General features: G+C 61.5%; 55 protein-coding genes, 1 rRNA gene and 1 pseudogene. 30 read left to right on the forward strand and 27 right to left on the reverse strand.

Annotated features, from left to right (window positions below):
• Both O2S87_RS06570 and O2S87_RS06575 read right to left on the reverse strand, forming a co-directional pair.
• Positions 1-117, reverse strand: a 16S ribosomal RNA gene (locus tag O2S87_RS06570); the annotation flags it as partial.
• A gap of 719 nt (positions 118-836) precedes the next feature.
• On the reverse strand, positions 837-1,145 hold the full coding sequence (locus tag O2S87_RS06575; RefSeq protein WP_475408064.1) for a non-histone chromosomal MC1 family protein: 309 nt from the start codon (positions 1,143-1,145) through the stop codon (positions 837-839).
• 236 nt (positions 1,146-1,381) lie between these two features.
• Between O2S87_RS06575 and O2S87_RS06580 the strand changes: the two genes are divergently transcribed.
• Positions 1,382-1,579 carry a hypothetical protein gene (locus O2S87_RS06580; protein ID WP_475408003.1) on the forward strand — a complete coding sequence of 66 codons (198 nt, stop codon included), beginning with the start codon at positions 1,382-1,384 and terminating at the stop codon, positions 1,577-1,579.
• Positions 1,580-1,651: 72 nt separating this feature from the next.
• Positions 1,652-2,707, forward strand: coding sequence for a quinone-dependent dihydroorotate dehydrogenase (locus O2S87_RS06585; RefSeq protein ID WP_475408004.1), 1,056 nt, complete (start codon positions 1,652-1,654; stop codon positions 2,705-2,707).
• 57 nt (positions 2,708-2,764) lie between these two features.
• Here the strand turns inward: O2S87_RS06585 and O2S87_RS06590 are convergent, their stop codons facing one another.
• Positions 2,765-5,437, reverse strand: a complete 2,673-nt coding sequence (locus tag O2S87_RS06590; RefSeq protein WP_475408005.1) for a valine--tRNA ligase — start codon at positions 5,435-5,437, stop codon at positions 2,765-2,767.
• Positions 5,438-5,587: 150 nt separating this feature from the next.
• Here O2S87_RS06590 and O2S87_RS06595 point away from each other — a divergent pair, with 150 nt between their 5' ends.
• Entirely contained in the window at positions 5,588-7,312 is a 1,725-nt protein-coding gene (locus O2S87_RS06595; protein WP_475408006.1) for a histidine kinase N-terminal 7TM domain-containing protein, read from the forward strand.
• A gap of 76 nt (positions 7,313-7,388) precedes the next feature.
• On the opposite strand, the gene O2S87_RS06600 is transcribed toward O2S87_RS06595, so the two are convergent.
• The 4 genes from O2S87_RS06600 to pheS form a co-directional block, all read right to left on the reverse strand.
• A complete protein-coding gene (locus tag O2S87_RS06600; RefSeq protein ID WP_475408007.1) occupies positions 7,389-8,408 on the reverse strand; it encodes an AIR synthase family protein in 1,020 nt (339 codons plus the stop codon).
• A gap of 91 nt (positions 8,409-8,499) precedes the next feature.
• Complete coding sequence (locus O2S87_RS06605) at positions 8,500-9,519, reverse strand: DHH family phosphoesterase (protein ID WP_475408008.1); 1,020 nt, start codon at positions 9,517-9,519, stop codon at positions 8,500-8,502.
• Between the two features lie 65 nt (positions 9,520-9,584).
• Positions 9,585-11,333: a phenylalanine--tRNA ligase subunit beta gene (gene pheT / locus O2S87_RS06610; protein WP_475408009.1), complete on the reverse strand. Its 1,749-nt coding sequence runs from the start codon at positions 11,331-11,333 to the stop codon at positions 9,585-9,587.
• Positions 11,333-12,838, reverse strand: a complete 1,506-nt coding sequence (gene pheS, locus O2S87_RS06615; protein WP_475408010.1) for a phenylalanine--tRNA ligase subunit alpha — start codon at positions 12,836-12,838, stop codon at positions 11,333-11,335. Before pheS ends, pheT begins: the two co-directional genes overlap by 1 nt.
• A 369-nt stretch (positions 12,839-13,207) precedes the next feature.
• Between pheS and O2S87_RS06620 the strand changes: the two genes are divergently transcribed.
• Entirely contained in the window at positions 13,208-13,429 is a 222-nt protein-coding gene (locus O2S87_RS06620; protein WP_475408011.1) for a DeoR family transcriptional regulator, read from the forward strand.
• Positions 13,430-13,725: 296 nt separating this feature from the next.
• Here O2S87_RS06620 and O2S87_RS06625 read toward each other — a convergent pair.
• From O2S87_RS06625 to endA, 3 genes and pseudogenes are all read right to left on the reverse strand, one after another.
• Positions 13,726-13,908 (reverse strand): annotated as a pseudogene (locus tag O2S87_RS06625) (acetyltransferase); the annotation flags it as partial.
• 6 nt (positions 13,909-13,914) lie between these two features.
• A complete protein-coding gene (locus O2S87_RS06630; protein ID WP_475408012.1) occupies positions 13,915-15,513 on the reverse strand; it encodes a tryptophan--tRNA ligase in 1,599 nt (532 codons plus the stop codon).
• Positions 15,510-16,586, reverse strand: coding sequence for a tRNA-intron lyase (gene endA / locus O2S87_RS06635; RefSeq protein WP_475408013.1), 1,077 nt, complete (start codon positions 16,584-16,586; stop codon positions 15,510-15,512). The genes O2S87_RS06630 and endA overlap by 4 nt, the downstream gene beginning before the upstream one ends.
• Positions 16,587-16,692: 106 nt before the next feature.
• On the opposite strand from endA, the gene O2S87_RS06640 reads away from it, so the two are divergent.
• The 3 genes from O2S87_RS06640 (at position 16,693) to O2S87_RS06650 (ending at position 18,505) form a co-directional block, all read left to right on the forward strand.
• On the forward strand, positions 16,693-16,917 hold the full coding sequence (locus O2S87_RS06640; RefSeq protein ID WP_475408014.1) for a CDGSH iron-sulfur domain-containing protein: 225 nt from the start codon (positions 16,693-16,695) through the stop codon (positions 16,915-16,917).
• 161 nt (positions 16,918-17,078) lie between these two features.
• Positions 17,079-17,402 carry a winged helix-turn-helix transcriptional regulator gene (locus O2S87_RS06645; RefSeq protein WP_475408015.1) on the forward strand — a complete coding sequence of 108 codons (324 nt, stop codon included), beginning with the start codon at positions 17,079-17,081 and terminating at the stop codon, positions 17,400-17,402.
• Positions 17,403-17,467: 65 nt separating this feature from the next.
• Positions 17,468-18,505 (forward strand): zinc-dependent alcohol dehydrogenase family protein, encoded by a 1,038-nt coding sequence (locus O2S87_RS06650; protein WP_475408016.1) that lies wholly within the window; start codon positions 17,468-17,470, stop codon positions 18,503-18,505.
• Here the strand turns inward: O2S87_RS06650 and O2S87_RS06655 are convergent.
• Entirely contained in the window at positions 18,502-19,269 is a 768-nt protein-coding gene (locus tag O2S87_RS06655; RefSeq protein ID WP_475408017.1) for a topoisomerase DNA-binding C4 zinc finger domain-containing protein, read from the reverse strand. The two genes, O2S87_RS06650 and O2S87_RS06655, sit on opposite strands and share 4 nt — an antisense overlap.
• A 76-nt stretch (positions 19,270-19,345) precedes the next feature.
• On the opposite strand from O2S87_RS06655, the gene O2S87_RS06660 reads away from it, so the two are divergent.
• Complete coding sequence (locus O2S87_RS06660) at positions 19,346-20,029, forward strand: HAD family hydrolase (RefSeq protein ID WP_475408018.1); 684 nt, start codon at positions 19,346-19,348, stop codon at positions 20,027-20,029.
• A gap of 48 nt (positions 20,030-20,077) precedes the next feature.
• Here O2S87_RS06660 and O2S87_RS06665 read toward each other — a convergent pair whose 3' ends face one another.
• Positions 20,078-22,417 carry a DEAD/DEAH box helicase gene (locus O2S87_RS06665; RefSeq protein ID WP_475408019.1) on the reverse strand — a complete coding sequence of 780 codons (2,340 nt, stop codon included), beginning with the start codon at positions 22,415-22,417 and terminating at the stop codon, positions 20,078-20,080.
• Positions 22,418-22,537: 120 nt separating this feature from the next.
• On the opposite strand from O2S87_RS06665, the gene lipA reads away from it, so the two are divergent.
• Positions 22,538-23,470, forward strand: a complete 933-nt coding sequence (gene lipA, locus O2S87_RS06670) for a lipoyl synthase (protein ID WP_475408020.1) — start codon at positions 22,538-22,540, stop codon at positions 23,468-23,470.
• A 13-nt stretch (positions 23,471-23,483) separates the two neighbouring features.
• Here the strand turns inward: lipA and O2S87_RS06675 are convergent, their stop codons facing one another.
• From O2S87_RS06675 to O2S87_RS06690, 4 genes are all read right to left on the reverse strand, one after another.
• Positions 23,484-24,446, reverse strand: coding sequence for an alpha/beta fold hydrolase (locus tag O2S87_RS06675; RefSeq protein ID WP_475408021.1), 963 nt, complete (start codon positions 24,444-24,446; stop codon positions 23,484-23,486).
• A 126-nt stretch (positions 24,447-24,572) separates the two neighbouring features.
• The gene (locus O2S87_RS06680) at positions 24,573-24,713 is read right to left on the reverse strand and encodes a hypothetical protein (RefSeq protein ID WP_475408022.1); all 141 of its coding nucleotides are present in this window, start codon (positions 24,711-24,713) and stop codon (positions 24,573-24,575) included.
• Positions 24,714-24,738: 25 nt separating this feature from the next.
• Positions 24,739-25,227 (reverse strand): type II toxin-antitoxin system death-on-curing family toxin, encoded by a 489-nt coding sequence (locus tag O2S87_RS06685; protein ID WP_475408023.1) that lies wholly within the window; start codon positions 25,225-25,227, stop codon positions 24,739-24,741.
• Between the two features lie 109 nt (positions 25,228-25,336).
• Positions 25,337-26,590, reverse strand: a complete 1,254-nt coding sequence (locus tag O2S87_RS06690; RefSeq protein ID WP_475408024.1) for an MFS transporter — start codon at positions 26,588-26,590, stop codon at positions 25,337-25,339.
• Between the two features lie 200 nt (positions 26,591-26,790).
• On the opposite strand from O2S87_RS06690, the gene O2S87_RS06695 reads away from it, so the two are divergent.
• The 10 genes from O2S87_RS06695 (at position 26,791) to glmM (ending at position 38,471) form a co-directional block, all read left to right on the forward strand.
• A complete protein-coding gene (locus O2S87_RS06695; RefSeq protein ID WP_475408025.1) occupies positions 26,791-27,906 on the forward strand; it encodes a PstS family phosphate ABC transporter substrate-binding protein in 1,116 nt (371 codons plus the stop codon).
• Positions 27,907-27,957: 51 nt separating this feature from the next.
• Positions 27,958-29,070 carry a phosphate ABC transporter permease subunit PstC gene (gene pstC / locus O2S87_RS06700; RefSeq protein WP_475408026.1) on the forward strand — a complete coding sequence of 371 codons (1,113 nt, stop codon included), beginning with the start codon at positions 27,958-27,960 and terminating at the stop codon, positions 29,068-29,070.
• Positions 29,067-30,623, forward strand: coding sequence for a phosphate ABC transporter permease PstA (gene pstA, locus O2S87_RS06705; protein WP_475408027.1), 1,557 nt, complete (start codon positions 29,067-29,069; stop codon positions 30,621-30,623). The genes pstC and pstA overlap by 4 nt, the downstream gene beginning before the upstream one ends.
• The gene (gene pstB / locus O2S87_RS06710) at positions 30,620-31,546 is read left to right on the forward strand and encodes a phosphate ABC transporter ATP-binding protein PstB (RefSeq protein ID WP_475408028.1); all 927 of its coding nucleotides are present in this window, start codon (positions 30,620-30,622) and stop codon (positions 31,544-31,546) included. Before pstA ends, pstB begins: the two co-directional genes overlap by 4 nt.
• 7 nt (positions 31,547-31,553) lie before the next feature.
• Positions 31,554-32,576 carry a PhoU domain-containing protein gene (locus O2S87_RS06715; protein WP_475408029.1) on the forward strand — a complete coding sequence of 341 codons (1,023 nt, stop codon included), beginning with the start codon at positions 31,554-31,556 and terminating at the stop codon, positions 32,574-32,576.
• A gap of 46 nt (positions 32,577-32,622) precedes the next feature.
• Positions 32,623-32,862: a hypothetical protein gene (locus O2S87_RS06720; RefSeq protein ID WP_475408030.1), complete on the forward strand. Its 240-nt coding sequence runs from the start codon at positions 32,623-32,625 to the stop codon at positions 32,860-32,862.
• Between the two features lie 241 nt (positions 32,863-33,103).
• The gene (locus O2S87_RS06725; RefSeq protein WP_475408031.1) at positions 33,104-34,444 is read left to right on the forward strand and encodes a dihydrolipoamide acetyltransferase family protein; all 1,341 of its coding nucleotides are present in this window, start codon (positions 33,104-33,106) and stop codon (positions 34,442-34,444) included.
• A gap of 37 nt (positions 34,445-34,481) precedes the next feature.
• Entirely contained in the window at positions 34,482-35,897 is a 1,416-nt protein-coding gene (gene lpdA, locus O2S87_RS06730) for a dihydrolipoyl dehydrogenase (RefSeq protein ID WP_475408032.1), read from the forward strand.
• A 466-nt stretch (positions 35,898-36,363) separates the two neighbouring features.
• Positions 36,364-37,017: a hypothetical protein gene (locus tag O2S87_RS06735; RefSeq protein WP_475408033.1), complete on the forward strand. Its 654-nt coding sequence runs from the start codon at positions 36,364-36,366 to the stop codon at positions 37,015-37,017.
• Between the two features lie 89 nt (positions 37,018-37,106).
• On the forward strand, positions 37,107-38,471 hold the full coding sequence (glmM, locus tag O2S87_RS06740; protein WP_475408034.1) for a phosphoglucosamine mutase: 1,365 nt from the start codon (positions 37,107-37,109) through the stop codon (positions 38,469-38,471).
• Between the two features lie 14 nt (positions 38,472-38,485).
• On the opposite strand, the gene O2S87_RS06745 is transcribed toward glmM, so the two are convergent.
• The 4 genes from O2S87_RS06745 to fer form a co-directional block, all read right to left on the reverse strand.
• On the reverse strand, positions 38,486-39,676 hold the full coding sequence (locus O2S87_RS06745; protein ID WP_475408035.1) for a DUF7118 family protein: 1,191 nt from the start codon (positions 39,674-39,676) through the stop codon (positions 38,486-38,488).
• Between the two features lies 1 nt (position 39,677).
• A complete protein-coding gene (gene hisI / locus O2S87_RS06750) occupies positions 39,678-40,058 on the reverse strand; it encodes a phosphoribosyl-AMP cyclohydrolase (RefSeq protein ID WP_475408036.1) in 381 nt (126 codons plus the stop codon).
• Positions 40,059-40,113: 55 nt separating this feature from the next.
• Positions 40,114-41,142 carry an A24 family peptidase gene (locus tag O2S87_RS06755; RefSeq protein ID WP_475408037.1) on the reverse strand — a complete coding sequence of 343 codons (1,029 nt, stop codon included), beginning with the start codon at positions 41,140-41,142 and terminating at the stop codon, positions 40,114-40,116.
• A gap of 128 nt (positions 41,143-41,270) precedes the next feature.
• The gene (gene fer, locus O2S87_RS06760) at positions 41,271-41,660 is read right to left on the reverse strand and encodes a ferredoxin Fer (RefSeq protein ID WP_475408038.1); all 390 of its coding nucleotides are present in this window, start codon (positions 41,658-41,660) and stop codon (positions 41,271-41,273) included.
• A gap of 177 nt (positions 41,661-41,837) precedes the next feature.
• Here fer and O2S87_RS06765 point away from each other — a divergent pair, with 177 nt between their 5' ends.
• Positions 41,838-42,707, forward strand: a complete 870-nt coding sequence (locus O2S87_RS06765) for a CheF family chemotaxis protein (RefSeq protein ID WP_475408039.1) — start codon at positions 41,838-41,840, stop codon at positions 42,705-42,707.
• 8 nt (positions 42,708-42,715) lie between these two features.
• On the opposite strand, the gene radA is transcribed toward O2S87_RS06765, so the two are convergent.
• Complete coding sequence (gene radA / locus O2S87_RS06770) at positions 42,716-43,750, reverse strand: DNA repair and recombination protein RadA (protein WP_475408040.1); 1,035 nt, start codon at positions 43,748-43,750, stop codon at positions 42,716-42,718.
• A 127-nt stretch (positions 43,751-43,877) separates the two neighbouring features.
• Here radA and uvsE point away from each other — a divergent pair, with 127 nt between their 5' ends.
• The 6 genes from uvsE (at position 43,878) to O2S87_RS06800 (ending at position 48,592) form a co-directional block, all read left to right on the forward strand.
• The gene (gene uvsE / locus O2S87_RS06775) at positions 43,878-44,849 is read left to right on the forward strand and encodes a UV DNA damage repair endonuclease UvsE (RefSeq protein ID WP_475408041.1); all 972 of its coding nucleotides are present in this window, start codon (positions 43,878-43,880) and stop codon (positions 44,847-44,849) included.
• A gap of 42 nt (positions 44,850-44,891) precedes the next feature.
• The gene (locus O2S87_RS06780) at positions 44,892-45,311 is read left to right on the forward strand and encodes a universal stress protein (RefSeq protein ID WP_475408042.1); all 420 of its coding nucleotides are present in this window, start codon (positions 44,892-44,894) and stop codon (positions 45,309-45,311) included.
• Between the two features lie 60 nt (positions 45,312-45,371).
• Positions 45,372-46,115, forward strand: a complete 744-nt coding sequence (locus O2S87_RS06785; RefSeq protein ID WP_475408043.1) for a tetratricopeptide repeat protein — start codon at positions 45,372-45,374, stop codon at positions 46,113-46,115.
• Positions 46,115-46,414, forward strand: a complete 300-nt coding sequence (locus O2S87_RS06790) for a DUF424 domain-containing protein (protein ID WP_475408044.1) — start codon at positions 46,115-46,117, stop codon at positions 46,412-46,414. Before O2S87_RS06785 ends, O2S87_RS06790 begins: the two co-directional genes overlap by 1 nt.
• 121 nt (positions 46,415-46,535) lie before the next feature.
• Positions 46,536-47,207, forward strand: a complete 672-nt coding sequence (locus O2S87_RS06795; protein WP_475408045.1) for a hypothetical protein — start codon at positions 46,536-46,538, stop codon at positions 47,205-47,207.
• 107 nt (positions 47,208-47,314) lie between these two features.
• Positions 47,315-48,592, forward strand: coding sequence for an aminotransferase class V-fold PLP-dependent enzyme (locus tag O2S87_RS06800; RefSeq protein ID WP_475408046.1), 1,278 nt, complete (start codon positions 47,315-47,317; stop codon positions 48,590-48,592).
• A gap of 27 nt (positions 48,593-48,619) precedes the next feature.
• Here O2S87_RS06800 and O2S87_RS06805 read toward each other — a convergent pair whose 3' ends face one another.
• Positions 48,620-49,033 (reverse strand): sensor histidine kinase, encoded by a 414-nt coding sequence (locus O2S87_RS06805; RefSeq protein WP_475408047.1) that lies wholly within the window; start codon positions 49,031-49,033, stop codon positions 48,620-48,622.
• Entirely contained in the window at positions 49,030-50,223 is a 1,194-nt protein-coding gene (locus O2S87_RS06810) for a PDC sensor domain-containing protein (RefSeq protein WP_475408048.1), read from the reverse strand. Before O2S87_RS06810 ends, O2S87_RS06805 begins: the two co-directional genes overlap by 4 nt.
• 138 nt (positions 50,224-50,361) lie before the next feature.
• Between O2S87_RS06810 and O2S87_RS06815 the strand changes: the two genes are divergently transcribed.
• The 3 genes from O2S87_RS06815 to O2S87_RS06825 are packed head-to-tail and all read left to right on the forward strand — an operon-like array spanning position 50,362 to position 52,539.
• A complete protein-coding gene (locus O2S87_RS06815) occupies positions 50,362-51,471 on the forward strand; it encodes a S26 family signal peptidase (RefSeq protein WP_475408049.1) in 1,110 nt (369 codons plus the stop codon).
• A 39-nt stretch (positions 51,472-51,510) separates the two neighbouring features.
• On the forward strand, positions 51,511-51,825 hold the full coding sequence (locus O2S87_RS06820) for a DUF5305 family protein (protein ID WP_475408050.1): 315 nt from the start codon (positions 51,511-51,513) through the stop codon (positions 51,823-51,825).
• Between the two features lie 36 nt (positions 51,826-51,861).
• Positions 51,862-52,539 carry a DUF2391 domain-containing protein gene (locus tag O2S87_RS06825; RefSeq protein WP_475408051.1) on the forward strand — a complete coding sequence of 226 codons (678 nt, stop codon included), beginning with the start codon at positions 51,862-51,864 and terminating at the stop codon, positions 52,537-52,539.
• A gap of 200 nt (positions 52,540-52,739) precedes the next feature.
• Here the strand turns inward: O2S87_RS06825 and O2S87_RS06830 are convergent, their stop codons facing one another.
• Together O2S87_RS06830 and O2S87_RS06835 are read right to left on the reverse strand one after the other, a co-directional pair.
• Positions 52,740-53,222 carry a dihydrofolate reductase gene (locus O2S87_RS06830; RefSeq protein ID WP_475408052.1) on the reverse strand — a complete coding sequence of 161 codons (483 nt, stop codon included), beginning with the start codon at positions 53,220-53,222 and terminating at the stop codon, positions 52,740-52,742.
• 66 nt (positions 53,223-53,288) lie between these two features.
• On the reverse strand, positions 53,289-53,573 hold the full coding sequence (locus O2S87_RS06835; RefSeq protein WP_475408053.1) for a helix-turn-helix domain-containing protein: 285 nt from the start codon (positions 53,571-53,573) through the stop codon (positions 53,289-53,291).
• Positions 53,574-53,718: 145 nt separating this feature from the next.
• On the opposite strand from O2S87_RS06835, the gene O2S87_RS06840 reads away from it, so the two are divergent.
• Entirely contained in the window at positions 53,719-54,744 is a 1,026-nt protein-coding gene (locus tag O2S87_RS06840) for a hypothetical protein (RefSeq protein WP_475408054.1), read from the forward strand.
• Between the two features lie 175 nt (positions 54,745-54,919).
• On the opposite strand, the gene O2S87_RS06845 is transcribed toward O2S87_RS06840, so the two are convergent.
• Both O2S87_RS06845 and O2S87_RS06850 read right to left on the reverse strand, forming a co-directional pair.
• Positions 54,920-55,501, reverse strand: coding sequence for a 2Fe-2S iron-sulfur cluster-binding protein (locus tag O2S87_RS06845; RefSeq protein WP_475408055.1), 582 nt, complete (start codon positions 55,499-55,501; stop codon positions 54,920-54,922).
• Between the two features lie 84 nt (positions 55,502-55,585).
• Positions 55,586-56,485 (reverse strand): decarboxylating 6-phosphogluconate dehydrogenase, encoded by a 900-nt coding sequence (locus O2S87_RS06850; RefSeq protein ID WP_475408056.1) that lies wholly within the window; start codon positions 56,483-56,485, stop codon positions 55,586-55,588.
• Positions 56,486-56,504: the final 19 nt, after the last annotated feature.

The raw sequence follows: 56,504 nt of genomic DNA on the forward strand, positions 1-56,504 counted from the left end.
CTGAAGGGTAGCTTGGCCACGTGTTACTGAGCTATCTGCTACGAATCTAAGTTCGTACAACTAGCATGGCTAAATCGAATCCCAATAGCAATGTCCTCCGGCAGGATCAACCGGAATGTGTCCAACCCAGAAGGGTTGGGGGCTGGCGGGAACGATCTCCATCAGGAGATCGGTCACCAAATATATGTGTCTCATTGCATGGTCCGAGTTCGGCGTCCTCCGAGCAATCGGGTGACACCGAACTACCAAGGCTAACGTCGGACCCCATCTGTACGGCGTACCGCAGGGGTGAGGTCCCCATTTCTTCGGATTGAGACGTAGTTGAGTGACGGGTATAAACCCGTCGAACTCGACTGCACCTCAGTCCACGAGTGCCGACCGAGTTGAACGGCCTTGCAATCTCGTGTGTTGTCTGTTGCATTCCATCCGAATGCCCTGGTATACTTAAGGGCGTTGGTTCGAGATGGCCGCCGTCGGGCGATTCCGACCACGGGTGTCGAACGGGGCCGCCCCGCCCGACCTTCGCATTCATACGGATGGGAGGTTTGTATTTAACCCCGTCGAACCAACGGCGCCACGTCATGCGGTTTCATGCCGTGTGGTTCGAATCACACACCGTATGTTTTCGACATAAAGAGAGCCACGTCGACTCGGAGCTCCAGAGTAGACACTTCCGGGCCAAATATCACGCGGCAGGAGATCGAACGGTCATCCCTTGCTTTCACAGGCGGTCCCGTCGGGTGAATAGCCGCGCATCAGAAACTCACAGCGAGAGAGACTAAACAGTATCGGAGCCACGGTTCGCCGCCAAAATAGTCAGCTCGGTCGACCGGAGCTCACTCCTCGAGGTGTTCGATGCCCTGTTTGGAGACGTTGGCCTCCGTGATCTCGTCGGGCATCCAGTCGGGCTTGTTGTCGGGGGCGGTCTCGTGCCATGCCCAGCCCTCATAGATGTGCACCTTGTCGGTGCCCTTCTCACGGAGTTCGAGGTCGACACGTTCGGCTTCGTCCTCGGACGGCGCAGGATCGAGTCGACGCGCTGCCTTCAGTGCAGCCTGTCGTGGTGTGTTTCCGGAAAACACACTCGCTTCTGATCCATCTGTCGTGCGGAGCGCGAAATTTCGCTTACCATCTTCTCGTACCATGGTTTTACTCACCATGGCAACCGAGTACATGGTCTAATATAAATATATCGGGTAAATGAGTACTTTTCAGCCCAAATTTTAAATATTATCATCATTCGTCTCCCGGTTATTCGATCCAAATCGGTAGCACGCGGTGGGATGCGACAAGGTAAGCTGTATCGCGCGCTCGCGATGTTCGAGAATTGGTAAACAACACTTATGTATTCGGTGGGGTGAGTTGGAGACAGACACCCGCGATGGTTCGCAAAAAAAAGCTCAGCCCGAGTGGTGCAAAAGACGAAGACGGCGAGTACCACAACGTCCATGTCAACTTACACGAGGACGAACTCACTGTTGCCGGTATGGATATCGGCGATGAAGTGTTCGTCCGCGTGCGTGACGGGAAGATAATCATCCAGAAAGCAGACCCCGATACCGTCGAACACGATTTCTAACACCGAGAACAGAGCCATCACCGGGACAGCGGTTCGGGAGGTTGATTGCTGTGGACTCGGTTTGCCAACGTAATGCGTCCATATACGCTCACTAAATCCGTCTTGTTTCTGCTTCCACCCGAAACCGCCCACCGTACGGTACACACAGCACTCCGAGCGGCCCAAGAGACGCCCATTGTCGACCTGGTTCGTCGACGGTATACCGTCAGTCATCCCCGATTAGAAACCACTGTGTTCGGCCTTGAGTTCCCGAACCCGGTCGGCGTCGCTGCGGGGTTCGACAAAAACGCCGAAATCCCTCGCATGCTCGAAGCGCTGGGCTTTGGACACGTCGAGATCGGTGGCGTTACCGCAGAACGCCAACCAGGAAATCCCAGGCCTCGAATGTTTCGCCTGCCGGAAGACCAGGCACTGATCAATCGGATGGGGTTCAACAACGACGGGGCCGACCGAATTGGTCGACGGCTCGATAGCGAACCACAGCCAGACGTGCCGCTGGGCATCAACATCGGGAAATCGAAGTCGACGCCCTTGGAAGAAGCCGCAGAGGACTACCTCTACACGTACGAGCACGTGGCCGGTGCGGGCGACTACTTCGCAGTCAACGTGTCGAGCCCCAACACGCCGGGGTTGCGATCGCTCCAGAACCGCGATGCCTTGGAGGAGATCCTCGGAACGCTGAAAAACGCCGGTGCGCAGCCCCTTTTGGTCAAGCTGTCGCCGGATCTCCCCGAACCCGCCATAGAGGATGCCCTGGCAGTCGTCGACGAACTCGGACTCGACGGCGTGATCGCAACCAACACGACGACGAGTCGCCCCGACTCGCTCCAGAACCCGAACAGAGCCGAAACAGGGGGGCTGTCGGGCAAACCGATCGAAGGCGAGGCGACCGAGTTGATCCGGTTTATCGCCGAGCGAACCGACACCCCCATTGTCGGCGTCGGTGGCATTAGCGATGCCGAGGGAGCCTACGAAAAGATACGCGCGGGCGCGAGTATTGTCCAACTCTACACCGGTCTCGTCTTCGAGGGACCAGCGGTCGCACGCGACATTAATCGAGGTCTATTGAAACTCTTAGACCGCGATGGATTCGACTCCATCGAGGAAGCGGTCGGCGTCGACCTGTAATCCTGGCCTACCGAAAAGTAGTAAGCGGCGGTTTAGATAGGAAAACGGACCGATCAGTTAGGCCTCAGCGATAATAACCATGGTGTCGCCAGCTTCGAGCATCTCACCGTCGCCGACGTACTGGCGTTCGCGGTGGACCTCGAAAAGGTCGGCACCGAGTTCCTCGCCCGCGACGTGGAGCTCATTGTCGACTAGTTCGTACTCACCAGACTCGATTCCGGTTTCGAGATCCGGCACCTGTGCGCCGTACTCGGGGCCGACCTTCGCGTAGTCGAGTTTGATTTCCGTAATGACGGATTCGATTTCGGGCTCGGCATCCAGGACGGTGAGCTCATCGACGTGCATGACACCGCGGATATCGTCCTCGAATCCGTCGATCGGTCCGTAGACGTCGACCGCACTCAGTTCGGCGTTGAGCGGGAGTTGGCGGTCACTTTTGTATTTGCGGAGCGCGCTGACGACCGACATGGCGGCGTTGCCACCCTCGCGGTCGGCCTCGATGCCGAGCGGTTCGGGCCACGCGGTGTGGTGGACACTCGTCTCGCTGTCGTACATATCCCGATACAGCTCCTCGGTGACGTGGGCCAGCTGTGGGGCGAACAGTTTGAGGAACCGTTTGTGCGCAGTGCGGAGCGTGTAGGCCGCCGAGGCGTCCTCGCCCTCGTCGAGTCGCTGTTTGGCGATTTCGAGGTAGTCGTCACAGAACGTGCCCCAGAAGAAGCTCCGCAGGCCGTCGCGGGCCTTCGAGAACTCCCGAGCACCGAGATAGTCGGCGGTCTGTTCGATGGTCGCATCGAGTTCGGCCAGCAGCCAGCGGTCGATCCCCGCCAGCTCGTCGGGCTGGTCGACGATGTCGGGCGCAAGTGATTCGACAAGCTTCGAGGCGTTCCAGAGCTTGCGGATCAGTTTCTCGCCCGCACGAAGCCCCTTTTCCTGGTACGGCAGATCGTCACCGATCGCGCTTCCGGCGGCCCAAAAGCGGGCGGCGTCGACCGGATACTTGTCGAGCACGGTATCTGGGTCGACGACGTTGCCCTTCGATTTGGACATCTTTTCGCGGTTTTCGTCGAGGACCATCCCGTTAATCATCGTCGCGTCGAACGGCACCTCGCCGGTGTGTTCGTAGCACTTGATGATGGTGTGGAACAGCCAGAAAGAGATGATGTCGTGGCCCTGTGGCCGCAGATCCATTGGGTAGATTTCGGGGCGCTCCATCGTGAATTCGCCAGCCTCGTCGTCCCAGTCCCAGCCTGCATTGATAAGAGGAGTCAGAGAGGAGGTCGCCCACGTATCGAGAACGTCCTCTTCGGGGACGAATTCGGAGGAGCCACACTCCGGACAGCTGTCGACCGGTGGTTCGTCCGAGAGTGGATCCACGGGGAGATCAGCCTTTGCGGCGAGGACTTCGTGGTCGCAGTCGGCACAGTACCAGACGGGGAACGGAATCCCCGACGAGCGTTGCCGGGAGATACACCAGTCCCACTCCAGGCCGTCGATCCAGTGTTTGTACCGCGTAAACATCTTGTCGGGGAACCACTCCATCTGCCTCCCGGCGTCGAGATAGGTCTCGCGTTTGTCCAGGACGCTAACGTACCACTGCTCGGTGACGCGGTACTCGACGGGCACGTCGTCGCGTTCGTGGACCTGAACGACGTGTTGGATGGCACGGCGATCCCGTAGCTGGCCCACTGTATCGATGTCGTCGACGATGGCTTCGCGGGCCTCGTGGGTGGTCATTCCCGCGTAGTCGCCCGCCAGATCGGTCATCGTCCCTGATTCGTCAATGGCGACCCGGAGATCGAGATCGTGGGCCTGGTACCACTCGATGTCGGTCTGATCACCAAAGGTACAGCACATCACGACGCCGGTTCCTTTCTCCATGTCGACGCGGTCGTCCTCGTAGATCGGGACCTCGTGGCCGAACACCGGCACTTTGGCTGTGCCGCCGACCAGATGGGCGTTGCGGTCGTCCTCTGGGTGGACGAACATCGAGACACACGCCGGGATGAGTTCCGGTCGCGTGGTCGAGATCACGATGTCGTCGCCCGGGTCGGTCGCGGTCTCGTACTCGTAATCGTCGTCGACGAGTGCGTCACCAGCGGGCTCGCGGCCGCTCTCGACGAGTTCGAAGGCGATGTCGTTGAAGTAGGAGTCCTCTTCGAGATCCTCGGTTTCGACCTGCGAGATCGCCGTTTCGCACTCGGGACACCAGATTGCGGGAGCTTTCTGGCGGTACTCACGTCCCTTCTCGTAGAGATCGATAAAGGAGAGTTGGGAGACGCGCTGGGAGTCCGCCGAGATCGTCTGGTAGGTGTTGTTCCAGTCGATGGAGATCCCCATCGCCTGCATTTTTTCGGTGAAACTTTCCTCGTACTGCGCACAGACTTCGCGGCACTTCTGTTGGAACTCGTAGCGTTCGAACTCCTGATGGCGAATTCCGAGTTCGGATTCGGTCAGGCGCTCCGAAGCGATCCCGTTGTCGTCGTAGCCGAACGGATAGAAGACATCGTTGCCCTGCATCCGCTCGAAGCGCGCGACGATGTCCTGAAGGATCGTCCCATAGACGTGGCCCCAGTGGAGGTTTCCGGACACTGTTGGCGGCGGCGTGTCGATAGCGAACGTGGTGTTCGGATCGGTCGACTCGGCGGGATACGCGTAGGTCTCGTCGTCGACCCACTGGGCTTGCCACTTGGGCTCGACAGCGTCGGGATCGTACTCTCCATCAGGCATTAGTCGGCGAAACACACCGCGGGGACTAATATTAGTCGACTCGGTAGTTCGGCCGATGGCCAGACATACCGACGAGAGCCGACAACGGGTAGTATCAGGCCAGAAATCCGGGCCGGACACTTTATTTAAGTGTGTGATATGGATCAGATAGTGATTGAATCGTTTCCATGGTTGGCCATCGGATCGTTTGGCGCTGGTCTCCTGTCGGTGTTTTTCCTCGGCTATCTGTGGCCCTACCGAAATGAGACGGGCGCGACATATTTCATGGGCGTTATCGGCTGTGTCACTCTCTGGACGGTCTCCTACGGGGCAGCCCTGTTGGTTTTCGATCCCACACTCAGATTTCTGTTCGAGATTCCGATCTGGGTCGGGATCAATTTCAGTGGCGTGTTCTTTCTGGCGTTTGCGCTCGAATACACCGGCCGCAGACAGGCTGTAGGGTCGCGTCCCATGGTGATCATTGTCACTGTGCAGCTGGTGCTGACAGGCATTATTGCGACGAATCCGCTCCACAGATTCGTCTGGAGCGAGTACACCGTCGTCTCAGTCGGCAACGTCGCCGGTGTCCAGTTGACCAACGAACCGCTAGTGTATGCGATTTTGCTGAGTACGATGATCTTGACAACCGTCGGCATCGCCGTACTGGTCGACGCGTTTGCGAGCTACGGGCCCCTCTACCGCCGACAGACGATTGCAATCGCGCTGTCGCCGATTCCAATCGCAGTCGGACTGGTGCTGTGGGGCCTGCAGGTCGGCCCGACACCCCAACTCAACTTCGCGCCGCTGCTGTTTCCGATCCACCTCGGCTTCGATATGTACGCCTTTTTCCGGCGCAATATGTTCGAGCTCACGCCTGCAGCCCGGCGGGCTGGGGATCGGACCGCAATCGACGATCTCGGAATCGGCGTGCTCATCGTCGACGATGATTCGCGGATTATCAACCTCAACGAATCGGCCGCCGAGACGGTCGGGGTTGACAGAACCGAGGCACTCGGCCAGTCTATCGGTGACGTGTGGCCCGAGATCGATCTCACACGCAACGACCAACGGATCCACCAGCCGACCGACCGCCAGCCCCGTGAGTACGCGGTATCGGTCTCAACAATCCACGACTCCGGGAACAACCCAGTGGGCCACTCGGTGACCCTCCAGGACATCACGACCGAACGCCAGCGCGAACAGCGGCTGGCGGTGCTCAACCGCATTCTCCGGCACAACCTCCGCAACGATCTCAACGTCGCCAGCGGCTATCTCGAAATCGTCCGCGAACAAAGCGACGACGAAGAGACCAAACAGATGTTGGCGGTCGCCGAACGCAACGTCGACGGCGTCCTAGACCTCGGCGAGAAAGCCCGGACAGTCGAACGCACGCTGGAAGCCGATACGCTCGGCACCGAACCTGTCCACATCAGACCACTGATCGACGATCTGGCCGACAGTCTGACCAACCAACACGGCGGGACGGTCGACAACCAGGTGATCGAAGACTTGCGGATCGAGACGAATCCCCAACTGCTCGCAAGCGTGTTCGGAAACCTCATTGAGAACGGATTGGAACACAGCGATGCCAACAAACCCGCGGTCACAGTCGACGCCGTGGTCGACCACCAGACTGCCCGGTTCGACATCCGGGACAACGGGCCGGGAATCCCACAGCACGAACTCGACGTGATCGACGAGGGCGAGGAGACAGACCTCGAACACGGCAGTGGGATCGGACTCTGGCTCATCGAATGGGGGAGTACAGCTCTCGGCGGCAGCGTCGAATTCGAAACCGGCGATAGCGGAACGACGGCGACGTTCAGGCTGCCGAACGTCGTTGGATTGGTTGAGGACGAGGACGCATCGAACGAAGCGCAGGCAGCATCGAGTTGAGTACTGGCTGTGTGGTTCGCCAAAACGCACCGAGTAGGAACCGCGTAGGCACCGACTATGGCTTGGTAGTCGACGACTACTCACCAGACTCGGCTTCGAGCAGGGCCTCATACACCGGCCACGAGGAATCTCCCTCGGGTGGCTGGGTCGACTCGCCATCACGGATGACCCCAGACCCGGATTCGACACGACCGATTACCGCTGCAGCGGTGCCACGGTCACCGAGCGCGTCCAGGACCCCGTCAGTTGACTCGGGGTCGACGGCGATCAACAACGAGCCCGAACTGGTCGCGGTCCAGGAGTCCATGCCGAGCGTCTCGCAGAGTGTGAGGACATCGGGATTGGTCGGCACACGGTCACCGTCGACGCGGAACTGAACGCCTGCGCCAGTAGCCATTTCATGAAGCGCGCCGAGCAGGCCGCCTTCGGTTACGTCGTGCATCGCAGTCACGTCACCAGCGTCGGCTACGGCGAGGGCGTCACGGATGCCATCAAGGTCGTCAAGGCGGGCGGCAACACGGTCGACGACACTCTGCTCGCAGTCGATTTTGTCGGGAAACAGTGAGGCGAACAGTGCGCAGGCTTCGACTGCCGGGCCAGTCGTGAGAACGACATCGTCGCCTGGCCGCGCGCCGTCGGGTCGGATGATATCGTCGTGTTCACCGACCGCCATCGCCGTCGCGCCGCCAACCCACGGGAACGAACAGCCAGCGTAGCGGGCGGTGTGGCCGGTGACGATGTCGACGCCCAGATCGGCGCACTCGTCGTGGATCGAACCCCAAAGGGTGGCGAACTCGTCGTCGGTGATGGCTGGTGGCAGCGTAAAACCGATGGCGAGATGCGAGGGCGAGAGTCCAGAGACCGCGACATCCGCAAGGACGATCCGGACCGCAAAGCGGCCAGCGCGCTCGAAACCGAGGTCGGGGAGAATTGAGACGGGATCGGTGGCGACCGCGAGCGCGGTGCCGTCGACGTCAATGACGCCGAAGTCGACGCCGTGTTTCGGGCCGATTGTGACATCGGATCGGTCGGCACCGAGCCGTGGGGCGATCTGTGAACCGAAGAACTCGCGCGATATTTTTCCCGTCGATGGCATTTAGGTAGAAAATGGAGGCGACTGGTTTGGATGTGTCGACAACGAAAGAGCGTTGGGCGAGTCACGAGATGGCAATTCACGGTCGGTGGTTTCAGTCACCCGCGCCATCGGTGAGATCGAACGCGGCGAACAGACGCGCAGTGATGACGCGGTCGACGATTGCAAGCAACTGTTCGTCGTCGGTAGTGTAGTCTGCAAAGAGACCGAGCGGGATCTCGCCGCCCGCGACATCGTGATGGCCGCCCGCGCTCCCCACGTCATCAAACGTCTGTCTGAGTACATTGCCTATATGAACGCGTGGGTCGGGCGACCGCGCACTCAGGTGGATTGAGTCCTGGATGATGCCAAAGACAATCACCGTTTCGACGCCCTCCAAGGTGGCGAGATAGTCGGCGGCCTGGGGGACCGCATCCCGTTCGGTCGTCCGGCCGACGTGGGAGACGAGCATCGCCGATTTCGTCGTCCGGTTGCTGATCGCCGTCGCAATCGCATCGAGGGTTGCGCCGGTCACCGAGGGCGTCGACAGCGTTCGAAGCAGGTCGGGATCCACGTAGTTGTGGAGGTATCCCGCCGCGTCGTATTCGGCAGAGGTCGCACCCCGAAGGAAGTTGAGCGTCTCACGGCGGATCGCAAACAGTAGCGCCGTCGCGAGCATGGCGTCGGGGTCGATGTCGAGGTCCCGAATATACTCGGTGAGGATCGTTGCCGCCGCGCCGATCTCTTCGCGGTGGTCGACGAAGCGGGCGTCGATCCCCTCGGCAGGGTGGTGATCGATCACGATGTCGAGGGCCGTCTCCTCGGGGACGTCGTTGTTCGCGCCAGGGATCGAGTGGTCGACGAACGCGACCAAGGAGTCCGCAGGCCGGTCGGTGAGCGTGTCCGGATCGAACGATTTGAGGTCGATCTCGAGCAGGTTGACGAACGCACGGTTCTGCTGGTGGGAGATAACGCCACTGTAGAGAATTTCGCGCTCGTCGATCCCGGCGTCGGCCGCGATCTGCCCCAACGCGAGCGCACTCGCCAGACAGTCCGGATCGGGGTTGTTGTGACAGATGATGTGGAGTTCGCTGCCCTCCGAAAGGAGGTCGTAGAGATCCTGAGCGGCACTCATTATCCGATAGATGATTGCCACGTACTTAGGCGTACGTTGCAGCCAGCGACAGAGACGCCGAATCGTTATTCGGAGAGCGCCTCAAGCCGGAGCTCGAACGCCGCGACCGGCAGTTCGAGATCGTGGTCGACCAAGACCTTCGGATGAATCTCACCGATGACACCCACCGTCTCGCCGTCGACCACGACATCAGCGACCCGCCCGTTTATAAACGACGGGTGCTCGGTGGCAGGCGTTTCGAGGTCGACACCGAAGTCCCCACAGAGCACGGCCAGCCGCGCCTTGGCGTCCTCGTAGGTCGCATCGTGACGGGCGATAACCGCCCCAATCGACCGCCACTCGGCGACGTTGGTGTTCTCGCTTTCGTCGACTTCAGCTGCGAGTCCAATCTCGGCGAGTTCCTGCGGATACGCGCGGTGGGTGTTGTTTTCGAGGACCATCAGTAGCGATGGCAGGACCCAGCTTCGGAGTTGAGTGTAGTCCTCGCTGTAGGGGCCCGTAATATCGACCGGCTTGCCCGCGCCGATGACGCCGCTTCCGGGCTCGACGTTGAGCCGGTTGTAGTTGGCCTCCGCCGAAATCATGTGGAAGTTCAGCAGATCCTCGAAGCCCAGCCCGACGAGACTCGCGCGGGCGGCGTCTTCGAGCCGGGTTCGCTCGTGTCGACCGCCGACGGTCCCCACGTCGGGATAGCGCGGTTCGAGTTCGTTGAAGCCGTAGGCGCGGCCGAGGTCATCAACCAGATCCATCGGGTGGAGTACATCCACTCTGTAGGGTGGGATTTCGACCTCGTAGACAGCCCCTTCAGCATCGTCCGAGTCGTCGACCGTCGCCGAGAGCCCAGCGCGCTCGAAGAGATCGAGCACGGCCCCCTGCCCAAAGTCGACGCCCAGGACGGTCTCGATGCGGTCGTGGCTCAGGCGTTTGGTTCGAACGTCGAAGTTCGGCCGGACGAGGTGCGGGCCGTACTCGTCGTCCCCCTGGACGCCCGCGTACTCGATTTCTACTTCCTCGATAGTGCCGCCGCGCGCCGACAGCGCATAGCAGATGATGTTGCAGATGTGATCAATTGTCCACTGATCAGTCCCGGTGAGTTCGATCAGCAGATCACGAGATTCGGGTTCGACCTCGGTTCGTCGACCGTTGATCACCGGCGGGAACGAAAAGAGCCCGAGTTCGTCGTAGATCGCGGGATACCGCTCGAAGTCAGTTACGAGATCGGCGTATTTCCTGCCTGTGTCGTGTCGTTCGAGCACTTCGGCAGGCGTCATCTCCTCGTCCGAATCGAGTGGAACGAAGCTCACACTCTCGGAGTCGACTCCCTTATAAATAATCGACGGCCCGTCGGTTTCCTCGTCGTAGGGCTGGCCCTTCAACATCGTTAGGTCGTGGATACCGATAGCAGCTTTGGCCCGCTTGCGACCCATCGTGGCGTGGAGCTTTTCTTGCAACTGGATGAGCGAGTCGAGCGCGGCCTCCGAGAGGTTCACATCGCGGACGACGGCACCGGTGACGTAGGGTCGACCCTCGGGAACGCTCTCGTCTACGTGGAACGTCCAGTCGGCGTCGTTCGTCTCGGGGACGTACACGCCGTGATCGTCGCCGTACTGGTAGCGAAGGGATCGGGCGACACCTTCGACTGACAGGCGGTCGAGGCGGTCGGGCGCGAATTCGAGTTGCATCATCCCCTCGTCGGTTTCGCCTTCGTATTCGAGCCCGAGGTTGAACAGGTCCGATTTGAGTTCCTCGTCGGATTTCTCGTCGTGGCCGGTCAACTCGCGGAGTTCGTCTGGATCGACGTCGACGACTGGCATTAGTAAACCACCTCAGTTTCCCGCAGCAGTTCGAGATCACACAGCGTCCCGTGGACATCCCGAATATCTTCGAAGCCGTACATAAGCATCAAGAGCCGCTCTAAGGCGAGCCCCCATGCCATCACGTCGCATTCAATTCCAAGTGGTTCGAGCACCTCGGGTCGGAACATTCCCGAGTTCCCGATCTCGACGAGTTCCCCGGTCGTTGGATGCGTCCCGAACAGTTCGAATGAGGGCTCCGTGTAGGGGTTGTAGTGGGGTTTAAATTGGATATCTTCGATCCCGAACTGCTTATAAAACTCCTCGAAGGTGCCCATTAGATCTCGGACCGAGAGCTCCTCGGCCATCACCCAGCCCTCGATCTGGAAGAACTCGAGAAGGTGAGTCGGATCAAGTGTGTCGTTGCGGTAGACTTTCTCAACCGAGAAGTACCGCTGTGGCGGCTCGATGTCCGCACCAGCAAAGCCGGAGAGATATCGCATTGAAAGCGAGGTTGTGTGACCCCGGAGGGCAACGGCCTCTGCAAAGTCGCGGCTCCACGGAGAATGATAGCCCTCGCCGTCCTCGCCAACACCCTCGCGGTGGGCGGATTCGACACGGTCGACGAGTTGGTCAGGCAACTCCTGAATCGGCGGCACGTCGAGAGCGAACCGATCCCAATGCGTTCGAGCGGGATGATCTTGCGGCATGAACAGACAGTCGTTGATCCAGAAGTCGGCGTCGGCGTGCGGGCCGTCCATCTCCTGAAAGCCCATGCCGACCAGCACGTCCTTGACACGGTCGGCAGTCTGTCGGAGGATGTGTTTTCGGCCGCCGTCGACGCTCGGCGCGTCCGCAGCGACGTTGTACTCGGTGAACTCGACCTCTTCCCACTCGCCGCTGGTCAACATCTCAGGAGTGAGTCGGTCGACCGTCTCGGCGGCCTCGATCCCCTCCATTAGCGCGGTGACCGCCTCGTCAGTGAGCGTGACTGTCCGGAAGGTACGTTCGCTTTGCTCGACCAACTCGCGGCGTTCGAGCCCATCGAGGAGGTCGGTATCGTCGACCGACTCGCCTGCCGCCAGCGTTTCGAGCGCGGCGGCCTCGGGGTCGCTGTCGGGATCAGCGTCGGGGTCCGCCGAGACCGCCCCGGAGTCGATCGAGCCGTAGCCCTTGCGCGCGAAGTTCGACAGGGCGATGTCGACCTGCGGGCCGCCGAGCCCCGATGCGCCGATGAGTTGACCCATCGAAACTGGCTCGTCGTCGGCTCCGGCCTCGATGGCAGCAGTAAAAAGGCGGACCTCGGGAAGGCCTTCGTCGAGGTACTCGTGGGCTTCCTCGGTGAGTTCGGCGCTGGTTTCGGTCGTCTCGTCGACCGTGACGAGGCCCTCATCGCGGAGATCGAAGGCTGCGCGGGTGACGGCGGCGGGGTCGAGCCCTGTTTGGTCGGCCAGCCGCTCTGTGGCTGTTCCATCAGTTGCGTTCGCGGCTTGTAGGACCGCGAGCTGTGATTCCGGGAGTCGCATACAGTTGTTGAGAAGGATTCTGTGGGGTCGACAGTTAGCGTTTGCGAAGACAGCAGCGAAACGAGGAGTCAGGCTAACCACTTGAACAGTCGCTTGCGCCACGTATCTACCCCTTCCACTCGAGTGTTGTCCGCTACAGGAACGATCGACGCACCACAAACAGTGGAGTTTCCGGATGGGGCCACGGCACAACAACTCCACGTTTGCAAAGAAGGGAGACGTTGATTGGGTCGACTCGAGATGACCGACGTCGTCTTCTGGTGTACTAAAAAGCGGTGAGAAATCCCGGAACCAGACACCCGCAGCCCCCAAGTGAATTACAGGTGTGTGACCAGTAGAATTAACAATGTGTATTTATTCCATACAGTTGTGACTGTGGACAAGGATACAAACAGAAATCCCTCAAACAGTCCCCGGGATGAAACGATCCTGTCCCTCCTCGAAAAGCACAGGGCCTTGCCAACAGATACAGTGGCCGCAGAAATAGACGGGAACACCGAAACCATTCACAACCGGCTTCAGATGATGGCGAACGCCGGGTTGATCGAACGGCGTGAGACAATCAAGGGTGACGTTTGGTTGATGTGGTGATCAAAAGAGAGCGACAATCAGATGCTGGTCGACGGCGGTCAGCCCTGTCGTTTTCGTTGCTTCTACCACCCTGAGTTATGGCTTCAGAAGTCGCATCGCTTGGGAATAAATTCTGTGGAGTTCGACAGGTGGCGTGTGCGAAGATGCAAGTCAAGCACTACGCTGAAACCCAGTCGATGAATTTTTGTTGGGTTTTCAACAGTCGTCAGAAATTGTGGGTCTGATTGGCCCCCAGCCGACGGGCGATTCAACAGTAGTGTCGGCGAACATTCTGCTATTTGTCCGACATACAACGATCAGGGTTGCTCGGTCGCGTCGACCGCTTTTATATTCGTTGCCGGGTTGCCGCCGACGATCACGCCGTCAGGGACGTCCTCGGTGACGACCGCGCCCGAGGCGATGACGGCGTCGTTGCCGACCGTTACGCCAGGGGTGACCGTGGTGTGGCCGCCGATCCAGACGGTGTCAGGGGTTCCGGAAATCGATTAGTGCGAACCGCCGGGGCCGCGGCGGTCCGAATCGAGTTCGATGTCGACCTGTTCGAGCAGCTCTCTGGCCTCCTCGCGTTTTTCCTGGTGGTCGGCGAGGAACTCCTTCATCAGCACGGCAGCCTGCTCTTTGCAGTCGCCACAGAGTCGCTCGCCGCCGACACACTCGTCGTAGACTTTCTTGGCGAACGCATCATCATCTTGGGCCAAGAGATAGGCGTACAGTTCGTACACCGGGCAGTCGTCAGCCTCGCCACCCAACTCTCGCTGGAGTTCGGCTGTTTCGCGGCCGCCAGTGGTCGCTGATTTGACCTTATCGTAGCCGTCTTCAGGATCGTCAAGCAGGCTGATGTGACTCGCCGGAATCGACGACGACATTTTGCCGCCCGTGAGGCCGGTCATAAACCGGTGGTAGATCGACGAGGGTTGGATGAAGCCGTAGCCACCGGTGTCGACCTCCACCTCACGAGCCAGCGATTCGGCCTCGCCAAAGTCGAGATCGAAAGCGTCGATATGCCCCTCATACACCCGTTTTTCGCCCTCGATGGCCTCGATCATCGCCTCAAAAGCCTTGTCTGGGCCGTGACGGTGGAAAAAGCGAACACGTGGCCGAACTGGCTCCATCCCGGCCTCCGAGAGTTTGTCGACCGCCGAGGCGCGTGCGGCGGTGCGTTCTGAGTCGACCTCGTGGTCGGCGAGCCAGTCGGCGGCGTCCTCACAGCGAACCAGCTCATCGTCCCCGAGTTCGGCAGCGAGGGTGTCGTAGGCCCGCCGAATCAGCTCGCCTTCGACGGCATCTGTCTCGAAACTCGCGTAGGCTTCGGTGACCTTGAAAAACCGCATTCGGACCGAGAGATCCCGTGCGAGTCGGACGTGGGGGTCCTGATCCGGACCGACCGGGATGACGGTGGGTTTGGGGCCGTCGACCAGTTGTGGGTAGAGCATGTCGGCCATCTGGGTGACGACGCTCTGCATGTGGCTCACGTTGGTCTCGCCGTCGAAGCCGTAGATCGAGGCGAACTCCGCGAAGCGAGCCTTCGAGCCGAGTTCAAACGCCAGATCCTGTAGCTCGCGGTTCTGCGATTGGCGATACAGGGTCCCGTCCTCGGGATCGAAGCCGAGCGCCAGCAGACTGAGCAGGTAGCTCTCGGCGTGTTCGTCGATCTCGTCCCAGCCCATCCCGCGGGCGGAGTGGGCCTCCAAGTCGGCGATCAGGCCATACGCGTCGGCACCCTGCTGTTGGTGCCAGATGATCTCGTCGAAAACGAGCTTGTGGCCGATGTGTGGGTCACCTGTGGGCATGAATCCCGAGAGGACGGCAGCGGGCTCGTCGTTCGAGAGGGCTTCGGCGACCGGGCTATAATCGCGGTGGCCGAAGATAACCCCCCGGCGCATCAGGTAGTGTGGATTGGGAACGTCGGGGAGGATCTCGTCGAACTCCTCGATACCGAACTCCTCGAACAGTTTGCGGTAGTCGGCGACCGTCGACGATCCCCAGGGGTCGATGGTGGTTTCATCTACGCCGCCGTCTGTCAGCGGCGTGGCTCCTGATCCAGTGCCACCATCGTCGGTCCGTGGTGTCTCGTCGTCGGTCATGGTGTCAGGCGACTCACGGTGAGCCACTCTATGTCTCCGTTGGCTCCGGTCAGCGCAAAAACCATTCGTTTCCGGACCCCTCCGGCGAGCCGCACGTCCAGCGATAGCTCGCGCGGATCGAACGCGTGGTCGGCCTTGAGGACTCGTACGAGACACTCCGAGTGTGGCAGCTCGTCGACCGACTCGACCGTATTGTACGTTCGAAAGTCCGCGCCGAACTTGTAGCCCGTTTTGGGGACGACTTGCTGGCTCCGCAACGCGCGGTAGACCGCCAGTCGGCGGTCGAACCGCTCGCCTTCGACCGCACGCCCACGCTTGCGGATTGCCTCGATAGCAGGGCCGTCGACGCTGTTCAAATAGAGATGGCCATCGGCGGCGAGTCCGGCAGCCTCGACCAACGAGAGTTGGACGGCCGAGTCGACGATGGCTTGGCGGGCGGTCAGCGGCTGGCCGTAGAAACCATGCTCGTAGAACTCCTCGGGCGCTTCCCAGACGACGACTCGGTCATCAATCAGCGAGCCTGACAGCGAGTCGGGCGGCTGGTAGGTCGTCCCTCCCTCGAAGTGGGGGGTGGCGGTTTCCAGATAGGAGATCTCGCTTTCCTCGTCGACGACGGCGAGCGTCACATCTCCCATGTCACGTGCAGGGATCGAGGCTCGTTCGCCGACCACGACGATCCGATGGGCTGGCTCGCCGTCGCCGGGTTTGGTGCCACGAGGGTAGACGGTGAAATCGGTCCAAGAGTTGTCGTCGGCTCCAGGCCACCCCTTGCGGGCGGGCGAGAGATAGAAGCCTCGGTCGCGGAGTTCGGCGTAGACGAGGAATCGGAGCGCAAAGCGGTCGACCGCCGCGGCGGAGGCGACAAAAAAGGCCTGGAAGTCGAGGTGGCGACCATCGCCGGCGTGGTCGACGATGTGGTCGAGATCACCGCGGAAAAGCAGATGGGCTGCTTCGACACGCGAAACGCGGATCGAGTTGCCGCCGTCGGGGGTGCCGTAGCCGCGGGCGTCGTGGAACTGCTGGCGGGCGTTGCCAGCGATCTCGACGACACCGTCGCGAAGCTGTCCGTTCATACTCGTTCGGTGATTGGCTGGCCAAAAGAGACTGCGGTTCGACGATCGGTTTCGGTAACACTAGTGTCACTGTCGACATTATATAAACCGGGAGGGTTGGGAACGTATGGCACGCGAAGTGACCCACGACCAGCCGGGACCGTACGTTGTCGGCGAGGACGAACTAGCCGAAGAGGGCGGCACCGTCGCCTTCTGCCAGTGTGGGCTGTCGGCCAACAAGCCCCACTGCGATGGCTCGCATGGAGTGGTCGCCGACGAAGACGACGGCGTTGTTTATAAATACGACAACGATGACGACGAAGGCGAGCGAACCGTCGTCAGCGACGACTGAGTCGCAGGCTGTTTTTGAATAGCCCGGCTATAGGTAAGTAAGCCGACGCCAGCGGAACGCAGTCGAATCCGATACCAGCAGCCGCAACGCTCGATAGCAGTTGTAGAATGTAACCACGTTACAATACGAACCACTATATTTCTCGATCTATATGTGGTCGTATGGCAGAACAGCAGCAAACGGCCGTCGACGATTCGCCGTGTCCGGTGATCGAGTCGCTCGACGAGATCGGTTCCCAGTGGCGGCTGGCGGTGCTCTACGACCTACAGGACGGCGAAAAGCGGTTCAACGAACTCAAACGGTCGACCGGCGCGAACTCGCGGACGCTCTCGCGTGTCTTGGACGACCTCCAGGAGACCGAGTACGTCTCACGTCGGTTCGAGGAGGACAAGCCGATCGCGACCTACTACTCGCTGACCGAGAAAGGCGAGTCGCTGTGTCCGGTGTTCGACGAGATCAAAGCCTGGTCCGCCGAGTGGCTGTAGCAGGGGACCGAACACGAACGCAGACCGAGGAGTAGGTTTTTGCGCCGCCGAGACAGCGATACGGTATGCGCGCAGCACGATTCTATGGCCCGAGCGATATCCGCGTCGACTCGGTCGACGAACCCACACTCGATGCAGCGACGGGTGCGATCATTCGAGTAACCCATACTGCGATCTGTGGCTCGGATCTCTGGTTCTATCGGGGCGAAAGCGACCGCGATGTCCCCTCTCGCGTCGGCCACGAGCCGATGGGGATCGTCGAGGAAGTCGGCGAAAGCGTGGTTTCGGTCGAACCGGGCGACCGCGTGTTCGCTCCGTTCGTTATAAGCTGCGGGCGGTGTGAGTTCTGTCGGAAGGGACTCCACACGTCCTGTCTCAACAGCGACAGTTGGAACGGAGCCAACGGTGGCGCACAGGGCGAATACGTCCGGTGTCCAGAGGCCGACGGCACCCTCGTTCGGGTACCTGACCGCCACGCCGACGACGAAGACACCCTGCGGTCGATCCTGCCACTCACGGACGTGATGGCCACGGGCCACCACGCCGCCGTCAGCGCTGGCGTCGAAGCTGGCTCTACCTGTGCAGTGGTCGGCGACGGCGCAGTCGGTCTCTGTGGCGTCCTCGCTGCCCGTCGGCTCGGAGCCGAGCGAATCATCGCCATCGGGCACCACGAGGATCGCCTCGAACTCGCCGCGGAGTTCGGCGCGACCTACCTCGTAAGCGAACGCGGCGAGGCGGCGGTCGACCGCATCCAGGAGTTGACCAACGGCGGTGTCAACCACGTCCTGGAATGCGTCGGTGCCACGTCGTCGATGGAAACCGCCCATGGGATTGTCCGTCCGGGCGGCACCGTTGGCTACGTTGGCGTCCCACACGGCATGGGCGAGGGGCTGGATCTCGAACCGTTCTTCCGTGGCAACATCACGCTCAACGGTGGGGTTGCGCCGGTGCGGGCCTACGCCGAGGAGTTGTTGGCTGACGTACTGCAGGGAACGCTCGATCCCTCGCCGATCTTTACGAAGACCGTCGACCTCAACGGGGTCCCGGAAGGGTATGCAGCGATGGACAACCGCGAGGCGATTAAAGTGTTAGTCAAACCCTAACGGCCTGACTGAGCCGACTCCGTCGAGGCGTTGTCAGCCGTACACCGACCGTTGAGACACCGTTCGCCCGAAGCGGTTCGGAACCGTGGCAGGCCGCACTCACAGTCGCCAGTCACGACGCCGGATGGAAAGGAAAACGAGGTCTCACAGGTCGGGTAGTCGTCACACCCGAGGAAAATGCGGCCGTCTGGGCTCCGAACACGGAGTGGCGAGCCACAGTCGGGACAGGTCCATTCCTCGTCGAAGCTCTCGCGGACGGCCGTCGACAGCGACTCGCAAGCGTAGTCGACACAGAGGTCGAACGACTCGCCACGGGCGACGCGAATCTGTGGGAGCCCACAGTCCTCACACGACGAATCGAGAACGGTCGCTCCGGTAGGCAACCCGAACCGCTCTTCGCAGCTGAGACACTGAACCTCGTCGCGGGATCTGACAAGCGGCCCAGCACAGCGCCGACAGCGCCCAACCGGGACACCGGCTTCGGAGACGGTGAACGATTCGAGTCCGGCCGCCGAGTTGGAGGTCACTAACAACTCTTGGCTATCGGCGTGAGCTCGAAGGCTGAAATGCGTGCCATCGTGCTCGATCGTGACTGAATCGGGGCGAGTAAGCCACGCGACCGGCTGGTAGCCATCCGCATCGTGGACCAACACGGTGTGATCGGGTTTGACGAGAACCACGACGTGGCCTCGCTGAATGCGATCGCGGGTTCCTTCGAACCGAACGGTACAGTCGCCGGCGAGAATCCGGGTTTGCGGGGACATAGCGCCAGGGCATCTGGCCTTTTGGCTTCTAAACTCTCGGCCGAGACTCTTTATCCGAAGCCACATATCAGACAGTATGGATTCCAGCAAGGGTGAGAGCACAGCCGTGTTGTTCGATATGGACGGCGTAATCGTCGACTCCGAGCGTTATTGGCGAACCGAACAGCCCGAGCACATCTTTCCAGCGACGCTCGACGGCGAACACCCCGATCTCGACGAGACGACCGGGATGAACTACCGGGAGATCTACGACTATCTCGACGAGCACTACGAGACGACAATCAGCGAGGAGGAATACATCGAGATCTTCGATGCGACCGCCCGCGAGATCTACAGCCAGCGGGTCGCCCTCCTCGATGGCTTTCACGACCTTGTTTCGGATCTTCAATCGCGGGGCGTCCCGGTCGCCATCGTCACCTCCGCACCGCCAGCATGGCACGGGATCGTCACCGAGCGGTTCGACATCTCGGTCGACGAGACGATCAGCGCCGAGGATATCGACGGCAACGGCAAGCCAGCACCCGACATTTATCAGTACGCCGCCGACGTCGTCGACCGCGAACCGAGCGAGTGTCTCGTGATCGAGGACTCGAAAAACGGCGTCAAGGCGGGCAAGAACGCAGGGATGACCGTGATTGCCTACCGGAGCGGACCGAACGATGACACCGACCTCTCGGCGGCCGACACGGTCGTCGAGAGCGCCGAGTCGCTCCGCGAAGCGATTCGGTCGTGGGTCGACGACGCTTCGATCGAACACTGACCACGACCGAAATCACGACTCGCGGTCAGTAGGTGGTCTCTACTCCAGTTAGTCGACGACTACCGACCGACTCGCCCGCACTGGCGGCAGCGGAAGATCGGGGAACGATACTTCAACAGTGAATTCGAGGTCTTCGGCCGCGCCAAAGACGCCGACGGGGACCGTCGTAGAATCGGATAAATAGCACCGTGTTGTGTTCATTTCAATGTCGTTGACTGTCATCCGAATCCCGACCGATGCGCTTCCGGCGGTGGTGCTGACGGTGATCTCCCGCATCTCGTTTTCGCCGCGGGCGATCGAGTCGGGGAACGCCCCCCAGTCGACGGCGATCCGTGGGAGATCGCGGGCTGATGCGACGATCCGTTCGGCGACGCCAGCAGTGATCCCCGCACGGGTGAGTTCGCCCACTCCGGCGTCGACGACCTCGCTGGGGGTCGTGAGTCCGGCTTGAGCCAGCGTTTCGGCACGGCCCGCCCCGACGCCGTCGATCGCGGTCAGGGCGACCGCCTTCCGCGAGACGCCGTGGTCGACGCGGGCCTCGATCCGGCGGGCCAGATTCGCTGCGCGTGGTCCGGCAAACCGATCGAGGAACTCGTGGAGCGCCGCCAGCAGACGGAGAGCGTTCTGTCGAATTACCCACGCATCGCTCCGGAGTTCGGCTGGCGTCTTGCCGTCCATTCCGGCGTGGAGAATGGCCAGTACCTTCCGGTGGCCGTCTTCGAGGTCGGTCGAGGTGCCGCGGAGTACCTCGTCGACCGCGTCGGTTTCGGCCTGTCGGGCCGAGACGCTGTCGAACTCGTCGGCGCTGGCGACGGTTTCGAGCACGTCGTCGACCGCAATGCGCTCGCGGTCGGCCAGCGCGGCGAAGCGGGTAGCGGTTCCCAACCGGAGGTAGTATTTCGAGGTTAGTGTGCCGATTGGAGTGGCCTCGACACCCAATTGTTCGTCGTCGGTCTCGACGAAGCCGCGGTCGACCAAGGTCTGGAGGGTCGAACTGACGCGCTCGCGAAGGCCGTCGAGGCCGTACTCGGCAGGCTTCGACTGGGCCCGCTGGTAGTAGAAGGTGGTTTCGAGCCAATCCATCACGTCGTCGAGATCCTGAATGGTCCCCATCGCGATCTCGGCGTTGAGATGCGAATCGAGATCTTCTGCTAACCTGGATTCGATCTCCTTGCCCTCCCGGAGCAGTCGACGGTACTTGTCGGCGTCCGCGCGGTCGCAGACCACCCAGCCGTAGCCCACGTCGTCATACCCTGGCCGTCCCGCCCGCCCGAGCATCTGGAGGATGTCAAGCGGGCTAATGTCGACATCACCTTCGAGGGGATCGTGGTATTTAGTATCACGAATGACGACACAGCGGGCGGGGAGGTTGACGCCCCATGCGAGCGTCGACGTTGAGAACAGAAGCTGAATTTTGCCCTCTTTGAACCACTGTTCGACCCGGTTGCGGTCTTCTTTGGCGAGACCAGCGTGGTGGAAGGCCACGCCGTCAGGAACGCCCTTGCGGAGTTTGTCGTTGCTCAGCTCTTTGGCGACGTTGTGAAAGTCGTAGTCGCCGCGAGCACCCATCGGGATGTCGCGTTCGGCGATCACGTCACGGGTTTTGGCCGCCGCACGGACCGCGTCCTGCCGCGAGGAGACGAAGACGAGCGCCTGGCCGTCCTCACGGATGTGGGGTTCGGCGATGTCCAGCGCGGCGTAGAGGCGGCGGTACTTGTCGGCGAAGGCGTTGTCGCCGTGGCTGTAGGTCCGGACATCCGAGTGGAGGTCAACCGGACGGTACTCGTCGCCGAACTCGAAGGTCGACTCCGGCGTCGCGTCGAGCCAGCCAGCCACGTCCTCGATGTTCGGCATCGTGGCGGAGAGGGCAACGATGCGTGGATCACACAGGCGGCGGAGCCGCGAGATCGTGGCTTCGAGAACGCCGCCCCGCCCATCCGAATCGAGCAGGTGGACCTCGTCGACGATGACGCAGTCGACCCCCGTGATGAAGGAGTAGCGGGGCGAATCGTGCTTGCGAGTCGCCGAGTCGGTTTTTTCGGGCGTCATCACCAGAATGTCGGCGCGTTCGGCGCGGCGGGGGTTGAGATCGCGTTCGCCGGTGACGACGTAGACAGAATAGCCCAGTTCTTCGAACCGGTCCCACTCGGCCTCTTTTTCGTTGGTGAGCGCGCGCATGGGCGCGATGAACAGTGCCGTGCCGTCGTCTCGGAGGGTGCGGCAGATGGCGAGTTCGGCGAGGGCAGTCTTGCCGGAGGCGGTGGGCGCACTGGCGACGACGTTTTCGTTGCTGTCGAGGATGACGGGCAGGGCCTCCCGCTGCATCCGGTTGAACTCCTCGAAGCCGAAGGCGTCGGCGAAATCGGGGACCGCTTCGGCGACCTTCACGTCGACTCACCGGCAGAGCGCCTCATTGTTGTGTGGGGCGGGCCGGGCAATCAAAGGCGTTTCCTTCCAAACGAAGCGACCGATCCGCACGCTTTTGCTGGCCGCGACTGAATATCGGACATGGCACGCCGTCGACGCAAGCCCGACTGGCTCAAGATGCGACCGCCGTCAGGCCAGCGCTTCGCGTCGATCAAGTCGACGCTCCGGGACCGAAACCTCCACACGGTCTGCGAAGAGGCCAACTGTCCCAATTTGGGCGACTGCTGGTCGGGCCGCGATGGACCGGGGACGGCGACGTTCATGCTGATGGGTGACCGCTGTTCGCGTGGCTGTAATTTCTGCGATGTCCAGACCGGAGGAATGGAGCCGCTCGATCCCGAGGAACCGGCCAACGTCGCGGCAGCGGTCGACGAAATCGGCCTCGACTACGTCGTTCTTACCTCCGTCGACCGCGATGACCTGCCAGATCAAGGTGCGGGCCACTTCGCCCAGACGATACGCGAGATCAAGGAGCGTGATCCGTCGATCCTCGTCGAGGTGCTGATTCCCGATTTTCAGGGCGAACCCGATTTAGTTCGGAAGATCATCCGCGCCGAGCCAGACGTGATCGCCCACAACATCGAGACCGTCGACCGACTCCAGTGGCCTGTCCGCGATCGACGGGCGAACTACGACCAGAGCCTTGATGTGTTGGAGCAAGTCGACCGCGAGTCCGATATTTACACCAAAACGAGCCTGATGCTCGGCGTCGGCGAGTACGCCCACGAGATCTATCAGGCCCTTTCTGATCTGCGGGAGGTGGGCGTCGACATCGTCACGCTCGGACAATATCTCCAGCCGTCGCGGTCACATCTCGACGTGTTTAGTTATGTGCACCCTGACGCATTCGAGACGTGGCAGGCCGTCGCCGAAGACGAGTTAGGCTTTCTCTACTGCGCCTCTGGGCCGATGGTTCGGTCGTCGTACAAAGCGGGTGAGCTGTTCGTCGACGCGCTGTTGCGTGAGGGTCGGAGCGTCGACGAAGCGCGGGCGGCTGCGGCGGCCGCTGAATAAGGGCGAGCCCGCCTCACTCCGCGCCGGCCGATTCGGTTAGTGTCGACAAAATCTCCGCGCCGTGTTCGAACATGAGCAAATGGCCCTCATCGTCGAAGATGTGGGCGGTACAATTCGGGAGTTCGTCGGCCATGTAGGTCGCCATCCCCACTGGAACATTCGTATCCTGTTTGCCGTGCCAGAGGTCGACGGGCACCGACACCTCGTCGAGATCGAACCCCCATGGTCGACTGAAGATCCGACTGTCTCGGACGTATCCCTTCGCTCCCTGCCGAACCGCCTCCGAGAAATCCTGCCGAAAGACGGCGTGGACCGCGGGCCGCTTAACGACCGCCTCGTCGACAGCAGCAAAGCGCTCGCCGAACGCGTCGACGGCCGCGTCGGGATCGTTCCGTATCTTTCGGACGATCGGCCACACCATCAGATACGGAACGAATGGGAGCCGGGCGACGCGGAGCCCGAGGCGATTTTTGAACTCCATGCCGTCGGTCGCTCCCGGCGGCGTCACCGGCCCGATCCCGTTGATAACCACGACGTTGGTCACCCGTTCGGGGAGGCATGCGCCACAGGCCAGCGCATGAGGGCCACCGCCCGAAAGGCCCGCCACGGCGAACTCGTCGACCCCCAGTTGGTCTACAGCCTCCCGAACGTCCTCTGGCCAATCGATGAGTTCACGGCCCGGTTGGTGAGTCGAACGCCCGTACCCCGGGCGTTCGAGCGTGATCTGTCTAATTTCGTGGGTTTCGAGCAGTGACGGGTCGTGATGGCGGATGTATCTCGATCCCGGCGAGCCGTGGCAAAACACCAGTGGCGTCCCGTCGGCAGGGCCGTAGGTGGCGTAGCCGAGCGTCCGGCCGTCCGACAGCGTGAGCGTCCCGTCGGTCGACGGCGGGGGAACTGTCGAGGAGTCGTCGGCGTCTCGGTGGCGCTTCTCGCTCGGTTCGTGGTCGACATCGGATGCCACGCTTTCAGTCATTAGCTTCTGTTTATAATACTATATATTATAATTCCGCAATTTGGAGATGCATACGTATGTTCGGTGATCGACAACGGTGGATTGAGAACCGCAGAATCGTAATCGAAGACGCCGAGTAAGACGCAATTACTCGTCTTCGAGTGCGTCGTAGATCTCTCGATTCGCATCGCGGTCGGCACTGGCAACTCGCTGGACGAGTTCCCGACGAATGTCATCCATCACCTCGTCGAGCGGCGACGGGGCGTCGGTTGTGTCCTCAGTCGACATGTATGAATCGTAAGTCCGAACGTGGTTAACCGTTCGGGTCGGATGAATCGTCGATCAGTTGGTCGATTCCAAACTGTATGAAATCCTCTCGCCAGGCTTCAATCTCGTCGGCCACCTCCAGGTGGTCCGTCTGGGACTGGAGATATTCGATAGTTTCCCGCGTATCGACGGCCTGCTGGTCGGTTCCGAACCGCTTCAGCACGGTTCTAATCTCCGCATCGTAGCTGAACCGATACCCATTGAGGAAATAAAACACGACCGTCGTGTTCAGCGCGGTGCGTTTGTTCGCGTCCACGAACGGGTGGTTAGCGACGAGCAACCGTAGCAGGTGAAACGCTTTCTCGTGGATCGTTTCCGATGCGGTTCCAAAGTTACCGTCTTGGATGTAGGTCAGTGCAAACTCGATGTCCCCGCGGTTGCGCACACCGTGATGCGTCTCGGCGTATTCCGAGACGATATCGTTGTGGATAGCGACTACGTCCTCGACTGACGGATACCACAGGGATCCACCCATTCACAGATCCTCAGAGACGGTCCAGTGTAACCCTTGCTGTCGGGAGTCGTCTCGCGCCGACAAATTTGGATCGAGGTACGTCGCCAGCCACCAAATAGCGAGACACCAGTCACTGACCCACCGCAGGCACGAACTGCCCTGTCTCGCGGCGAATGCCGACCACCAACACCACCCCAGCAACCACCGGCATGACTGCACAGACCACATAAATCGGGACGAAGCCGACGCTGTCGACCAGCGGCAACGTCACGATCGGTCCCAATCCACCCCCGATGTCTCCAAACACGTTGTTCGTCCCGACGGCCCGGCCCATCTGCTCGGTCGGCGTGAGATCCGCGAGAAGGGCCATCAGCGGGCCGCTCGTCCCGCCCTGTCCCGCGCCGATCGCCAGACAGGCGACCGTGAGAAGCCCCACCGAATCGGCCGACGCCAGCAGCAGAAACCCGACGGTCGTAACCGCGAGGAACACAGCCAGAATCGGCACCCGCGAGCCCCGACGGTCGCTCACGTAGCCACCGAGAAACATACACGCCCCCGCCGACAGCACCGTGACGGCCATGAATATTCCCGAGGAGCCCTGCGGCCCAAGCCCGAAGACGAAGACGTCGATCGCTGGGAGAAACAGGACGAGCGTGGCGAACAGCGCGCCGATGTAGACGAAAAAGACGACGAAGTTGGTCACGCCCACCGTCAGCGTCGACGGCGCGGTGTGGATGTCCCACGGCGGCACCGAGGTGTCCTCGTTGTCGACGTGCGTCTCGGGGATGATGAAATACGACAGCACAGTGGCGATGAACGCGAACGTTGAGGCGAGGCCGAATGCGGCGAGCGTGCCGACGAGTTCGCTGACGACGCCGCCGAGGACGACGCCCGTCGGAAACCCAAAGAGCAGGCCGCCGCGGATCAGCCCCATGTTGGTCCCTCGAGAACCGGTGTCGCTGAGGTCCGAGGCGATGGTGTAGGCCGTCGCAAAGACGAGCGCGCTGCCGACACCCCAGCCGATCCGCGCGACCAGAAACCACACCTCCGGCAGCGGCGCGAGCAGGGCGATCACGTAGCCCAGCGTGCCGACGCTCTGGATCAGCATGCCGACGACGAAGGGGGTCCGCGTGCCGATTCGGTCGACCAGACTCCCGGCGGGTGCGTTGGCGAGCAGCCGCGAAAAGCGATTGGCACTCAGGATGACGCCGACGACGAACGGCGATATGTCCAGGACCGCCCCCAGATTGGGGAGAATCGGGAAGACGACGCCCCCGCCGAAGCCGATGAAGAAGGTGCTGACAATGACTGCAAGAAGGACCGTCGACCCCTCGCCGCCGAGGTGTTGGAGGCGGTCTGCGAGCCCACCAGTGGCTCGTTTCATGGCGTCGACTCCATACCGAATCGAGGTACGCGGCGCGTATAGGCGTGTATATCCACGGCCGACACAGCTGTCAGTAGACTATAGAGTAGTATGGGGTTGTCTGGAGACGTATTAGCGCAGTACTACCGGCATGAAGCCCATATAGGCAGTTATATTTCTATTATAAATCGCTTTAATAAAAGTCGCCCCTGCTACAGACGATGGCATCAGACGGAGAGAGCCGATCCGAGTTCGTATCGCGAAGAAAGTTCATCGTCGCTTCGAGTGCGGCGGGCGTCGCCGGGCTCGCTGGCTGTACCGGCGGCGAGAGCGATGAGGGCGGCGACGACGGAAGCGAGGAATCGAACACCGCAGACGGCAGCGAGGGCGGCGACAGCGAGCCGCTGACGGCCGACGGCTCCTCGACGGTCTACCCGATCACGAGCCAAGCGGGCTCGCTGTGGAATGGCAACGCCCCGGCCGACGACGAGGAGTACTGGGGTCCAGACCAGTACGGCTACGACACTGACGAGAACATGGCCGACTACTGGGCCGGAATGTACGGCTTCGAACCCAGCGGCGAGGATGGCACCCCGCCGTTCCCCACAAGCATCGGCCTCAACCACACCGGTGTGGGCCTCGAAAAGCTCGAAAACGGCCAGGTCGACATCGGCGACGCCAGTGCGCCGGTCAGCGCGGAGTTCCCCGACCGCGATGAGGAGGAGCTCGAACCGTTCACCGACCACGTCGTCGGCGTCGACTCCCAGCCGCTCGTCGTGAGCCCAGAGATCTACGACGAGGGCGTCACCTCGTTGACCCTCGAAGACGTCCAGGGAATCTACCGCGGCGAGGTCACCAACTGGGAAGAAGTCGGCGGTCCCGACCGCGACATTCAGGCAATCGGTCGCTCAGAAGGGTCGGGGACCGACACCTCGTTCCGGAACAACGTGCTGGGTGACCCCGACGCCTCGATGGACGGCGTCGACAGCCGACGCGGTGAGAACCAGCAGGTCCAGACAGATGTTTCGAACTCCGACAACGCGATTGCATACATCGCGCTGGCGTTCGTCGAGGAGGGCTCGACGCCCGCAGTCGATCTCGAAATCGACGGCGAGATGTACGAGTTCCCCGACGACTTCGGCTCGCTCGATTATCCGCTGTCACGGGCACTCCACACCTACACGTGGGACGGCACCTCCGAGAAGGAGGCGGCGTTCATCCGGATGCTGCTGAGCGAGTACGGCCAAGAGAAGTTCGTCGAGCCCGCCGACTACCTCCCGCTGACCGACGAGCGTCGCGAAGAAGAAATCAACAAGCTACCCGACCCCTCGAACTGAACGCGGCGACCGACGACTGACTACGAAATTTATTGATAATGGATATTACACATGACTGACGTATCACGGTTCAGCCGTGGGCAGCGATTGGGTTGGATCACCGAATCAGATAGCACGCTCGTCGGACTGGCTGGGCTCGGCAGTGGCTGTCTGCTCGCGACGTTCGTCCTGTTCCTGCTGAACTCGGCGGTCGCGGTGGTTCCCTTGATCGGCTTTCTGGTGACGACCGGCTACGGCTGGTACGCTCACCAGGCCGAAACCGCACGTGCGCTGACGTTCCTCGCGACCGCCTCGACGATCATAATTCTCGGGCTGATCACGGTGTTCGTCTTCTACGAAGCCCTGCCGGTGTTCCAGCGCATGGGGCTCCGACTGTTCGGCTTCACCGAACCCGTCGACGTCTTCGGCGTAACGATCATTCCGAGCGTCGAGAACTTCTGGAGCACCAGCCAGCACACCTACTCGCTGGTTCCGATGATCTGGGGGACGTTCGTGACAACGTTGCTGGCGACGGCGATCGCCGCCCCGCTCGGCATCGCTGCCGCGCTCTTTCTCGCCGAGATTGCCCCGCCGCTTGTCCGCGAGACGATCAAACCCGGCGTCGAGATTCTGGCGGGAATTCCCTCGATCGTCTACGGCTACCTCGGCTTCGTCACGCTGAACCAGTTCTTTTACCAGAATTTCGAGATGGCGAACCTGGGGAGCCTGTTTCTGGTGGGGCTCGTCATCGGACTGATGGCGCTGCCGACGGTGGTCTCGGTGGCCGACGACGCGCTCACGAGCGTGCCAGACAGTATGCGTGACGGCGCGATCGCACTCGGGCTGACCGAGTGGCAGACGATGAAGTCGATCACGCTCCCGGCGGCGCTCTCGGGGGTTTCGGCCGCCGTGTTGCTCGGTGTCGGCCGAGCGGTCGGTGAGACGATGGCTACGACGGTCATTCTCGGCCACAGCCAGCGACTCCCCGATCCGCTTCAGGACGTGTTCGACAACACCGAGACGCTGACGAGCCTGATCGCCAGTCAGTACGGTAACGCCGACGGCCTCCACATGAACGCGCTGTTCACCGCCGGCGTCGTGCTGTTCGTGACGGTGCTGATTCTCAGCATCGCCGCCCGACGCATCGAGCTTCGGATGGAACGAAAGCTCGGAGGAAGCCAATGAGCTACCGGACTGATTCCGACACCGCACTGGTCGTCGACGGAACGAGCACGCCCGAGCGGATTGCCGCTGGCGTCGTCGGACTCGGGCTCGTAACGGCCGTGTTCTCGGTGTTGAGTCTCGTTCGGATCGTCACCGAGGAGACGCTCGTCCTCGGCATCGGCCTCTACGAGTTCCTCGCGGGGGGACTGCTGGCGATGGGCGTGCTCACGCTCGTCCTCGGTGTCGGCTCGTGGACCGGTCGGTTCGAGACGACACCCGATGCGACGCCAGGGCTCACCACGGCGGCGCTGTTCGGTCTCGGGGCGGCGGTCGTCGCTGGCTTTGCCGCCTCGCAAGCGTTCGGTCTTCCCACAGTCGGCTGGCTCGGGGTCGCTATCGTTACTGGCGGGCTCACACTCGTCGGCGTTGCGCTCGCACCCGAAGACATCGGGTCGACCCTGCCCGCTGGCGGGGCGGCCATCGTCGCTGGCGGATTCGTGCTCGGCGGCGTCCTGACGCCCGCGTTCTCGTGGGAGCCGGTCGGCTTTTCGGCGACGTTCACCGGCTCGATCGTTATTCCGGTGGTCCTCGGCGTGACCTCACTAGTCACGATGTGGGCTGGCGCGAAAGCCTACGAGGGGTACGGCAGCCAGGGTCGACAGACTGCTGGCTACCTGTTGGTGGGAATCAACGCGGTCGGAATCATTCTCGTGCTGGTCGGCCTGCTGTTGTTCATCGCGTCGAAGGGCGTCAGCCCTGCCTTTGAGGGCTTTTCGCTGTATCCGTTCGAGTGGCCGTTCGTCACTAACGGCTACTCGTTCCGGCCCGAGGTCATCAACGGCGTCTTCCCCGCGATCATGGGGACAATCTGGCTCGTCATCGGCGCGGTGATCACCGGCGTTCCGCTTGCGGTTGCGGCGGCGATCTTCCTCACCGAGTACGCCGAACAGGGCCGCTTTGTTGGCGCGGTCGAGATCGCCACAAACGGCCTCTGGAGTACGCCCAGCGTCGTGTATGGACTGTTCGGCTACGCCTTCCTCGTGCCTCGCCTCGGGGGGTCGACCTCACTCATTACCGGTATGCTCGTTCTCGGATTCATGCTACTGCCGCTGTGTCTGATCACCTCCCGCGAGGCGATCAAGGCGGTACCCGACGAGTACCGTGATGCGAGTGCGGCCCTCGGCGTGAGCAAGTGGGAGACGATCAAAAGCGTCGTGCTCCCGGCGGCGATGCCCGGCGTGCTCACGGGCGTCATCCTCGGTGTCGGCCGGATCGCCGGCGAGACCGCGCCGATTTTGCTGGTGATGGCCGGCGGGCTCCGTGATGGCGCTCCCGAGGTGTTGGGGTCGTTCGAGTTCACGAGCACTCCACCGTTCGTCGCCAACAGTGCGCTGCTCGAAAGCGCACCGGCGCTGCCCTACCAGCTGTACGCGACGATCACCGCGGGCGTCTCGGCCGACAACGCCGCTGATTTCGGCTGGGCGACGGCGTTCATTCTACTGCTGGTCGTGCTGTCATTCTATGCGATCGGCATTTTCTCGCGGCTCTACTTCCGACGGAGGCTCAACTCATGACCGAAACAACGACACAGAACACGAAGCGAAGCGAGACGACAAGTGTATCGTACGATAGCCAACGCCATCGTGACCCCGGTGCACAGACACGAGCGACGCCCGAAACGTGGGTCGACTACGAGTTCGACGGCGAGCCCAAACTGAGCGTCGAGTCCCTCGACGTCTACTACGGCGACGATCAGGCGCTCGACGACATCTCGATCGAGATTCCCGAACAGAGCGTCACCGCACTCATCGGACCCTCGGGCTGCGGGAAGTCGACGTTCCTCCGGTGTCTCAACCGGATGAACGACCGGATTCGCGCCGCCGAGATCGACGGCAGTGTGATGTTCGAAGGCAAGGACATCTATCAGGACGGACTGAATCTCGTCGAACTCCGCAAGCGCGTCGGGATGGTGTTTCAGGCACCGAACCCGTTCCCGAAGTCGATTCGGGACAACATCGCGTACGGACCACGAAAACACGGGACTGTCCAAACCGACCTGCTCGCCAAACTGACCGGCCGTGACGACAGCGAGCGCGAGGACGAAATCGTCAAACAGTCGCTCGAACAGGCCGCGCTCTGGGACGAAGTCGAGGATCGACTCGATGACAACGCGCTTGGTCTGTCGGGCGGCCAGCAACAGCGGCTCTGTATCGCCCGGTGTCTCGCGGTCGACCCCGAAGTGATCCTGATGGACGAGCCAGCGAGCGCGCTCGATCCGATCGCGACCGCCAAAATCGAGGATCTCATCGCGGATCTCGCAGAAGAGTATACGGTCGTCATCGTCACCCACAACATGCAGCAGGCCGCCCGCATCTCGGATCAAACGGCGGTGTTTCTGACCGGCGGCCAGCTCGTCGAGTACGGCGATACCGACCAAGTGTTCGAAAACCCACAGAGTCAACGGGTCGAAGACTACATCACCGGCAAGTTCGGGTGAGCAGCGGATGGACACGCGCAAAGTCCAGTCGGTCGGCGGCGGTACCTACACCGTCTCGCTGCCGAAGGCGTGGGGGAAGGAAAACGGGATTTCCCCCGGAGACATCGTCAACGTCCACAACCACCTCGACGGGGTGCTGGTCATCCAACCACAGGAACATGACAACGACCAGCGCCACCCGACAGTCCGGATCGGCTCCAACGAGACTGCCAGGCTCGAACAGACGCTCCGAGCGGCCTACGCCGCCGGTATTAGACAGCTCACACTCGAAGCGACCGACGAGTTCACCGCCGAACAGCGGCGCATCGTCGACGAGGTGTCGACGAACCTGACTGGCGTCTCAGTGGTCGATCGCTCGCCAACCGAGATCGTCGTCAAGGTCCTGTTGGATAGCGACAAGATCTCGGTCAGCCAGTCGGTTCGCCAGCTCAAGTTTGTCGCGCTGTCGATGCACGAGATGGCAATGGATGCGGTCACCGCCGACGTGACGCCAACCAACATCGTAACCCAGGACGATCAAGCTGACCGTCTGTCGGCGATGGTCGACCGATCGTTCATCCGGGGTCAAGCCCGTCTCGACGAGGTCGACGCGCTGGGCTACGGCCGCCCGGCACTGTACGAGCTGTGGGGGACGACGCGCGAACTCGAACGGGTCGCCGATCACGCCGAAACGATCGCCTCGATCGCCCCGGAACTAACACCTCGGAGCGACGACCCACTACTCAGCGAGATCTGTCGGATCGGCGGTGAAACGCGCGAACTCGTCTCGGACGCGGTCGGGCTGATCGTCGACGAGCCTGACGCCCGAGCAGCCCACGAGCTACTGGCGGCCCGTGACGACCTTCGTGAGACGATCAGTGCCAAGTGGGCAGACGAGCCCGCGGCAATGGGGCGGCTATGCTACAGCGTGCGACGGACGGTCGAACACGGCGGTAATATCGCGGAACTCTGCCTACAGCGTGCAATCCGGCTCCGAGAGTCGACCGAGCCATCGGAAGAGTCGGCCTCCGACATCAGCCCTCCACAGTAGGCAAACGCCCCACAACGACTTTGCCCGGATAGCTCGAACAGCTACTATGGTCAATACGAAAACCCTACTTAAAGCGACGGGCGTTCTCCTCGTTGCGTTCGTTCTTATATCAATCGTGTGGACCATTGTCAGTGTCCTCTTCGGTGCGGTGGCGTGGGCAGTCATGATGGCGATCCGGCTGCTGGTGATCGCCATCGTACTGTACGGCGTCTATTGGGCCTATACAACGTTTGTCTCTGGCTCCAAGTCGACCGCGCGCTCGCGTGAAAAAATATTCGAGCGGTAGAGTGTATGTAACCGGTAGTGCTTTGATCGGTAGCGCATTTGTAACCGATACTGCCTCCCCATAAGACTGTTCACAGGTAGTGCTGGCGGCTCAAACCGACGAACCACGGTTTATATTGCCAACCAGCCGAACCTCGGTTCCATACTGTCCGCCAGCCGAACGAGCCCCAACAGAAACCGAACGAAACCCGAACGAAAACCGAACCGCAGGTAGTATCCCACACGTCGACGATACATAGCATATGACAGGCAACGTATTCACGCTCCCGGAGCTCGGCGAGAGCGACAGCGGCGAACTGGTCGCGTGGCTCGTCGACGCTGGCGAGACGGTCACCGCCGACCAGCCCGTCGCCGAAGTCGAAACCGAAAAGTCGGTCGTCGAAGTCCCGATCTCCGAAAGCGGCACCGTGACTGAACTACTCGTCGACGAGGGCGAGACCGTCGCAGTCGGTGAAGAAATCCTCCGTATCGAGGTCGACGAGACGGCAACGGAGCCAGCCACCGCCAACAGCGAGGCCGATGAAGAGGGCGGAGCCGATAGCGAAGCCATGCCGAAACCGACCGACCAGCCGGTCGACGAGGTCACGGTTTCGGAGCGGGTGTTCGCGCCGCCGCGAGCCCGACGGCTGGCCCGCGAACTCGGTGTCGACATCAGCAGCGTCGACGGCTCGGACGAGAGCGGCCGCATTAGCGAGGACGACGTTCGTACGGCCGCCGAGAGCGAAGGCGAAAAGGAAGACGAGACGACCGGACCCAAACCGTTCTCGCCGAGCGGGAAATCGGCGGTCTCGAAAGACGGCGAGGCGATCAGTGGCGCGGGCATGACAACGAAAGACGAGACGACCGGACCCAAACCGTTCACGCCGAGCGGGAAGTCGGCCGTCTCAAAGGCCAGCGGTGCAGCCGACGCCGCGACAGCCGAAGAGGAAGTCGAAACGATACGGTCGACCTCCGCGCTCGCCCACGCCGCACACTACGACACAGCCATCGTCGACGACCTCACGGAACTCCGGGCGGAACTCGAACCCCACGCCGCCGACCACGGTGTGACACTGAGGCTCCTCCCGCTGGTTATAAAAGCGGTCGTCCGAACGTTGGCCACGGTTCCGATGCTCAACGCCACGGTCGACGACGAGGGCAAGACAGTCGACGGCGACGGGTATCAGATCGGCATCGCCGTCCCCACCGACGATGGCCTCGTAGTGCCGGTGGTGCGAAACGCCGACGAGAAGACGGTCCTCGAACTCGCCGGGGAGATCAGTGATCTCGTCGACCGGGCCCAAGCGGGGGATCTGACCGCCACGGAGACGAAGGGCGGGACGTTCACCGTGACGACTGTCGGCGCGATCGGCGACGAGTACGCGACGCTGCCGATCGACGAATCCCAGACGGCGAGTCTTGTACTCGGTGCAATCGAACCGCGGCCCGTCGTCGACAACGGCGCGGTCGTCGCCCGCGAGACGCTGCCGGTGTCGCTGGCGGTTGATTCGAGCGTGGTCGACAGCACCGAGGCGGCGGCGTTCGTCGAGCAGTTACTCGGCTATCTGGAGTCGCCGAACCGGCTGCTGTTGACCTCGGCGTAAGGGCCGGGATTTTACCCCCACACACTGAACAGCGAGTATGGTCGACGCAGACACAGCAACCGAACTGGTAGTGATCGGTGCGGGGCCGGGCGGCTACGTGGCCGCCATCCGCGCTGCACAACACGATCTCGATGTCACGCTCATCGAAAAGAACGCCTTCGGCGGCACCTGTTTAAATACTGGCTGTATCCCCTCGAAAGCCTACATCACCGCCACAGATGTCGCTCACGAAGCCTCGAATGCCGAGATGATGGGCATCTCGGCGAACCCGGAGGTCGACCTCGGGGCGATGAACGAGTGGAAAAACGGCGTCGTCGACCAACTCACCGGCGGCGTCGAAAAGCTCTGCAAGGCAAACGGCGTCCGACTGGTCGAGGCCACTGCGCGGTTCGTCGACGACCACACCGTCGCAATCGAGGGTGGCGACGAACAGGACAGCGAGACCATCGCCTTCGAGAACGCGATCATTGCTACCGGTTCGCGGCCGATCGAAATTCCGAGCTTCACCTTCGCCGACGAGCCGGTCTGGAGTTCGACTGACGCGCTGGCGGCGACCGAGATCCCCGACCGACTAGTCGTCGTTGGTGGGGGGTACATCGGCATGGAGCTCTCGACGGTGTTCGCCAAACTCGGCACCGAGGTCACGGTCGTCGAGATGCTCGACGACATCCTGCCGACCTACGGCAGCGATGTGACCCGGATCATCCGGTCGCACGCAGAAGACCTCGGCATCGAGTTCAACTTCGGCGAAGGGGCCAGCGAGTGGACCGAAACCGACGACGGGATCGCGGTCACCAGCGAGACCGAAGACGGCGAACAGTCGACCTACGAGGCCGACAAGGTGCTCGTGGCCGTCGGCCGCGCCCCCGTCACCGACACGCTGGATCTCGACGCGGCGGGCGTCGAAACCACCGACCGCGGCATCGTGCCGACCGACGACCGGATGCGAACGAGCGTCGACCACATCCACGCGATCGGCGACGTGGCTGGTGATCCGATGCTGGCGCATACGGCCTCGAAAGAGGGGATTGTCGCTGCGGAAGTCATCGCTGGCGAACCGGCCGCGATGGACGTACAGGCAGTTCCCGCAGCCGTGTTCACCGATCCGGAGATCGCAACCGCGGGGATGACCGCCGAGGAAGCCGAGGAAGCGGGCTTCGAGCCAGTCGTCGGCGAGATGCCGTTCCGGGCCTCCGGGCGAGCGCTCACGACGGGCCACACCGACGGCTTCGTGAAGATCGTCGCCGACGAAGACAGCGGCTTCGTACTCGGTGGAAAGATCGTCGGCCCCGAAGCCTCCGAGCTGATCGCCGAAGTGACGCTTGCGATCGAACTCGGGGCGACGCTCGAAGACATCGGCGCAACGATCCACACCCACCCCACCCTCGCCGAGGCGGTGATGGAGGCCGCCGAGAACGCCGAGGGACAGGCGATTCACACGCTTAACCGGTGAGTAATGCCCATGTCGACCGACGAAGCTATCGGACCACCAGTGTAGACGACGCCTGTGAAACGACCGTCTCGCCGTTGCCCGTTGGCCCGTCCTGATCCTCGGTAGTCATTCTATGTGAATGTATTCGTGTGGTATATATCAACTTGCTGTCGCTCAATACCGGTCGTCAGTTGGTCCGAGACCCCTCCGTTTCATGTGGAGAGTATGAAAAGCTGAGGACTGCTGTTTGGCTGCTGTTCGAGACGAACCGGCGCGTCGACGCGGCCATCGACCGAGAGACCTTCTCGAAGAACCGGCCTACTGGGTACGTTCGACCCGTCTCGGTGTCTCGTTGGTTGGGTCGACAGTGAGCCAGCGTCGGCCAATCAGTCGACCAGGACCCCCTTTATTTCAACTGGAGAAACAGTAGTGTTTCCGTAACGTGGACGTCCGATGCGTTAATCGGGGTCGACGAGTAGCAACGGATATGAACGATCAGCCGCCGGACGAGCAGATCTCACCGCCGCCGACTGCTCGGCCAACAGCAAGAGACGCCGACGAGAATTCGAACGGTGGAGGTATGGACGCTGAAAAGCCCGAAGACACGATTGAACCGCCGACCCGATCGGCGAGAGTCGACACCACCGACTCAGAAGACCGACCTGTTCGGCCACCGGCGGCCGCCGGTGCGGACCGGTCTACTGAAGCGACACGACAGGTCGACCGACCGAAACCCGACAAAGACACCGTCGAGTCGAACTGGTGGTACTGGGTGGCGGCGATCCCGGTCTACGTCGCCGTCGGGTTCATTGCCGGAATCATCGCTGGCGGCCTGTTGCTGCTCGGTTTCATCGTCGACATCGGTGGCGGGATGGGCCTCGGCACCGGGGTGGTTGGCGTACTGATACTGCTCGGATCGCTCGCCTACGGAATCGTCGGCCTCGTGCTCTCGGTGTTGTTTCCGCTGGGCATTTATAAAGACGCGAAGGCAATCGAGGCCGCAACCACACCGTGGGAGCCGGATGCGGTGCTGTATCTGCTTGTTGCAGCCGCCTCAGTCCTGCTGACGGCGTTCACGGTGAGTTTCGTGGTTGCAGTATACTATCTCTACCGGCGACACGAAGTGGTAGGCGTTCCATAACTGGCTGGTTGGACGGGTCGAACCGATCGGGGAACCCCCGTTTGCGTGTGGTTCGGAACCACTATGAAGTAGCCGACAAACTCTGAGCTATGAAGGTATTCGGCTCCAGTGGCGCTCGGGGGGTCGCGGGGACCGACCTCACCCCCGAGTTCGTTCTCCGGGTGGCGCGGGCCGCGGGCACGGTCTGGGAAGCCGACCGGGCCGCGGTCGCCACCGACACCCGGACGACCGGTGGGCTGTTCGCCGATGCGACCGCCGCTGGGCTGGCGAGTGCTGGCCTCGACGTCGACCGACTCGGTACGGCACCGACACCCGCAGTCGGCCACTACTGCGAAACCCACGGGGTACCGGGCATCATGCTGACCGCATCGCACAATCCGCCGGAGTACAACGGCGTCAAACTCATCGGCAGCGACGGCGTCGAACTCACCGTCGACACCCTCGAGCGGATCGAACGCTACGTCCTGACCGAAGAGTTCCAGACCGCCGACTGGCGGTCGGTCGGTGAGACCACAGACGTAAGCGGCGTCAACGACAAGTACATCGACTCACTGCTCGGTGCGGTCGACCGCGAGAAAATCGCCGACGCCGAGTTGACCGTCGCCCTTGATCCGGGCCACGGTGCGGGAACGTTCGTCAGCCCGGAGTTCTACCGACGGCTGGGCTGTCGCGTCGTGACCGTCAACGCCCAGCCCGACGGCCACTTCCCCGGCCGGCTTCCCGAACCGGTGGCCGAAAACCTCACCGACCTCGGGCAACTCGTCCGGTCGACGAACGCCGATCTCGGCATTGCCCACGACGGTGATGCCGACCGATCGGTGTTCTTCGACGAAACGGGCCGGTATATCGACGGTGACGTCTCGCTGGCAGCGCTGGCCGAAAAGGTGCTTTCGGCGGGCGATTCGACCGTTGCGGCAGTCAACGTCTCCCAACGACTGGTCGACGTCTGTGACCGAGTCGGCGCGGAGTTGGAGCTGACGCCGATCGGCGCGACACACATCATTACCCGAATCAAAGAGCTGTGGGCCCAGGGGCAATCGATCCCGATCGCTGGCGAGGGCAACGGCGGGATCTTCTTTCCGAACCACCGGCTCGTCCGTGACGGCCCGTACATCGGTGCGAAGTTCCTCGAATACGTCGCCGAGCGACCCGCCAGCGAGATCGTCGAACCCTACCAGTCGTACCACAACAAACGGATCAACCTCACCTACGAGTCGGAAGGCGAACTGCAGAACATGCTTGCGGCGGCCAGAGCGTACGTCGAGTCGACCGATACCGTGCTGAACACGACTGATGGCTACCGACTGGAGTACGGCGACAGCTGGGTGTTGGTCCGACCGAGTGGCACCGAGCCCAAGGTTCGAATCACCGCAGAGGCGACGACTCCAGACCGAGCAACCGAACTCGCCGAACAGATGAAAACAGTGCTCGAAGCCCCCAACGATCCACAGTAGCGCACCCGTTCTTGCTAGTCGACCGCGTACGCATCGAGCGCCTCGTCGATCGCCTCACAGCCCGTTTCGACGGCCGCAAGTTCGGCCTCGATCTCGCCGGAAGCCAGCTTTTCGAACTCCTCGTCGTCGAGTTCCGCGTCTGCAACCGCGACTGCTCTGAGTCGGTCGTACTCGTCGCTTCGAGTAAGTCGCCAGAGCCGTCGACGGGCGGTCTCGATCGGCTCGCCGGTCTCAGACGCCGGGTCTCGATCGGCCGTCTGGCGAACCGAGTCGAGCCGACGAACGATCGGCGCGAGTTCGTCGAGGCGGGCCCGAAGCACCCCGGCCTCGGCGGGTGGCCAGCCGACCAACAAGGGTTCGGGACCCAGCCGGTCGAGATACGTCTGATGGACCGCGACATGGGTCCGTAATGCACCGGGATCGTCGACGTAGTGGTCGAGTTTCGACGGGGAGTAGTCGGCGTACTCCCGCAGGGTCGACAGCGGTTCGGTGCCCGCGGCTGCCGACTGAATGTACTCGTCGAGATCCCGTGGTGGCCGGTCGATGTCGATCAGCGGGCGGCTCGCGGCGGCCTCGACCAGATCGAACAGTTCGCGGGCACTCACCGTCGACCGGTACGTCTCGAACGCCTCGCGGACGGCCGTATTGTACGCCTCACGCGGCTCACCGAGCGGATCGAGCGAAACGTCGAGATCGACAGAGCCGAGTGTCTGAATTTGTCTGAGACGGTCAGCCTCGTCGACGAGGGCGTCGTACCGGTCGACGGCCTGTTTTCGAGCCCGCCGAACGGCCTCGACCGCCGACTCGCGTGAGTCGAGGAGGTCGACGGCCTCGGCTGCGGAGTCGATCTGTTCGCGGGCGTAGGCGAAATCCGACTCGTTGAGCCGGCGTTTGTCCATTCGGTCACCTGCACGCTCGAACTCCTCGGCAGCCAGCGTCGAGTCGGCGAGCCCCTTCGTGAGCCGCATGAACTTGTTTTGAAACGTGAGGTACGCGCCGTAGTCACCAGTGCCGGTCGCACTGTCCTCGTAGCTATCGAGTAGCCGGTGGGCGTTCCGGTAGGCGTCCGCAGCGGCCTCGACGTTTTCTGTGCCATAGTCGTCGATCTCGGCGTTGATCGCCTGAAGGCGGTCATATGTGGCTTCGAGCTCCGCGACCGTCTCGGCTGCCGGTGTCGAGGCGGCCGCCGTAGCGGCGTCGGCCATACTACTCGTATACGTCGTCCGGATGGAAGACGGTTTCGCCGACCTCGTGGCTATCGATGGTCCGGTAGAAACAGCTTTCATGGCCCGTATGGCAGGCACCACCGGTCTGATCGACGAGGTAGAGGAGGGAATCCGCATCGCAATCGACCCGAACCTCCTCGATTGTTTGAACGTGGCCGCTGGTGGCTCCCTTCTTCCAGAGTTCGTCACGGCTTCGCGAGTAGTAGTGGGCGAGGCCAGTCTCGACAGTCGCTTCGAGCGCCTCGGGTGAAACGTAGGCGACCATGAGCACGTCTTTGGAGTCGACGTCCTGTGCGACCGCGGGGACGAGCCCGTCGTCGCCGAAGTCGACCTCAACCTTGATTTCGGTTTGATCAGTCATCGATTCCGACAACGGGAAGCCACCCAATAGGGCTTTCTCGTTAGTTGGCAAGTAGTTACAAAAGACCGAGCCAGCCGAACAGCCCGAACAGCAGATCGCCGTAACTGAAGGCGACGACGAGCCCGATGAACATGGGGACGACGAACGGGAGGCCTGGTGAGACCCAGAGCTTCGGTCGGTCAATCGACGACAGCAGTTCAAGCGCATCCCGCAGTCCGTCGGGCGTCGAGCCGTAGGCGGTTCCGTCGATTTCGCTGAAAAACCGCTCGGCAGCCCACGGATCGTCGACCGATTCGGAAGTCCCATCGTCGACGGACTCGGTGCGGTCGCTGTCGGCTTCGACGACCGGCTGCTCGACGCCACCGTCTGTCCGTGGGCCGACGTGCGTGCCGCCGTCTGTCGGCTCGTAGGTCTCGTCGACGGTCGTGGGATGACGGTAGGCCGCCGGGTCGGTCCGTAGCGCCGCCAGCGTGGTACCACGCCACCGGAGATACATCCGCAGGGCGTCGAGATCGAGGCCCTTTCGCGAAAGTCCGTCGACGGTTTCGAACAGCTTGCCGTGACGATCGACCAACGAGTCGACGCTCACGGGGCGAGCGAAGAACATCGCTTTGGGCTCAATGTGGCCCCCAACGAGGTTCCTGAGCGCCAACACCAGCGGGACGACCGCAGCAACCAACACCGTGTTGGTCAGCACGGTCAACGAGAAGACGCCGATCGGTGTCTCAACGAGCGGTAGCGTGAGGCTACCGAGGGTGTAGGTCGGGAACGTCGGCAGGAGGATTGCCAGCGTGATCAGTGCCTTGGCGTCGGCACCACCAAACCCACCAAGCCACCAGAAGGCGTAGCCTAACGGGGCGATAAAAAACAGGCTCACACCGACTTGGATGAGGAACAGTCGACCCGAGAACGACCCGAACGGGGCCAGTTGGATGGCGTCCCAAGCGAGCAACACGATTCCAAGCACCGCGAGCGGCGGCCAGAGGCGATTGGGGAGTCGACGTGTGTTGATGTCCTGCCACGCCGCCCACGCGAACACCGGTAGGACGACGAGCCGGAGCAGATCAGATCCCGAAGCGATCATTGTTTCATCACGGAACGTCAGGACAGATAGGTGTTTAGGTGTCGACGGTCGAAACGGGCGGTTACTCGATCGAGCACGAGCGCCGTCGCTAGTCAGTGTACAAAAAATACGGAATTGCTGTGCCGCGTTTAAATAACGCGGTTCTGGAGGTAGTCGAGGTGTTTCGCGTTGTAGACGATCTTGACCTCGTCTGCAGCAGGGCTTCCGATGCAGGTGAGTCGGACGTTCTTTTCGTCGACTTCCTCGTCGGAGAGGATCTGCTGCATATCCATGTCGATGTCGCCTTCTTTGACGATGGCGGCACAGTTCGCACAGGCACCGGCGCGGCACGAGAAGGGCCAGTCGTAGCCCTGTGCCTCGGCGGCTTCGAGAATGTACTCGCCTTCGTTGACCTCAAGCGAGCCGTAATCCTCGTCGCCGAGGCCAGCGTCTGCGGCGTTATCGAAGAGATCGTCGTCGTCGATCTCCCAGCCTTCGTCGTCGAGTACCTCGTAGTTTAGGTAAGTTACCGTGGGCATCAGTCCATGATTCGATACCCATCCCATTAGAGTTTGCTGTTTCGTCATTCGGGCGACCAAAAAATAATCGGATTGTACGGTCTCAAAAACCACAGAACTCGGGCGGATTGCAACCGACTCCCACCGGTCGACTCCGGCGCGAAACAGTCAAGAGGGCACAACAAACAAGGAGAGACAATGAGCGAGACAGTGGTGGCGGATTTCGTCGGCCGGTTTCACACCGCGGACGTCGAGTCGGCCGAGCCCGTCAGCGGGCGCATCCTGTTGAGCCACAAGCGATTGGTCCTCGCGACCGGCGATTTCAGAACGACGATCGCCCTCTCGAGCGTTATCGATACGAACATCGGGACGGTCCCACCTGCACTCGCGGAGTTCTTCAACGACACCGTCACGATCGCCTACGCCGACGGCGATGACAAGAAAACCGCGATTATCGAAGCCAAAGGCCAAAACGTCGAGCGGTTCAAAACTGTCTTTTTCAAGGTACTGCTCAACGGCCAGACGGTGGTCGTCAAACACCCCGCCAAACGAGGTGGACGGGTCACTGACGCCGCGGACCGAAAGATGAAGCTCAAACTCAGCGAAGGAAGCCTCCGACTCCGGGGCAAGGGCTCGAACTTCACGATCGATCTCGGCTCGGTCACAAGCTTCAGCCGCGAAAAACGTGAGCTGGGCCGAAAAGTCCGACCCACGCTCTCGGTCGACCATGCATCCAAGGGAACGACGCTCACCACGCTCATCACGCTGCCCAACAATCGGAAACTCAATCTGTTGGGACGGTTCCTCAAGCTCGAATACAGCGAGCTGATGGAGGAGGTTGCCGATCTCACGTTCACCGAAGAACAGATCGAAGCGCTGGTCACCCTGTACAGCGCCGACGGCCGCGCGCAGCTGAGCGAGCTGCTGACCGGCGATGTGAACGAGACGACCATTATTCTCGACCAACTCCGCGAGAAAGAACTCATTCAGGACGTCGACGGGGCGATGCAGTTGACCGCTAAAGGCCAGGTCGTCGTCTCCGATCACATCGAAGACGTCAACATGTAACCGGCGGGCTACTCGGGCTTCAGGCCGCCGCCTTCGACACGCAAGATCGCCTCGCCATCGGCGAGGTTCGGCGCGTCGACCAGCCGAAAGACGCGTTTGGTCCCTTTCGAGTTGCGGAGATACACCCGAACCGTCGAGGCGTGGCCGAGGATGTTGCCGCCGACGGGTTTGGTCGGATCGCCGAAGTAGGAGTCGGGATTACTCTGGACCTGGTTCATGACGAGAATCGCCGCATTGTGGAGACTGCCGATTCGCAGCAGGTCGTGGATGTGACGATTGAGCTTCTGCTGGCGCGGGGCGAGTTCGCCCCGACCGACGTACTCGGCGCGGAAGTGAGCGGTCAACGAATCGTAGACAACGAGCCGAACCGGCCGGTCGTCCTCGGCATATTCGGTGGCCAAATCGGCCGCCGTTTTCGCCAACAGCATCTGGTGGTCGGAGTTGAACGCACGCGCGACGTGGATGTACTGCAGGAAGTCGTCGACCAGCGCGTCCATCGCCTCGGCGTCGTCTGGCGTCCCCTCGATCTCGCGGCGGTCGAGTTCGGCTTGGAGGATTTCGGAATCGAGACCCCGGACCATGTCGTCGATCCGCTCGGGTCGGAAGGCGTCCTCGGTGTCGACCAGGATCGCGCGACCCGCGAGGCCGCCGTGTTCCTGGTCGAGTTGGACGTTGACCGCCAGCTGGTGGCTGATCTGGGATTTGCCGACGCCGAAGCCACCGTAGACCTCAGTCATCGACTGGGTTTCGACGCCGCCGCCGAGTAGCTCGTCGACCGCAGGCACACCCGTCGAGAGCTTGCCGATCTCGTTGCGGCGTTCCAAGACGGTCGAGCCACTCTCGAAGCCGCCGACGTCCGCCGCTTCGCGGGCGGCTGCAATAATGTCCGCGGCGGTTCCCTGGCCGACATCCGCGGCGTCGGCCAACTCGCGCGGGCTCGATACGGCCAGTCCGTTGTACGAATCGAAACCCGCCTCGCTGAGTTTGTCTGCGGTCGCCGGACCAACGCCGGGAAGCCCCTCGATATCTGACTGTGTGGCCATTGTACTGGCTACTCTCTGCGAGGGCATAAACCATCGTTAACAGCGCGGTGAAAGTGAAATCTGTGTGCGAAACCCTCACACTGAACGGAACACATACAGCCACGGATCACCTCCGTTCGGTCGTACTGTGTCGACTTCTTCGAGGCGGAACGAGACGCCGAAAAAGCGGACACTCAGTCCGCAGTTCGGCTATGCAGCGCTCAACCGGACGCTCCGCGAGCAGGACGTCCGAACGAACCGTGGCATGCGCAAGTCGACGTTCGAGGATCGTGGCCTCGACTACGCAGGCGAACTCGCCGAATCGAACTGCCGTGGGCTCCGCCGAATCATCGAATGGAACGTCGACCACGACATCGGGTTTTATCGTATCTCTTCGGATCTGCTTCCGTGGTACAGCCAGTACGACCTCGCCGAGCTCCCGAACAGCGAGACCGTCTTGGCTCTCCTCAGTGAGGTGGGCAAGCTGGCCGACGAACACGATCTGCGGCTGACGTTCCACCCCGACCATTTCGTCAAACTTGCCAGCCCCACCGAGTCGGTCGTCGACAATTCCATCCGTGATCTCGAATGTCACGGCGACCTGATGGATGCGATGGAACTCCCGCGAAGCCCGTACAATTCGATCAATGTCCATATCGGCGCTCACTATAGTGACAAAGCGGAGACGGCAGTGCGGTTCCGCGAGGCGGTCGACCGTCTCTCACCGGCCGTTAGGGACCGACTAACGGTGGAGAACGACGACAAAAAGTCGCTGTGGAGCGTGCCCGAACTCGTTGAGTCGGTGTTCGACGAGATCGGCCTGCCAATCGTCTACGACGAACTCCACCACCAGTTCACCGACCGAGGCCTCAGCTACCGCAAAGCGCTGGAACTGGCCGTCGACACGTGGCCCGACGACGTGCGACCGATCATCCACTACAGCGAGTCGCGGCGGCTCCACGAGGCTGACCCGTCGATCTCACCGCAGAACCACTCGGACTACGTGGCAGGACCGATCCAGACGTTCGAACACGATGTCGACGTGATGATCGAGGCGAAAATGAAAGAACAGGCCGTCTTACGATATCGTAAAAATCACAGTGACGAGTCGTCTGGCTGAGACGGCGAGACATGTTATCAGGGTCGACCGCGTAATCGAGGTATGGTCTCTCGTGTTTTGGTACCCATGGACGGCTCAGAGATGGCCGAGAAAGCCCTCGAATTCGTATTGGACTCATACCCAACTGCTGAGATCACGGTTCTCCACGTCGCTGGCGTCTCTACACCCTTTTTGGGTGAGATCGCAGGGCTCGCACTCGCCGACGACTTCGAGGACGCGGTCGAGGCCGACGCTGAACCGATTTTCGAGTGGGCCCGTGAACTGGCCGCCGAGAAGGGGATCGAGATCAATACGGTGGTCGCCGTCGGGATGCCGGCGCGGGCGATCGTCGACCGCGCAGCCGACTACGATATCGTCGTTATCGGGAGCCACGGCCGAGAGCTCGGTGTGCGGCTGTTGCTCGGCAACGTTGCCGAGACGGTGACGCGCCGGTCACCGGTCCCAGTGTTGGTCGTCCGGTGATCGGCCGTCAGCTCACCGCGCCGACGCAACCCTTACCCGAGATGGCTCCCAAACTCCCCTATGACAGACGACTCAGAGCGGCGATCCCACAGCTTTTCGGAGGGACAAGGGGTCGACGACGACTACGAGGAGTTCACGCTCGATCCGCCCGAGCTCTCGGTCGATCCGACGAAAGTCGATCCAGTCGACTCACACGTGCTCACGGACATCCTTGACAAACACAATATCTCATCCGATCAGGTAGATGTCGACGAACTCGTCGACGTCGGTCTCTCGTATATGCAGATCAACCGGTTCGAGGAGGCCACCGAGGCCTTCGAGCGCGCCGCACGGTTCGCCGACGAAGAGTCGCTACAAGCCCAGGAGGCGTGGGTGAACAAGGGCGTGGCCCACGGCCAACTCGAAGAGTACGACGAGGCGATCGGCGCCTACCGCGAGGCGCTCCGGATCGACGACGACTCCGAACACGCCGCGACCGCCGAAACGAATCTCGCCTACGCGCTCTGGGAGTTCGGCCAGACCGAAGAGGCGCTCGACCACGCCGAACGCGCCGTCGAGATCGACCCGCGATTCCCTCAGGCGTGGTACAATCGCGGCTTTTTCCTCGCCGAACGCGGCCTCTACGAGGAGGCGGTCAACGCCTTCGACAACGCCCTCCGGCTGGGAATGCGGAACGCCGATATACTCGAACAGAAGGCGCTGGCGCTCGACGAACTCGGCGAGCAAGAAGCCGCCCAAGCGGCTATCGAACAGGCTGACGAACTCCGGGCCGCAGCCGAAGAGGAGCTCCGCGAGGAGTTCTGATGTTGCTCCGCGAGCGCGAGACGCCCGAAGGACTCCTCGTCTCAGTCTGCGACAACGACTGCCTCGGCGAGACGTTCGTCGACGAGCCCGTGCGCCTCGAGGTCAAACCCGAGTTTTACGGCGGCGAGGAGGCGATTGACGCGGACGAAACTGCCGTAATCGACGGACTCACACGCGCTGATGTCGCCAACATCGTCGGCGAGCAGGCGGTTTCGGTCGCTATCGAAGCTGGGCTCGTCGACCAATCGCGTGTGCTCGAAGTCGACGGAACCCTGCACGCTCAACTGCTCTGGATGTAAGCAGAGATTGTTGATCGTCGACCCACTGATTAATTTGTTATCGCTTGTCAGGCTCGATAGAGTAATTCGCCGAGAACTGACGGTGCATAGTTATAGGGCCACTGCGGTGGAGGTAGTTGGTATGTACCGACGTGGTATCCTGCGGCTACTCGGTGTTTTATTCGGAACCGCTGGAGGGACCACGACGGTCAGTGGACGGCCACCAACGCAGTCGACACGGACCGAACCCGCAGAGACGAATAACCACGACACAGCGACTCACCGATTCACGGGGAATGGACCGGAACGAACCGACTGGTTTCAGCTGGACGACGGAATACTGACCGTCGACGTTACTCACGACGGCGAGTCGGCATTCCGTCTCGAACTCGGTGGCTCAGAGCAAGCGACCGAAAGTCGAGTGGTGGTGTCGGAACAGGGCGCAGTCGAGGGTGGGCGAGTGCTCACGACCACCGACGACGCATACGTGTTCGAGGTGACTGCCGACGGCGCTTGGGGCGTCGACTGCGCACAGCCCACCGCCACGGAAACCAACGCCGAGTCACCACCGTACACCGACAGTGGAGAGGGTGTCGGCTACACCGGCCCCGTCTCGCTGAGTGAACAAGCCACATTCACGGCCACCCACGAGGGAAGCGAGTCGTTCAGTGTCCAGGCCCGAACTGCGGCTGGAGACAGTCACAGTCTGTTCGAAAAAACCGGGACCGTCGAGGAGTCGACCACAGCCCAGATCGACGAGGTGGCGTGGTTCGATGTCGACGCTGACGGCGAGTGGACGCTCGACATACACTGACCCAACACCGTCGAGAGCACCAGCAACAGCCGAATGAAACCGAATACCGTTTCATCGAGGTCGAGAGACCGAAGACGTGTTAGCCCCCGAGTGCCTGTATCGAACCAATGAGTACGCAGGAAGCCTATCCAATCGATGTCGAGGCGATTCGGGCGGATTTCCCGATTCTCGCCCGAACGGTCGGCGGTGACGTCACCACCCCCGGCGAGGGGCCAGACGACACGGAGCCGCTGGTGTATCTCGACAACGGTGCAACGAGCCAGACACCGAAACAGGTCGTCGAGAAAATAGTCGACTACTACTACGGCTACAACGCAAACGTCCACCGCGGCATCCACCAACTCAGCCAGGAAGCCTCGGTCGCCTACGAACAGGCCCACGACCGCGTAGCTGAGTTTATCAACGCCGCGGGCCGCGAGGAGATCGTCTTCACCAAGAACACCACCGAGTCGATGAACCTCGTCGCCTACGCGTGGGGGGTGGCCGAACTCGGCGCAGGTGATTCGGTCGTCACCACGCAGATGGAACACCATGCTTCGCTCGTGACCTGGCAGCAGATCTGTAAGCGAACCGGTGCGGAGATCCGATTCATCGAGATCGACGAGGAGGGTCGACTTAACATGGACCATGCCGCCGAGTTGATCGACGAGTCGACGAAGATGGTGTCGCTGGTCCACGTCTCGAACACCCTCGGGACAATTAACCCAGTGGCCGAAATCACCGAGATGGCCCACGAAGTCGGTGCCTACTCGTTCGTCGACGGCGCACAGGCAGTGCCTACCCGCCCGGTCGACGTCCAAGCGATTGACGCCGACTTCTACGCCTTTTCGGGCCACAAAATGCTCGGCCCGACGGGAATCGGCGTGCTGTATGGGAAAGAAGAGATCCTCGACTCGATGCAGCCTTATTTGTACGGCGGCGATATGATCCGGAAAGTCACCTACGAGGAGTCAACGTGGGAGAATCTGCCGTGGAAGTTCGAGGCCGGGACGCCGAGTATCGCCCAGGCGATCGGCCTGCACGCGGCGATCGACTACCTCGACGAGATCGGGATGGAGAACGTCCAAGCCCACGAGGAGCTGCTGGCGGAATATGCCTACGATCAGCTCTCCGAGCACGACGATATCGAGATTTACGGGCCGCCGGGCGACGACCGTGGCGGTCTGGTCGCGTTCAACGTCGACGGCGTCCACGCCCACGACCTATCGAGTATTCTGAACGACTACGCCGTGGCGATTCGGGCTGGCGATCACTGTACCCAGCCGCTTCACGACACCCTCGGTGCGGCAGCCTCCGCACGAGCGTCATTCTACATTTATAACACCCGTGAGGAAGTCGACGCGCTCGTCGATGCGGTCGACAGTGCTCGTCAACTGTTCGGGTAGTCTCTTAGTATAAAAATAGGCGGTGGGTTACGAGCCACCGTCGGCGATCGGGAGCATGATTTCGAGCGTGGTTCCGCACTGTGTTTCGAGAATCGAGAGTGTTCCGCCGTGGCGGCGGACGACCCAGTTGACCAGCCAGAGGCCGAGACCGCTGCTGTGCTGGAGCGGGGTGATCTCGGCCGTGCCGGTGACGATAGCGACTTCCTCTGGATGAATGCCCGGACCGTTGTCGGCGATCCGGAGACAAACCGTCTCGCCACTCCTTTTGACAGTGATTCGCGCAACTGGATCAGCACCGGCGTGTGTGGCAACATTAGCCAACAGCTCATCGATGGCGAACGAGAGTGTCTCGCTGCCACGGGCTCGGAGTTCGTTGGGCGCGTCGAGCGTTACTGAGAGCGCCGGATAGCTGTCGGTTGCCTGCTCGATGCAGTCGGTCACGAGGGCCACCAACTCGATCGATTGGCCCTCAGAGCGGCGGGGTTGATCAGCCTTTCAGTAAGCCGAACACGGTCGGCAACAGAGAGGACGGCCGATATCGCCCGTTCGACCGTTTCAGCCCGTCGACGCGTTTGTGAGCTCGAAGCCTCGCGTTTGATGTCGCTGGTGTGGCCGGCTGCGACGTTGAGCTCGTTTCGGAGGTTGTGTCGGAGAAATCGGTTGAGAACGAGCAACATCTGCTCGCGGCGCGCAAGTGTCGTCGAAAGGCGGTCAAGTGCGCCCCCAATCGCCTCCCACTCGGCCGCACCACTGAACTCAATGTCGTCGTCGTAGGTTCGGGCTTCGATGTTATCGATCCGCCGGTGAAGCCGCTCTGTGTGACGGATTTCGGTCTGATAGATCCAGATGCCGAAGCCGCTGATCGTACCGATGAGCAGCACTGACACGAGAAGTTGGACCCCACCGAGTCGGCGAAGGTTCTGTTCGATCATCGCATCCCTGTAATGACTGGTTACTACCCAGTCGGTCGACGACAGCGAGGCGGAGTCGGTGACGCTGCCGTCGAAATCGTCAGCGTTTGAATACAGCACGGTCTCGTCGGCCGAAACGACGATTCCGACCTCATCATCGGTTTCACTGATCGGATCGAACAGTTCGGTCTCCGTCAGATCAAACGAGGCCGTGAGCACACCGACGACAGTCCCGTTTTCGACCAGCGGCGTGCTGATGACGACGATCTGGTTGCCCGTTTCGGCCTCGAACGGTTCGCTTCGGTACGTCTCGCCTGCGAGTGCGCGTCGAACGTACTGGCGGTCGTCGAACGACCTGCCGATGACGTCGGCCCGACTGTCGGCGTCGACACCAGCGATCTCAACCATCCGTCCGTCAGCGTCGGCGACCGAGGCCCCACTAAACTCCGACTCGTTGACAAACGTTGACAGCGCTGCTCGCTGGCTCGGATCACCGTGTGCACTGAACACGGAGTTTTCAGCGGCGAGTTCAAGGCTCTGTTGTTGGCCCTCAAGTCGGCTGTCGAGGAACGCTGCAGCCTGTTGTGCGTTGTGTTCGTTGGTTGTCTCGACGTCGGACCGGAGATCGGTCCGATAACTGTCGAAGGTCACCACGAGAACACCAACCGTGATCACCGTGACGAGAATAAACACAAAGAGAAACCGGGTTTTGATTTTCATTCCATCAGTTCAGTCGTATGACAAGTAATTCGCGATCCAAGATGATAAATGAGATGGGCGCTGCCAGCGGGAACGAGGCGACCGATTCTCGTGGTAGTCGACGCCTACTAAAGAGTGGAGCCTCGGTAGCGCCCTCCAATGTCAACAGGAGATACTATCGGGAAGGTGATTCTATTTGTTGGGGTGTTGGTTTCGTACGTCGAAACCGAGAGTATGTCCCCGACGATCGAGCCCGGCGATGGGTTCGTTCCGGTTCCGACACAGGTCTCAGGACCGATCGACGAAGGAGATGTCGTCGTTTTCGACGCCCAGAATCTGGAGGGTGACGGACTCACAACCCACCGTGTTGTCGACGAAACCGACGAGGGGTACATCACACAGGGAGACGGCAACCCGTTCGTCGACCAAGACAACGAGGAGCCACCAGTCCAAGACGCCCAGATCGTCGCCAAAGCCCTCGAGTTCAACAGCGGAGTCGTCGTTATTCCGGAGTTCGGCACCGGCGTTGAAGCCATCCAGTTCGGGTTCGAAACGGTACAACAACGGATTGGAGCCCTGCTCGGAGCAGGGTCGATGGTCGACTCGCAATCGGTCGCTACCGCCGTGTTTCTCACAACACTCGTCTGGTTTGGTGTCAGCGAGCATCGAGAGAGACAGACGACCACACGCGAGCGCGATCGTTCACGGGAGACGGGAACGAACGCCCGACTCATCGTCGCGGGCTGTGCCGCAATTCTCGTAGTGACCGCCACAGCCGCGATGGTCGTCCCGGCTGGCACCCACAGCTACGGCGTCGTGAGTGCGAGTTTCGACTCTGATAACCCGACAGTGATCCCGCAGGGCGAATCGGAAACAGTGCCGTATCCTGTCGAGAACCACGGCATCGTCCCGACGGTTTCGTATCTCGAACCCACGAGCAAGGGGGTCGACATCGAACCCGAGACGACTGCTGTTAGTCCACTCAACCAGACCAATGCGACAGTGAGGCTCTCTGCACCAGAGGAAACGGGCTACTACCAGCGGTATCTCGTCGAACACGGGTATCTCGCCGTGCTTCCGTCACCACTACTCAGCGGACTGCATGCGATCCATCCGTGGGCACCCATCGTCGTCATCGATCTGCTCGTCGGTGGTGGATTTTATCTACTCGGTCGTCACCTACTCGGCAGCGGTCGACTACGCGACCGGTCACGACCCAACAAAAAGAGCCTCACATCCCGGTTGAAACGCCTAGTAGTAGGTGACTAATAGGAAGTAGGAATGTAATAACTAACGTTTAAACTCAGTATGTTCGACGATTGGATCTCACGGATCGAACTTCCGCCGGAGGCGTTCGAACTTCCGCGGCCAACGGCAACCTCGTTGTCGGCACTGATCGACCTCGCGATCGACACCGACAACAGCGTGATCGAGGATCCCGACGAGGAGGTGTTTTACGTTCGTCACGACGGCTATCTCTACGAATACCGACCGCCTTCTGAGATAGTCAGCCGAACCGAATCCACAGAGACGGATCACGCGTCGACGGTGGATGGCGACGACGAGGAGCAATCACCGAGTTCGCCGGACGGTCTCGACTCCGACGACCAAACGCCAAACTGACGACAAACTTTATTCACGGATGCGTGTTGGTCGGCTATGGGCACCGATGGGTCTCGGGACGAGAGCGTCGACATTCATGATCTCTACGAACAGTTGGAGGAGCTCGAGGCGACCATAAACACCCCCGAACAGCATCAAGAACTCCGTGAGACGAAACACCTCATCGGACGGTTGCCCGGCAGTGAGTTCCTCGACGACCACATCGGCAAGTACACCACCCGAGATATCGGCGAGGCGTTCGTCGGGAGCATTATCTTCGCACTCCCGTTGCTGGTCGAAGACGGTGTGTTCGTGATTGCCGATCACTTTCTCACAGTGTCGGTCGCTGGAATCCCGATCTATCTCGTCGCCCACGTGCTGTTCGTCATCGCGCTGACAACCGGTCTTATATACGCAGTCGACTTCCGCGACGTCAGGATCGTCAATCCGATCTTCGGGCTCGTCCCCCGTCGGCTAACCGGCGCGCTCGTGGTCTCGTTCGTGACGACCGCCGGGATGATGGTTCTGTGGGGGCGAATGGATATCGGCGAGCCAACACCGATCGTGATGATTGCGCGGATTTCCGTGATCTGGGCGGCTGCCGCGATTGGCGCGTCATTGGGAGATATCCTTCCCGGCGAGAGCAAAGGGACAGACCTCACCTTTGGGAACCTCGACGAACTGGTCGACAGAGGCGAACCAGATGCGAACAGAGGCGTGGACGACCACGAGTAGTCAGTGGCTACCGGACGAATAAGAACTGTCTACCCGTGTCGAGGGCGTATCCTGCAGATGGAGATCCGGTGTACCGGTCGACTGGCTCAGGCGAAACCGGCCCCATGGGCCCACCAGTACGAGTCAAACCGTCGTTGTAGAATCAACGGACGATCGCATCGAGAACAGTAATACAGGCTCGAACGGTGGCTCCACGAACACTACTCGCCAACGCGAACCCACTCTTGTAATCGAAAGCGGTCGTAGACGGTCTCGGATTCGAGCCTCCACTGATCGCCATCCCACGCTGGATAGACGGTGTCACCCTCGTACTCGCCAGGGATGCGGCTCAACACCATTCGGTCGACGACGGGCTGAAACAGCCGGTAGATCGCGCCACCACCGATAACGTACGCCCGCTCTGCGCCGAGTGAGTCAGCGATTTCGACCGCCTCGTCGACGGTTTCGGCGTGGAACGCCGTCTCGACGTCGAACGACTGTTGGGACCGACTAAGAACGATCTGGTGGCTTCCGGGCAGATCCTCACGCATCGAATCGAACGTCACTCGCCCGAGAATGACGGGCGCGTCGGCGATCCGCTCTCGATACTGCTGTTTGTCGGCCGGAATGCTGGGCCACGGTAGTTCACCGTCGTCGCCGATCACACGGTTTTCGGCGAGCGCGGCCACAGAAACGAGTTCCATTACTGTCGTAGTCGGGCTCCGAGCCCAAATCGGTTGTCACCACAGTCGTCGAACACCGACGCTGGCTCACGCCGAGACAATCGACTCAACGCGCTCGGCGTCGTCGGCCGCCTCCCGGTGAGCGCTCGAAAGCGAGTAGAGCCGCTTGCGGGCATCCTTAATATATAGTTCTTTGTCGACTACGCCCTCGTCTTCGAGCGTAGCCAGTGCATACCGGACGGTGCGCGACGGCAACAGCGAGTGCGAGGCGATCTGGCCCTGGGTCAGCGGCCCCTCGTATTCGAGGGTTTTGTAAACGAGTTTCGCACTCGGCGGAACCGACTGAAGCGTCGACTGAAGCAAATCGTTCATCGGTCGGGATTTGGGCGATCAGGTATAAACCCTTGCGCGGTTGTGCATTCCACTCGACAACCAGCACTGATCGAACCAAACTGAATCGGTCAGCGAGTGGTTGAATCGTCACAAAAGGTTTAGTATCTACTGACCACTATCCGTTATGTATCGTCGTCAGTTTCTCACCGCGAGCGCGACCGGCACGCTTGGCTGTCTTTGCGGCTGTACGGCAGTCGATCTGCCCCAGATAGATGGCCGCCATCCGTTTGCTGACTCGACGGTCGGCGTTCGCGTCGAGAATCAGGGGACAACTGATCACGACATCAACGCGAACGCCCGCGAGGCACTCGATTTCTGGGCGGCCGAAAGCCGCCAGTACACCGACTTCGACATCGAGTTCGAACTCGTCGACGAGCGGCCCGATATCGTCATGGCCTACGTCGACAGCCCCGAACAGTGCAGCGACGTCGAAAACTACAGCAAGGACGTGTTGGGCTGTGCACCGCTGATCCGCCCCGAGAACCGCATCGAACGGCCGGTCACTGCCTACGTCGTCGCTGCTGATCGCCCGTTCGGCTCGGTTCGAACGACCGCCCAACACGAGATCGGCCACATTCTCGGGGTGGGCCACGACGACGAGCCCCGCGAGATCATGTCGAACGACCCCGCAGACCGCATCCTACGCTACGAGGTTCGAATAGACATCTGGGAGACGACGCTCAGCGGGTACGAACAGTCGTCGACGGGAGCCAGCCATCTCAACGATGGGATCGAGCAGTGGAACGACGACCGGTCCGATGAGGCGATCAACACGTTCCGAGAGGCACAACGCGCGTTCGACGACGCCCGCGCCACGTTCGAGAGCGCGATCGACCGAGCAGTCGATCTCGAAAGCGACCCGCCGCTGGAGACGGTCGACTACGCCACGCTCGACGACGCGCTCGACCGACTTCGCAGACAGGTGAGCGCCGCGGGCGACGTGGCCGCCACGATGGTCGACGCCAGCGAGGCCGACGAAGAGGGCGACGACACAACAGCCCAACGGCTGGTAGAGGAGGCAATCGACCAGCTCGAAACGTACCGCGCGATCAGCCCGCCGGAGAGTCGCCAGATCGCTATCGCGCTCGGCTTGGTGCGTGGCTTCGACCGCCAAGACAGTGGCGAAGAGATCGGTGAAGACGGTCTCTAAGACGTCGACTGTGTGAGGAAAATCAAAGGAAGAGAACGAACGGATTCGAATACGACGGACTGACCGATGGTAAGCGATGAAAGAACGGTCGTGTGGTGATCAGTGAGACCGAACAGTCTGGTAACAGAGAAACCAGGGTGTCGACGGGCGAGTGCAAGCGTTCGAGCGAGCGCTGCTATGGTGCTTCGTTGGTTTCGAGCGTGAAATCGTCGATTGGGTAGGCGACACAAGTCAACATATACCCCTCCTCCATTTCGGCTTCGGTGAACGTTTCCTGCTCGTAGTGGATCACGTGGTCTTCGGCTGGCCCATCGGGAGTGTGCGCCGCACACGAAACACACTGGCCCTGTCGACAGGCATACGGGAGATCGAAGCCTTCGTCTTCGGCCTTATCGAGGATCGTCTCGTTGCTGGCGACCTCGATGGTCTCGCCCTCTTTGGCGAGTTCGATCTCGTGGTACTCGACCTCGTCTTCGGGCATATCGGCCGGGCTCTGGGATTCTTCTTCGGCCTCTTCGAGTTCGCCGCTCTCTTCGCCGCCCGCCTCACCGACGGCGGCGACTGCGCCACCACCGCCACCGATCGCGCGGTTCATCGGCTCGGGGAAGCTCGTCTCGGGAACGGTGGCCGCCCGCCGCTCAAGAATCTCCTGAGAGATGTCGGCGTTCGACTGCCAGCCCGTACCCCTAATAAAGTGGAGAATGACGAATATGAGCGTCAGACTGCCAGCGATACTGATCGCCACTAAGTCAACCATGCTCGGGGCTACGGAATCGGGGGTTAATTAAGTTACGAGGTTCGCTTTCGCCAGCCGACGCGACGAGCTACCGACTGAGTCAGCTTACTCCTCGCGCCGAGCGACCGCGTGTCGACCGAAGCCGTAGCGAAGCCGGTTGGCCAGCCGCCGCGAGAACCGCCCCTCGTTCCGGCTGTCGAACCGCTCGGCGAGCGCCTGGTAGATCAGGGGCACGGGAACTTCCTGTTCGAGCGCTTCCTCGACGGTCCACGTCCCGGTCGACCCCCCGGCAATGTAGTCGTCGACGTCGCCGAGATCCGAGCCCTCCTGCTCAAAGGCCTCCTCGCAGAGTTCGAGGAGCCACGACCGAATCACCGCGCCGTTGTTCCACGTGCGGGCGACCGTTTCGAGATCCAAGTCGTAGCGGCCGTCGGCCAGCAGTTCGAACCCCTCGCCGTAGGCCTGCATCAACGCGTACTCGACGCCGTTGTGGACCATCTTGACGTAGTGGCCCGATCCCGATGGCCCCATCCGGTCGTGGCCCGCTGGGCCGGTCGCCACGGCGTCGAACACGGGAACGAGTTCCTCGTAGGCCCACGCGGGGCCGCCGATCATTAGCGAAAAGCCTTCCTCTGCGCTCGCGGGACCGCCGCTGGTCCCGCAGTCGAGGTAGGCCGCCGAACACGCTTCGGCACGATCGAGCGAGCGCTCGAAGTGGGAGTTGCCGCCGTCGACCACCACGTCCTCCTCATCAAGGTGGGGATCGAGATCCTCCAGGGTGGCGTCGACCGGCTTTCCGGCAGGCACCATCAGCCAGATGCGTTTCTCGTCGCCGAGTGTGTCGGCGAGATCAGCGACCGACTCTGCGGGCGTTGCACCCGCCTCGGCGGCCGACGCGACCGCCTCGTCGTTGAGATCGAAGGCGACCACCTCGTGGCTGGCTTCGAGTGATCGATCGACGACGATGCGGCCCATCCGTCCCAGACCAATGACGCCCAGTTGCATACCGACCCGGAGAGAGTGC

The organism is Halohasta sp. A2, from assembly GCF_056175805.1.

Bases quoted from the DNA above. Each gene is read 5' to 3' on its own strand.
- O2S87_RS06575 (WP_475408064.1), bottom strand. From the start codon at position 1,145: ATGGTACGAGAAGATGGTAAGCGAAATTTCGCGCTCCGCACGACAGAT.
- O2S87_RS06580 (WP_475408003.1), top strand. From the start codon at position 1,382: ATGGTTCGCAAAAAAAAGCTCAGCCCGAGTGGTGCAAAAGACGAAGAC.
- O2S87_RS06585 (WP_475408004.1), top strand. From the start codon at position 1,652: ATGCGTCCATATACGCTCACTAAATCCGTCTTGTTTCTGCTTCCACCC.
- O2S87_RS06590 (WP_475408005.1), bottom strand. From the start codon at position 5,437: ATGCCTGATGGAGAGTACGATCCCGACGCTGTCGAGCCCAAGTGGCAA.
- O2S87_RS06600 (WP_475408007.1), bottom strand. From the start codon at position 8,408: ATGCCATCGACGGGAAAAATATCGCGCGAGTTCTTCGGTTCACAGATC.
- O2S87_RS06605 (WP_475408008.1), bottom strand. From the start codon at position 9,519: ATGAGTGCCGCTCAGGATCTCTACGACCTCCTTTCGGAGGGCAGCGAA.
- pheT (WP_475408009.1), bottom strand. From the start codon at position 11,333: ATGCCAGTCGTCGACGTCGATCCAGACGAACTCCGCGAGTTGACCGGC.
- pheS (WP_475408010.1), bottom strand. From the start codon at position 12,838: ATGCGACTCCCGGAATCACAGCTCGCGGTCCTACAAGCCGCGAACGCA.
- O2S87_RS06630 (WP_475408012.1), bottom strand. From the start codon at position 15,513: ATGACCGACGACGAGACACCACGGACCGACGATGGTGGCACTGGATCA.
- endA (WP_475408013.1), bottom strand. From the start codon at position 16,586: ATGAACGGACAGCTTCGCGACGGTGTCGTCGAGATCGCTGGCAACGCC.
- O2S87_RS06640 (WP_475408014.1), top strand. From the start codon at position 16,693: ATGGCACGCGAAGTGACCCACGACCAGCCGGGACCGTACGTTGTCGGC.
- O2S87_RS06645 (WP_475408015.1), top strand. From the start codon at position 17,079: ATGGCAGAACAGCAGCAAACGGCCGTCGACGATTCGCCGTGTCCGGTG.
- O2S87_RS06650 (WP_475408016.1), top strand. From the start codon at position 17,468: ATGCGCGCAGCACGATTCTATGGCCCGAGCGATATCCGCGTCGACTCG.
- O2S87_RS06655 (WP_475408017.1), bottom strand. From the start codon at position 19,269: ATGTCCCCGCAAACCCGGATTCTCGCCGGCGACTGTACCGTTCGGTTC.
- O2S87_RS06660 (WP_475408018.1), top strand. From the start codon at position 19,346: ATGGATTCCAGCAAGGGTGAGAGCACAGCCGTGTTGTTCGATATGGAC.
- lipA (WP_475408020.1), top strand. From the start codon at position 22,538: ATGGCACGCCGTCGACGCAAGCCCGACTGGCTCAAGATGCGACCGCCG.
- O2S87_RS06675 (WP_475408021.1), bottom strand. From the start codon at position 24,446: ATGACTGAAAGCGTGGCATCCGATGTCGACCACGAACCGAGCGAGAAG.
- O2S87_RS06680 (WP_475408022.1), bottom strand. From the start codon at position 24,713: ATGTCGACTGAGGACACAACCGACGCCCCGTCGCCGCTCGACGAGGTG.
- O2S87_RS06685 (WP_475408023.1), bottom strand. From the start codon at position 25,227: ATGGGTGGATCCCTGTGGTATCCGTCAGTCGAGGACGTAGTCGCTATC.
- O2S87_RS06690 (WP_475408024.1), bottom strand. From the start codon at position 26,590: ATGAAACGAGCCACTGGTGGGCTCGCAGACCGCCTCCAACACCTCGGC.
- O2S87_RS06695 (WP_475408025.1), top strand. From the start codon at position 26,791: ATGGCATCAGACGGAGAGAGCCGATCCGAGTTCGTATCGCGAAGAAAG.
- pstC (WP_475408026.1), top strand. From the start codon at position 27,958: ATGACTGACGTATCACGGTTCAGCCGTGGGCAGCGATTGGGTTGGATC.
- pstA (WP_475408027.1), top strand. From the start codon at position 29,067: ATGAGCTACCGGACTGATTCCGACACCGCACTGGTCGTCGACGGAACG.
- pstB (WP_475408028.1), top strand. From the start codon at position 30,620: ATGACCGAAACAACGACACAGAACACGAAGCGAAGCGAGACGACAAGT.
- O2S87_RS06715 (WP_475408029.1), top strand. From the start codon at position 31,554: ATGGACACGCGCAAAGTCCAGTCGGTCGGCGGCGGTACCTACACCGTC.
- O2S87_RS06720 (WP_475408030.1), top strand. From the start codon at position 32,623: ATGGTCAATACGAAAACCCTACTTAAAGCGACGGGCGTTCTCCTCGTT.
- O2S87_RS06725 (WP_475408031.1), top strand. From the start codon at position 33,104: ATGACAGGCAACGTATTCACGCTCCCGGAGCTCGGCGAGAGCGACAGC.
- lpdA (WP_475408032.1), top strand. From the start codon at position 34,482: ATGGTCGACGCAGACACAGCAACCGAACTGGTAGTGATCGGTGCGGGG.
- O2S87_RS06735 (WP_475408033.1), top strand. From the start codon at position 36,364: ATGAACGATCAGCCGCCGGACGAGCAGATCTCACCGCCGCCGACTGCT.
- glmM (WP_475408034.1), top strand. From the start codon at position 37,107: ATGAAGGTATTCGGCTCCAGTGGCGCTCGGGGGGTCGCGGGGACCGAC.
- O2S87_RS06745 (WP_475408035.1), bottom strand. From the start codon at position 39,676: ATGGCCGACGCCGCTACGGCGGCCGCCTCGACACCGGCAGCCGAGACG.
- hisI (WP_475408036.1), bottom strand. From the start codon at position 40,058: ATGACTGATCAAACCGAAATCAAGGTTGAGGTCGACTTCGGCGACGAC.
- O2S87_RS06755 (WP_475408037.1), bottom strand. From the start codon at position 41,142: ATGATCGCTTCGGGATCTGATCTGCTCCGGCTCGTCGTCCTACCGGTG.
- fer (WP_475408038.1), bottom strand. From the start codon at position 41,660: ATGCCCACGGTAACTTACCTAAACTACGAGGTACTCGACGACGAAGGC.
- O2S87_RS06765 (WP_475408039.1), top strand. From the start codon at position 41,838: ATGAGCGAGACAGTGGTGGCGGATTTCGTCGGCCGGTTTCACACCGCG.
- radA (WP_475408040.1), bottom strand. From the start codon at position 43,750: ATGGCCACACAGTCAGATATCGAGGGGCTTCCCGGCGTTGGTCCGGCG.
- O2S87_RS06780 (WP_475408042.1), top strand. From the start codon at position 44,892: ATGGTCTCTCGTGTTTTGGTACCCATGGACGGCTCAGAGATGGCCGAG.
- O2S87_RS06785 (WP_475408043.1), top strand. From the start codon at position 45,372: ATGACAGACGACTCAGAGCGGCGATCCCACAGCTTTTCGGAGGGACAA.
- O2S87_RS06790 (WP_475408044.1), top strand. From the start codon at position 46,115: ATGTTGCTCCGCGAGCGCGAGACGCCCGAAGGACTCCTCGTCTCAGTC.
- O2S87_RS06795 (WP_475408045.1), top strand. From the start codon at position 46,536: ATGTACCGACGTGGTATCCTGCGGCTACTCGGTGTTTTATTCGGAACC.
- O2S87_RS06800 (WP_475408046.1), top strand. From the start codon at position 47,315: ATGAGTACGCAGGAAGCCTATCCAATCGATGTCGAGGCGATTCGGGCG.
- O2S87_RS06810 (WP_475408048.1), bottom strand. From the start codon at position 50,223: ATGAAAATCAAAACCCGGTTTCTCTTTGTGTTTATTCTCGTCACGGTG.
- O2S87_RS06815 (WP_475408049.1), top strand. From the start codon at position 50,362: ATGTCAACAGGAGATACTATCGGGAAGGTGATTCTATTTGTTGGGGTG.
- O2S87_RS06820 (WP_475408050.1), top strand. From the start codon at position 51,511: ATGTTCGACGATTGGATCTCACGGATCGAACTTCCGCCGGAGGCGTTC.
- O2S87_RS06825 (WP_475408051.1), top strand. From the start codon at position 51,862: ATGGGCACCGATGGGTCTCGGGACGAGAGCGTCGACATTCATGATCTC.
- O2S87_RS06830 (WP_475408052.1), bottom strand. From the start codon at position 53,222: ATGGAACTCGTTTCTGTGGCCGCGCTCGCCGAAAACCGTGTGATCGGC.
- O2S87_RS06835 (WP_475408053.1), bottom strand. From the start codon at position 53,573: ATGAACGATTTGCTTCAGTCGACGCTTCAGTCGGTTCCGCCGAGTGCG.
- O2S87_RS06840 (WP_475408054.1), top strand. From the start codon at position 53,719: ATGTATCGTCGTCAGTTTCTCACCGCGAGCGCGACCGGCACGCTTGGC.
- O2S87_RS06845 (WP_475408055.1), bottom strand. From the start codon at position 55,501: ATGGTTGACTTAGTGGCGATCAGTATCGCTGGCAGTCTGACGCTCATA.
- O2S87_RS06850 (WP_475408056.1), bottom strand. From the start codon at position 56,485: ATGCAACTGGGCGTCATTGGTCTGGGACGGATGGGCCGCATCGTCGTC.